The 57,671-nt window shown below is 63.8% G+C and carries 50 protein-coding genes (1 of these 50 running past the window's edge); 8 read left to right on the top strand and 42 right to left on the bottom strand.

Going from position 1 to position 57,671, the window contains the following annotated elements; all coding sequences use genetic code 11:
* The 7 genes from XH88_RS05330 to XH88_RS05365 all read right to left on the bottom strand — a co-directional run.
* Positions 1-5,208, bottom strand: a 5,208-nt coding sequence (locus tag XH88_RS05330; RefSeq protein ID WP_271614373.1) for a beta strand repeat-containing protein, incomplete at its 3' end; no start/stop codon positions are given.
* Positions 5,209-5,992: 784 nt separating this feature from the next.
* The gene (locus XH88_RS05340) at positions 5,993-7,486 is read right to left on the bottom strand and encodes an ABC transporter substrate-binding protein (RefSeq protein WP_271614374.1); all 1,494 of its coding nucleotides are present in this window, start codon (positions 7,484-7,486) and stop codon (positions 5,993-5,995) included.
* Between the two features lie 57 nt (positions 7,487-7,543).
* On the bottom strand, positions 7,544-8,548 hold the full coding sequence (locus XH88_RS05345) for an ABC transporter ATP-binding protein (RefSeq protein ID WP_271614375.1): 1,005 nt from the start codon (positions 8,546-8,548) through the stop codon (positions 7,544-7,546).
* Entirely contained in the window at positions 8,545-9,558 is a 1,014-nt protein-coding gene (locus tag XH88_RS05350) for an ABC transporter ATP-binding protein (RefSeq protein ID WP_271614376.1), read from the bottom strand. Before XH88_RS05350 ends, XH88_RS05345 begins: the two co-directional genes overlap by 4 nt.
* A gap of 2 nt (positions 9,559-9,560) precedes the next feature.
* Positions 9,561-10,403 carry an ABC transporter permease gene (locus tag XH88_RS05355; RefSeq protein WP_442868415.1) on the bottom strand — a complete coding sequence of 281 codons (843 nt, stop codon included), beginning with the start codon at positions 10,401-10,403 and terminating at the stop codon, positions 9,561-9,563.
* 47 nt (positions 10,404-10,450) lie between these two features.
* Positions 10,451-11,401, bottom strand: a complete 951-nt coding sequence (locus XH88_RS05360; protein WP_271614378.1) for an ABC transporter permease — start codon at positions 11,399-11,401, stop codon at positions 10,451-10,453.
* A gap of 75 nt (positions 11,402-11,476) precedes the next feature.
* A complete protein-coding gene (locus tag XH88_RS05365) occupies positions 11,477-12,910 on the bottom strand; it encodes an amidase (RefSeq protein WP_271614379.1) in 1,434 nt (477 codons plus the stop codon).
* 123 nt (positions 12,911-13,033) lie between these two features.
* Here XH88_RS05365 and XH88_RS05370 point away from each other — a divergent pair, with 123 nt between their 5' ends.
* Positions 13,034-13,921 carry a LysR family transcriptional regulator gene (locus tag XH88_RS05370; RefSeq protein WP_271614437.1) on the top strand — a complete coding sequence of 296 codons (888 nt, stop codon included), beginning with the start codon at positions 13,034-13,036 and terminating at the stop codon, positions 13,919-13,921.
* A gap of 6 nt (positions 13,922-13,927) precedes the next feature.
* Here the strand turns inward: XH88_RS05370 and XH88_RS05375 are convergent, their stop codons facing one another.
* The 15 genes from XH88_RS05375 to XH88_RS05445 all read right to left on the bottom strand — a co-directional run bounded on the left by XH88_RS05375 (position 13,928) and on the right by XH88_RS05445 (position 29,119).
* Entirely contained in the window at positions 13,928-14,863 is a 936-nt protein-coding gene (locus XH88_RS05375; RefSeq protein WP_271614380.1) for a carbohydrate kinase family protein, read from the bottom strand.
* 2 nt (positions 14,864-14,865) lie between these two features.
* Positions 14,866-16,515 (bottom strand): FGGY-family carbohydrate kinase, encoded by a 1,650-nt coding sequence (locus tag XH88_RS05380; RefSeq protein ID WP_271614381.1) that lies wholly within the window; start codon positions 16,513-16,515, stop codon positions 14,866-14,868.
* Positions 16,516-16,554: 39 nt separating this feature from the next.
* Positions 16,555-17,328, bottom strand: coding sequence for an SDR family NAD(P)-dependent oxidoreductase (locus tag XH88_RS05385; RefSeq protein WP_271614382.1), 774 nt, complete (start codon positions 17,326-17,328; stop codon positions 16,555-16,557).
* A 20-nt stretch (positions 17,329-17,348) separates the two neighbouring features.
* Entirely contained in the window at positions 17,349-18,356 is a 1,008-nt protein-coding gene (locus XH88_RS05390; RefSeq protein ID WP_271614383.1) for an ABC transporter ATP-binding protein, read from the bottom strand.
* Between the two features lie 15 nt (positions 18,357-18,371).
* A complete protein-coding gene (locus tag XH88_RS05395; RefSeq protein ID WP_271614384.1) occupies positions 18,372-19,202 on the bottom strand; it encodes a carbohydrate ABC transporter permease in 831 nt (276 codons plus the stop codon).
* Positions 19,203-19,206: 4 nt separating this feature from the next.
* A complete protein-coding gene (locus XH88_RS05400) occupies positions 19,207-20,079 on the bottom strand; it encodes a carbohydrate ABC transporter permease (RefSeq protein WP_271614385.1) in 873 nt (290 codons plus the stop codon).
* An 88-nt stretch (positions 20,080-20,167) separates the two neighbouring features.
* Positions 20,168-21,421, bottom strand: coding sequence for an ABC transporter substrate-binding protein (locus XH88_RS05405; RefSeq protein ID WP_442868416.1), 1,254 nt, complete (start codon positions 21,419-21,421; stop codon positions 20,168-20,170).
* A gap of 402 nt (positions 21,422-21,823) precedes the next feature.
* Positions 21,824-22,774, bottom strand: coding sequence for a sugar-binding transcriptional regulator (locus tag XH88_RS05410; RefSeq protein ID WP_271614387.1), 951 nt, complete (start codon positions 22,772-22,774; stop codon positions 21,824-21,826).
* A 6-nt stretch (positions 22,775-22,780) separates the two neighbouring features.
* Positions 22,781-23,443 carry an HAD family hydrolase gene (locus tag XH88_RS05415; protein ID WP_271614388.1) on the bottom strand — a complete coding sequence of 221 codons (663 nt, stop codon included), beginning with the start codon at positions 23,441-23,443 and terminating at the stop codon, positions 22,781-22,783.
* Positions 23,444-23,522: 79 nt separating this feature from the next.
* Complete coding sequence (locus tag XH88_RS05420) at positions 23,523-25,442, bottom strand: nitric oxide reductase activation protein NorD (RefSeq protein ID WP_271614389.1); 1,920 nt, start codon at positions 25,440-25,442, stop codon at positions 23,523-23,525.
* Between the two features lie 3 nt (positions 25,443-25,445).
* Positions 25,446-26,255: a CbbQ/NirQ/NorQ/GpvN family protein gene (locus XH88_RS05425; protein WP_271614390.1), complete on the bottom strand. Its 810-nt coding sequence runs from the start codon at positions 26,253-26,255 to the stop codon at positions 25,446-25,448.
* Positions 26,256-26,318: 63 nt separating this feature from the next.
* Positions 26,319-27,665, bottom strand: a complete 1,347-nt coding sequence (locus tag XH88_RS05430; protein ID WP_271614391.1) for a cbb3-type cytochrome c oxidase subunit I — start codon at positions 27,663-27,665, stop codon at positions 26,319-26,321.
* A 47-nt stretch (positions 27,666-27,712) separates the two neighbouring features.
* Positions 27,713-28,165, bottom strand: a complete 453-nt coding sequence (locus XH88_RS05435) for a c-type cytochrome (RefSeq protein ID WP_271614392.1) — start codon at positions 28,163-28,165, stop codon at positions 27,713-27,715.
* A 115-nt stretch (positions 28,166-28,280) separates the two neighbouring features.
* Entirely contained in the window at positions 28,281-28,541 is a 261-nt protein-coding gene (locus tag XH88_RS05440) for a cytochrome C oxidase subunit IV family protein (protein WP_271614438.1), read from the bottom strand.
* The gene (locus XH88_RS05445; protein ID WP_271614393.1) at positions 28,541-29,119 is read right to left on the bottom strand and encodes a cytochrome c oxidase subunit 3 family protein; all 579 of its coding nucleotides are present in this window, start codon (positions 29,117-29,119) and stop codon (positions 28,541-28,543) included. Before XH88_RS05445 ends, XH88_RS05440 begins: the two co-directional genes overlap by 1 nt.
* A 173-nt stretch (positions 29,120-29,292) precedes the next feature.
* Between XH88_RS05445 and XH88_RS05450 the strand changes: the two genes are divergently transcribed.
* Positions 29,293-29,448, top strand: a complete 156-nt coding sequence (locus tag XH88_RS05450; protein WP_271614394.1) for a hypothetical protein — start codon at positions 29,293-29,295, stop codon at positions 29,446-29,448.
* Positions 29,449-29,556: 108 nt separating this feature from the next.
* On the opposite strand, the gene mmsB is transcribed toward XH88_RS05450, so the two are convergent.
* The 17 genes from mmsB to XH88_RS05535 all read right to left on the bottom strand — a co-directional run bounded on the left by mmsB (position 29,557) and on the right by XH88_RS05535 (position 48,049).
* Positions 29,557-30,747 (bottom strand): multiple monosaccharide ABC transporter permease, encoded by a 1,191-nt coding sequence (mmsB, locus tag XH88_RS05455; RefSeq protein ID WP_271614395.1) that lies wholly within the window; start codon positions 30,745-30,747, stop codon positions 29,557-29,559.
* Positions 30,744-32,321 (bottom strand): multiple monosaccharide ABC transporter ATP-binding protein, encoded by a 1,578-nt coding sequence (gene mmsA, locus XH88_RS05460; protein ID WP_271614396.1) that lies wholly within the window; start codon positions 32,319-32,321, stop codon positions 30,744-30,746. Before mmsA ends, mmsB begins: the two co-directional genes overlap by 4 nt.
* A 116-nt stretch (positions 32,322-32,437) precedes the next feature.
* Positions 32,438-33,511 carry a multiple monosaccharide ABC transporter substrate-binding protein gene (chvE, locus tag XH88_RS05465; protein WP_271614397.1) on the bottom strand — a complete coding sequence of 358 codons (1,074 nt, stop codon included), beginning with the start codon at positions 33,509-33,511 and terminating at the stop codon, positions 32,438-32,440.
* Between the two features lie 86 nt (positions 33,512-33,597).
* A complete protein-coding gene (locus XH88_RS05470) occupies positions 33,598-34,476 on the bottom strand; it encodes an SMP-30/gluconolactonase/LRE family protein (protein WP_271614439.1) in 879 nt (292 codons plus the stop codon).
* Entirely contained in the window at positions 34,476-35,546 is a 1,071-nt protein-coding gene (locus XH88_RS05475) for an aldose epimerase family protein (RefSeq protein WP_271614398.1), read from the bottom strand. The genes XH88_RS05470 and XH88_RS05475 overlap by 1 nt, the downstream gene beginning before the upstream one ends.
* A gap of 2 nt (positions 35,547-35,548) precedes the next feature.
* Entirely contained in the window at positions 35,549-36,475 is a 927-nt protein-coding gene (locus tag XH88_RS05480; RefSeq protein ID WP_271614399.1) for a Gfo/Idh/MocA family protein, read from the bottom strand.
* A 4-nt stretch (positions 36,476-36,479) separates the two neighbouring features.
* Complete coding sequence (locus tag XH88_RS05485; RefSeq protein WP_271614400.1) at positions 36,480-37,250, bottom strand: FadR/GntR family transcriptional regulator; 771 nt, start codon at positions 37,248-37,250, stop codon at positions 36,480-36,482.
* Positions 37,247-38,227 (bottom strand): galactofuranose ABC transporter, permease protein YjfF, encoded by a 981-nt coding sequence (gene yjfF / locus XH88_RS05490; protein WP_271614401.1) that lies wholly within the window; start codon positions 38,225-38,227, stop codon positions 37,247-37,249. Before yjfF ends, XH88_RS05485 begins: the two co-directional genes overlap by 4 nt.
* Positions 38,224-39,216, bottom strand: coding sequence for an ABC transporter permease (locus tag XH88_RS05495; RefSeq protein WP_271614402.1), 993 nt, complete (start codon positions 39,214-39,216; stop codon positions 38,224-38,226). The genes yjfF and XH88_RS05495 overlap by 4 nt, the downstream gene beginning before the upstream one ends.
* The gene (locus XH88_RS05500; protein WP_271614403.1) at positions 39,213-40,757 is read right to left on the bottom strand and encodes a sugar ABC transporter ATP-binding protein; all 1,545 of its coding nucleotides are present in this window, start codon (positions 40,755-40,757) and stop codon (positions 39,213-39,215) included. The genes XH88_RS05495 and XH88_RS05500 overlap by 4 nt, the downstream gene beginning before the upstream one ends.
* A gap of 118 nt (positions 40,758-40,875) precedes the next feature.
* A complete protein-coding gene (ytfQ, locus tag XH88_RS05505; RefSeq protein WP_271614404.1) occupies positions 40,876-41,841 on the bottom strand; it encodes a galactofuranose ABC transporter, galactofuranose-binding protein YtfQ in 966 nt (321 codons plus the stop codon).
* A gap of 112 nt (positions 41,842-41,953) precedes the next feature.
* The gene (locus tag XH88_RS05510; RefSeq protein ID WP_271614405.1) at positions 41,954-42,646 is read right to left on the bottom strand and encodes a hypothetical protein; all 693 of its coding nucleotides are present in this window, start codon (positions 42,644-42,646) and stop codon (positions 41,954-41,956) included.
* Between the two features lie 251 nt (positions 42,647-42,897).
* Positions 42,898-44,070: a fumarylacetoacetate hydrolase family protein gene (locus XH88_RS05515; protein ID WP_271614406.1), complete on the bottom strand. Its 1,173-nt coding sequence runs from the start codon at positions 44,068-44,070 to the stop codon at positions 42,898-42,900.
* Positions 44,071-44,184: 114 nt separating this feature from the next.
* Complete coding sequence (locus tag XH88_RS05520) at positions 44,185-45,162, bottom strand: HEAT repeat domain-containing protein (protein WP_271614407.1); 978 nt, start codon at positions 45,160-45,162, stop codon at positions 44,185-44,187.
* Positions 45,163-45,164: 2 nt separating this feature from the next.
* The gene (locus XH88_RS05525; RefSeq protein ID WP_271614408.1) at positions 45,165-45,398 is read right to left on the bottom strand and encodes a 4Fe-4S dicluster domain-containing protein; all 234 of its coding nucleotides are present in this window, start codon (positions 45,396-45,398) and stop codon (positions 45,165-45,167) included.
* Positions 45,399-45,429: 31 nt separating this feature from the next.
* Positions 45,430-47,172: a fumarate reductase/succinate dehydrogenase flavoprotein subunit gene (locus tag XH88_RS05530; RefSeq protein ID WP_271614409.1), complete on the bottom strand. Its 1,743-nt coding sequence runs from the start codon at positions 47,170-47,172 to the stop codon at positions 45,430-45,432.
* Between the two features lie 103 nt (positions 47,173-47,275).
* The gene (locus XH88_RS05535) at positions 47,276-48,049 is read right to left on the bottom strand and encodes a ferredoxin--NADP reductase (RefSeq protein WP_271614410.1); all 774 of its coding nucleotides are present in this window, start codon (positions 48,047-48,049) and stop codon (positions 47,276-47,278) included.
* Positions 48,050-48,243: 194 nt separating this feature from the next.
* On the opposite strand from XH88_RS05535, the gene XH88_RS05540 reads away from it, so the two are divergent.
* The 5 genes from XH88_RS05540 to XH88_RS05560 all read left to right on the top strand — a co-directional run bounded on the left by XH88_RS05540 (position 48,244) and on the right by XH88_RS05560 (position 52,780).
* Entirely contained in the window at positions 48,244-48,549 is a 306-nt protein-coding gene (locus XH88_RS05540) for a gamma-butyrobetaine hydroxylase-like domain-containing protein (RefSeq protein WP_271614411.1), read from the top strand.
* Positions 48,550-48,623: 74 nt separating this feature from the next.
* Complete coding sequence (locus tag XH88_RS05545; protein WP_271614412.1) at positions 48,624-49,397, top strand: Crp/Fnr family transcriptional regulator; 774 nt, start codon at positions 48,624-48,626, stop codon at positions 49,395-49,397.
* A gap of 181 nt (positions 49,398-49,578) precedes the next feature.
* Positions 49,579-51,000, top strand: coding sequence for an ABC transporter substrate-binding protein (locus XH88_RS05550; protein ID WP_271614413.1), 1,422 nt, complete (start codon positions 49,579-49,581; stop codon positions 50,998-51,000).
* Positions 50,997-51,911, top strand: a complete 915-nt coding sequence (locus tag XH88_RS05555; RefSeq protein ID WP_271614414.1) for an ABC transporter permease — start codon at positions 50,997-50,999, stop codon at positions 51,909-51,911. The genes XH88_RS05550 and XH88_RS05555 overlap by 4 nt, the downstream gene beginning before the upstream one ends.
* Positions 51,908-52,780: an ABC transporter ATP-binding protein gene (locus XH88_RS05560; protein WP_271614415.1), complete on the top strand. Its 873-nt coding sequence runs from the start codon at positions 51,908-51,910 to the stop codon at positions 52,778-52,780. The genes XH88_RS05555 and XH88_RS05560 overlap by 4 nt, the downstream gene beginning before the upstream one ends.
* A 139-nt stretch (positions 52,781-52,919) precedes the next feature.
* On the opposite strand, the gene XH88_RS05565 is transcribed toward XH88_RS05560, so the two are convergent.
* A complete protein-coding gene (locus XH88_RS05565; protein WP_271614416.1) occupies positions 52,920-53,978 on the bottom strand; it encodes a YeiH family protein in 1,059 nt (352 codons plus the stop codon).
* Positions 53,979-54,098: 120 nt separating this feature from the next.
* Positions 54,099-54,317, bottom strand: a complete 219-nt coding sequence (locus XH88_RS05570; protein WP_271614417.1) for a hypothetical protein — start codon at positions 54,315-54,317, stop codon at positions 54,099-54,101.
* 267 nt (positions 54,318-54,584) lie between these two features.
* On the opposite strand from XH88_RS05570, the gene XH88_RS05575 reads away from it, so the two are divergent.
* Positions 54,585-56,492: a flavin-containing monooxygenase gene (locus XH88_RS05575; protein ID WP_271614418.1), complete on the top strand. Its 1,908-nt coding sequence runs from the start codon at positions 54,585-54,587 to the stop codon at positions 56,490-56,492.
* 97 nt (positions 56,493-56,589) lie between these two features.
* Here the strand turns inward: XH88_RS05575 and ald are convergent, their stop codons facing one another.
* Positions 56,590-57,671: the 3' portion of an alanine dehydrogenase gene (gene ald / locus XH88_RS05580; RefSeq protein WP_271614419.1), read on the bottom strand. Its footprint extends 34 nt past the window's final position; 1,082 of the gene's 1,116 nt are visible here — the last part of the coding sequence; the start codon falls outside the window, past its right edge; the stop codon is at positions 56,590-56,592.

Consider the following 57,671-nt stretch of genomic DNA (forward strand, 5'->3'; position numbering starts at 1 on the left):
GCTGACGAGCGTGGAAAGATTGAGCACCTGCCCCTTGAGCGCTGCCGCATTGCTGGTGACGGAAAGGGTCGGAGCTGAGACCGCGACCGTGAACTTCTGCCAGCCGGTCACGCTTCCGTCGTTCTGCAACAGCTGCGCCCACAGCGTGTCGGTGCCGCCGGCCGTGCCTACGTCGAACACCGTGGTTCCGACGTTCGCCGGCGTGACGTCGATCTCATGGCCGCCGGTCTGGGGCGCACCGTTGACCACGAATTGACCGCCCGCTGCCGTGCCGTTACTGTCCCACAGCTCCAGCTTCTGGTAGCCGAGATGGCCGGGGTCGGAGATCGTCACCAGGTTCGACAGGTTGACGACCTGTCCCTTGCCAGCATTGATGCTGGTGACGTTGAGGGTCGGAGCAGTGACCCCCACGGTGAATGCCTGCCAGTCGGTGGTGACGCCGTTGTTCTCCAGAAGCCGCGCCCAGATCGTATCGGTGCCAACCGCTGTACCCACCTGAAACACTGTCGTGGCGGCATCCGCGGGGCCGAGATCGATCTCGTGGCCGCCTGACTGGGACAATCCGTTGATGACGAACTGCCCGCCCGCAGCCGTGCCGTTGGAATCCCATAACTGCAGCTGCTGATAGCCGACACCGGCAGGATCGTTGACCGCTACCAGGCTCGACAGCGCGAGCGTCTGCCCGGCCCTGGCGGACGGATCGCTGGTCACGGTGATTGTGGGGGCAGAAATGGCAAGCGTCCCGGGGGCGTAGATCTCGCCGGGCGCGCTGATGCCGTCGCTGATCAGGGCGTAGAAGTGCCACTGGCCGGCACCAAGCGTGTTGAGATTGACGGTGGTGGAATTGCTTCCATTGCTGAGGCCTGTGCTCTGGCCCAGCAGAACGCCGTCGAAGTTGATGCCGTCCTGGTCGGCATAGAGGGAGACGGTCGAGGAGCCTGCGTTGGCGACCGTGTACTGGAAGCTCAGGTTGCCGTTTGCGCCGAGGCTGCCAAAAGACAGTCCGGAGATGGTCGGCGTCGCATCCGGAAGGCTGGTGGTGACAGTCACGGTGCCGAGGCTGCTCGCGCTGCTGACACTGACATGCCAGCCGGCAGTCGCGACGGGATCCTGGACCGCAAGCGTCTCCTGATAGGACGTCGTCAGCGCCGATACGACCGCGATGCCGTTTGCCGCAAAGTTCGCCTGCGGGATGACATTGCCGTTCGGATCGGTGACGGTCACGGTGACCGGCTGCGTTGCCGCGTTGGTCCAGCTCGCCGTCAGGAACAGGTAGGTATCGACGGCGCTGATCGCGGGCTGCGCCGTCTGGCCCGCGGCGGCCGGCGTTGCCGCAGCGCCTCCCGTCGGGGCCGCGTAAAGAACTGACACCGTCCCTCCGAAGGTCGCTTCCACGCCCAGCGTGAAATTGACCGAACGCCCTGCAAACGACACCGTGTCCTGGAACCAGGCTGCTGCGTAGTCGGCCGACAGCGCCGCGCTGGCGGAATACTTGACGAGGTAATTGGTGGTCTCGGAAGCGCCGAAGCTCAGCCCGACCGTGTTGATCAGCTTGGCAAGCGCACTGTTGGCGAAATTGACCGTCGCATTGCCGGCGATGGTGAAATCGAGATCGGCATCCGCCCTGAAGCTCTGGCTGGTCGTGATGAAGTTGCCGAGAATGCTCGTCGTCCCCGAGAACAAGAAGTTCTCGAAGCTGGAATTGGCAAAGTTGACGGTGACCTGGTCGGTCGAGGACAACAGCGGGAAGATCGACTGCAAACCGCTGAGGCTGCCCCCGGCGATATTGCTGACGAAACTGTAGGGCACGAGCTGGATATTGGCCGACCCGGTCAGTTGCTGGCTTGAGCCGGAGCCCTGCAGGGTGAGCGTGCCGACAGAGTTGCCGGCCAGCTGGGGGCCGAAGCTAAAGCCGAGGCTGCCGCTGAAGGTCGTCGGCGTCTTCGGAGTGAACATGTTGGTGACCGAGACCGAGGCGCTGGTCCAGATCAGCGCAGGCTCCAGCGGCACCGGGATCGAAAGGCCGCTGAAGCTGACCCCGACCGAATTGATCACCGGCCCGTGGGCGGACCAGGAGCCTTCGAGCGTCACCTCGTCCTTGGTGACGCTGGCGCCGAACGGCATGGTGAATGCCAGCGCGCCGGAGAACGTCTGCGCCCGCGTGTTCACCGACAGGTCGATCTCGTTGATGCCAAAACCCGCCGGTGAACCGCTCAGACCGGTGATGGTGAGGCTGCCGTTGAAGAACGGCGTGCCGTTTTGGTACTGGATCGAGTTGTTGCCGCTGAAGTTGACCGTGGCCTGCAGCGCAGAGCCGAGGATCTGGCTGGCGGTGAAGGTCCCCTGCAACTGCAGCGTATCGCTGGCCGCAAGGTAGGACAGCGAGGCATTGGTCAGCGAGCCCGTGAACAGGCCGAAGACATTGGCCGGCGCCACGTTCGGCAGCGCCAGTGTGCCGCCGAAGTTCAACTGCACGCCCGAACTGTTGAACAGGAGGCCGTAGTTGATTCCGGCCGGACTGGTCAGGGTGATGCTGCTACTGGACCCCGGCAGTGTCAGCGCCACCGAAAAGCCGGCCAGCACCGCTCCGGTCTCGAAGGTCAGCTGGTTGAAGGTGACAGCCAGGCCGCCGAGATCGAACTTGCCGGCAAATGGTCCGCTGTCCGTCAGCTTCGAGGTCGAGCTGCCGGTGTAAGGCAGGGCGAGCGTCCCCTGAAACAGCGCATAGCCGTGGCCAGAGACATCTTCATAGAAAGTCCCGGACGCGCTGAACTTGCTGTTGTCATACGTCGCCGATGCGCCCTGCGCGGTCACCAGCGGCGCGCTCGGGGTGGCGCTCAGGGCGATGTTCACCGTCCCGTTCCCCGCCATCTGGTTCGACGACGAATTGTAGCTGAAGCTGCCGCCCGTCACCGTGAGGACGTAGGGCCGGGTATCGAACTGGGTGACGCTGATCGCGCGCGTGGCCGAGCTCTGGTTCACCGAATCGGTCGTCGCGACGCTGACGGTATCGCTTCCGGCGGCCGAATTGGTGTAGGCGAGGGTCGACAGCGTGGCATCGACCTGACTCAGCGTCCCCGTGATCGTCAGACTCGTCGTTCCCGAACCGGATACGGTGGCGCCACCATTTGCCGAGACCGAGATTTTGCCGCCGCTAGTCGCCGTGACCGTCGTCGTCATCGTGTCGCTTTTGGCGCCCGCATCGACAACTTGGACGGCACTTGATCCGGTGAACCGAAATGACTGGCCCACGGTCGTGAAGATCGAACTCGGCGCAGTTTCCGTTACGACGTCGGGATTTGTTGTCTTCGAGGTGTCGAACCCGATCGCACCCATCTGCTCTAGATCGATGGTCGAGAGGTATTGGTTCGTGCTGGGATCAGTCCCGTAGTCGAACACGTCCTCGGGTGTGAGTGTACTTAGGTCGTCACCCGCATATGGATAGCCGTTGAGAAAGTCGGCGCCGTCATTGGCGCCATACCAGGCCAGCACCGTTTGGCCGTCGAGCGAGAAGGCGTGGTGGTTTGTGAATGGATTGATGTCATAGAAGCTGAAGGGGCCATCTCCCGTCGTGCGGCCCATCGCATGTGTCAGCTCGTGGATCGCGAGCGCGACCAGATCGGCGGCGGGCGCATCGGTCGCGATCGTGATCTTACCGTCGTCGGTCTTCGCATCTTGCGGGCTCAGCAAGCCCATCGCCTTGAGCTGGGCGTTGGCGACGTAGAAACTGGACTGCCCATTGAAGGTCGTTCCACTCGGCAGGCTGCCCGCGCCGGGCTCGCCTTGCGCCGTCAAGTAGTTGGCGATCGTCGAGTAGGCGACACTCTGACCGTTGTCCGAGCCACCGTATGAATTGCCGGTTCCGAGGTTGTCGACGATGATGTTGAGCGTGATGCTGTCGTGGATCGCGGACGACACGATCGATGCGGCCGACTCGACTGCCTGTTCGAATGCTGTCGTTGGTTGATCCGCTTTGACGAAGTCAAGGTTGAAGGTCACGCCTCCCGATGCGACCGTGATGCGCTGGTACGGATTGGGATCGCTGCCAGGGTTCGTGTGGAACGTGAGGCTGTTCGAAATGTCCGAGAACCCCCCGCCGGGGTTGAGGACATCAACAGTCCATGTGTCGCTCGCGGGAACCGTGCCCGCTGAATAGTTAGGAATCCCCGGCATGGTCGCGGCGTTGAACGTGTAATCGAGTTCGGTGCTCGAGACGAACGTCGGTATCACGCGGTACGTTTGGTCGTTGGCGTTTGTTTGCGCGGCGAACTCGAGACACGCGCCGGACTGGAAGTTAGTGCCGTGCACCACCATCATCTGGTTGATATTGTCAGACGAGAAGTAGTCCGCGTTGAGGCCGGTCAGTGTCGCGATCTGCGGTGTGGTCTGTTGCGTTGCCGTGAACGACGCGTTGGCTTTCATCGTGCCGTCAGGACTGTCCACCTCGACGCTGTAGGTTCCGGCAGCGGGGGCATTGAGAGCGAAATCGATTTCCGTGCTGTTGGAATAGAGCCCGGGGAGCGGAACGTTCGTTCCCACGTAGCCGAAGGAAAGTCGATAGTAGGCGACAGACGTTCCGTTGGGCCCGACGACGTTGACCACGTCGCCGGGTTGGAAGTTGCTTCCGGTGATCTTCACCGCATCATGATAAGCGCCAGCAACAATGTTGGTCGTAACCGTACTGATCTGAGGCTGCAAATCCGCGACGACGGTAAGAGAAACGGAATTCGAGTGCTGCGTCCCATAAGGGCTCAGGAACACCACATTGTACGTTCCAGCTTGTGTGGGGGTGAAATATCCGCCGCGGATCGGCGTCGTAAGTCCTGGACCCGTGATCGAAAGGGTGCCGCCAGGCAAAAGGTTATTGCCGCCGAATCCCAGCGTTTGTGCGTACCCGGCAACCAGGTAGTTCTCACCCGTGTCTACTTGGTAAACCGAATCGAGTGACGGGGTGACTTCGGTAGGAATCGTGAAAGAGAGAGAGTTGGAAGTCGTGTTGGTCGTGACGTCCGTGACCGTGAAGGTGTAAGTGCCCGCGGCGCTCGGCTGGAAATACGCAGTGTCAATGGGAGACCCATTGACGGCCCAGTCGTAAACGTCGCCATCCGGGATGCCACTCCACGTGGCGCTAATCCTGACCTCGCCATAAGTCGGATCGTGGTCGATGGCGTAATTGTGCAGACTAACGGAGTTCAGGACGACGGCCATCGAGTTGATCCGGCTATGTCCCCGAACTGCGGTTAGATCCGCGATAGGCCCGCCGCTACAATATCGCCGGGCGCCCTCTCACTAGCCGTTCGTCATCGGAAACAATTGAATTAAATGTCATATAGCTAGCCGATCCGGCAATCAGCCGCAACCACCCGTTCGGGTGAAGGCTCCAGAGCCCATGACACGCGATAGTGCGAATTGGGGGGCTGCAGTCGATCTTCCCATTCCTGACATCGACCGACCCGATCCAAGTCAACGAACTCGAATTTGGACAACAGTGTCCGGTGCCTGCTCGTCGACAAGCTCGGGTAGATGTGGAGCGCCGATAGTCCCCGCGGCGCCCTAAGCCGCAACGTTCGACCGGAAGCGATCAACGGTGGCGCCAACGACCGCCTCGCGCGTCGCCGGCTGCACCTCGGTGATCTGGCTTGAAATCTCCTCCATCGCCTTCGTCATCCGCGTCGCCAGCGCCCTCACTTCCGAGGCGAGGACCGCCCCCTGCCCGCCTCGCCGGCCCGCGCCACTTCGATCGTGACGCTGAACCCACGATCAGCAAATGTCAGTCGGTCAATTACTGCTGAATTTCCGATTTTGACATTATGCCGGTGTTTTGCCCGACGGGACAAGTCTTTTCGTCAAGTCCGAAATTTCTCCAGAGCTTTCAAGCCCCTTTGTACGGTGCATGGGGTTGTTTTCAGATTTTCAGGGACCAAAACGAATGGCCTCTTCCCGCTGGGGAAGAGGCCATTGCAGCAGCGACAGTTCGACCGCTGGCGGGTCCCTACTGCCAGGACCAGGCCGAGAAGTCGTTCTCGAACTGCGGGACTTCCTTCCAGACGCCCTTCAGCTTCTTGCTGATGACTGTGGGCCATTGCGGCTGGAACAGGAAGCCGGCCACCGCGTCGGTTGCCAGCATCTTCTGGGCGTCGCCGAGCAGCTTGGCCCGGCCGGCCTCGTCGGGCGTCGACACGATCTGCTTGTAGAGCGCGTTGAACGCTTCGTTGTTGTAGCCGAGATAGAAGTCGGGTTCGGTCAGCTTGACGAGATCGAACGGCTCGACATGGGAGACGATGGTGAGGTCGTAATTGTGCGGTCCGTTGGGGGCGAACACCTGCGACAGCCACTGCGCCCACTCGACGTTCTCGATCTTGGCGTTGATGCCCACCTTGGCGAGCTGGGCTGCGAGGATCTCGCCGCCCTGCCGCGCGTAAGGCGGCGGCGGCAGCTTCAGGCTGAGTTCGAGCGGCGTGGTGACGCCGGCCTCAGCCAGCAGCTTCTTCGCCTTCTCGGGGTCGTAGGGGTTGATGCCGGTGGTGTCGACATAGCCGAGCGACCCCGGCGTGTAGAAGCTGCCGATCGGCGTGCCGAAGCCTTCGACGGCGCCGTCGATCATCGCCTTGCGGTCGATCGCGGCGAGGATCGCGCGGCGCACCCTGACGTCGTCGAGCGGCTTCTTCTTTTCGTTGATGGCCACGATGGTCTTGGCCTTCGAACCGCCGATCAACACGGTGAAGCGCGGGTCGGCTTTGAATTGGGCGACAACGCGGGTCGCGATGCGCGGAAATGCGTCCACGTCACCCGAGAGCAGCGCCGCGGCTTGCGCGGCGGGATCGGAGATGAAGCGGATCGTCACCTTCGACAGCTTGATCGCGGAGGCGTTCCGATAGTCGGCCCACTTGTTCAGCGTGATCGACGAGCCCTTGGCCCAGGCGCCGAGCTGATAGGGGCCGGTGCCAACCGGCTGCGTGACGTTGGTCGCCGCGCTCTTCGGCTCCACGATCGAGGCGCTCGCTTGCCCAAGCAGGAACGGCAGGTTCGGCTCGGGATTCTTCAAGGTGATCACGACCGTGCCGGCGTCGGGCGCATCGACCTTCTCGAAGGCCTGGAACAGGCTCTTGTCCTTGTTGGTGCTGTTCGCGGCCGCGTTGCGCTCGTAGGAGAACTTCACCGCGGCGGAATCGAAGGCCTCACCGTTCTGGAATTTGACGCCCTTGCGCAGCTTGAACGTATAGGTCTTCAGGTCAGGCGACGCAGTCCAGCTCTCGGCCAACAGCGGCGAGACCGAGCCGTCCTCGTTGATCTTGGTCAGGGTCTCGTAGATATTGTAGAGCGTGACCTCGGCGATCGCGGCAGCCGCGGCGTTGGTGGGATCGAGCCCCGGCGGCTCGAGCGTCATGCCCGTGACGACGCTGTCCTTCTTGCCCTGCGCCAGCACCGGCAGCGGCGCCGCGGCCAATGCGGCGGCAAAAGCGACGATCGATAGCTTCTTCAACATGCCCAACTCCCCGGCCTTCCTCTGTCTTTTGGGACTACGCTGATCCCGTTGCCGACATTAACCTTCCAGCGCCACCTGCGGCAATGCCATCGCGGCCTCCGCCTTGTGGCAGGCGACAAGGTGTCCCTCGCCCACCCTGCGTAGCAAGGGCGGAACCGCCCGGCAATGCTGGTCGGCGAGCGGGCAGCGCGCGACATAGGGGCATCCGCTGGCTGCCGCCGATTGCGAGGCGATCGCTTGGGCCCCCCGCCGGCGCCGGCCGCCACCGGCGCGTGCCCGCGGCACGGCGTCCAGCAGGGCCCGCGTATAGGGATGGGCGCGGCGCTCGAACAAATCCTCCGGCCGCCCCTGCTCGACGACCCGGCCGAGATACATCACGGCGACCTCGTCGCAGAGATAATCGACGACGGCGAGATCGTGGCTGATCAGGATGTAACTGAGGCCGAACTGCTCCTGGAGGTCCTGCATCAGGTTCAGGACCTGCGCCTGCACGGAGACGTCGAGCGCCGAGACCGGCTCGTCCGCGACGATCAGCTTCGGCTGGGTGATCAGCGCACGCGCGATGGCGATGCGCTGGCGCTGCCCGCCCGAGAATTCGTGCGGATATTTGTCCATGTCCGCTTCGCGCAGGCCGACCTGCTTCAGCACCGCCGCGACGCGATCGCGGAACGTCGTGCGGTCGGCATCGTCAAGCACGGTGAGAGGTTCGGCGACGATGCGCGCAACGGTCTGGCGCGGATCGAGCGAGCCGTAGGGGTCCTGGAACACCATCTGGAAATCACGCCGCGCGCGGCGCAGTTCATCGGGCGAGATGCGGTTGAGATCGCGGCCGAGCAGCGTGACCTCGCCCGCGGTCGGCCGCTCCAGCGCCATCACGACGCGCGCAAAGGTCGACTTGCCCGAGCCGGATTCGCCGACGATGCCGAGGCTCTTGCCGGCCTCGACCTGCACGCTAACGCCATTGAGCGCGCGCACCTGGCCGGGCGGACGGAACAGGCTTTCGCGCGGCAGCGTGTAGCGCTGCTCGAGATCTCTGACGTCGAGAAGAGGTGCTGCGGTCATGCGGACAACGCTCCGACACTTGCAGCCATGGACACATCGGTCCTGATGCAGCGCACCCCATGCCCGGATCCGACCCCGACCATCGCCGGCAGCGCCGCCCGGCACGCATCGATCACGAGCGGACATCGATCGGCGAAGGTGCAGCCCGCCGGCAGATCGGCGAGCTCCGGCACCGTGCCCGAGATCGTCGTCAGCCGCGCCCCCTTGCGCGCGCCGAGCTTCGGGCGCGCGCGAAACAGGCCTTGCGTGTAGGGGTGTCCCATGCGGCGGAACACTTCGTCGGTCGGTCCGCTCTCGACCACGGTGCCGCCATACATCACCATCATGCGCTGCACGTTCTCGGCGATGACGCCGAGATCATGCGAGATCAGGATCATCGACATGCCGCGCTCCTCGACGAGATCGGCGATGAGATCGAGGATCTGGCCCTGAATGGTGACATCGAGCGCGGTGGTCGGCTCGTCCGCGATCAACAGGTCCGGCTCGCAGGCGAGTGCCATGGCAATGGTGACGCGCTGGCGCTGACCGCCCGAGAATTGGTGCGGATAGGCGTCGACACGTCTCGCCGGATCGGGCAGCCCGACACGGCCGAGCAAGGCGATCGCTTCTTTGCGCGCCTGTGCGGCGGAGTATTTCTTGTGACGTCGCAGCGGCTCAGCGATCTGATGCCCGATCGTGTGCATCGGGTTCAGCGCCGTCATCGGCTCCTGGAAGATCATGCTGATGCGGTTGCCGCGCAGCTTGCAGTACTCCGCATCCGGAAGGCGCGCAAGCTCGCGTCCATCCAGCTTGATGCTGCCAGTGACAACCGCACTGTCAGGCAGCAACCCCATCAGCGACAGCGCCGTGACCGACTTGCCGCAGCCGGATTCGCCGACCAGTCCCAGCGTCTCGCCGCGCTTCAGCGCAAAGCTGACGCCGCGCACCGCCTGCGCCGGGCCGCGGCTGGTGTTGAGACAGACGCCGAGATTGTCGACCTCGATCAGCGGCATGGTCGCGGGATCAGCCATTGTCACCGCTCCCGCGCCAGTCGAGGATCGAGCAGATCGCGCAAGCCGTCGCCAAGCAGGTTGAGGCCGAGCACGGCGATCGCGATCGCCGCGCCCGGATAGACCGCGAGCATCGGCGACTGGAACAGCATGGTCTGCGCATCGTTCAGCATGCGGCCCCAGGACGGCTGCGGCGGCTGGGTGCCCAGGCCAAGATAGGACAGCGCGGCTTCGGCGAGGATCGCGAGCGCAAACTGGATCGTCGCCTGCACGATCAGGATCGACAGGATGTTTGGCAGCACATGCTCGATGGTGATGCGGAAAGCGCCCTTCCCCGAGGCGCGCGCTGCCAGCACGAATTCGCGCGCCCAGATCGCATTGGCCGAGCCGCGCGTCAGACGGATCAAGGTCGGGATCTGGAAAATGCCGATCGCGATGATCGAGGTCACCATGCCCGGCCCAGCGACGGCGGCCAGCATGATGGCCGAGAGCACGGCGGGAAAGGCGAAGGTGAAGTCGGAGAAGCGCATGATGATCTCTTCGGTCCAGCCTCGCCTGGCCGAGGCGATCAGGCCAAGGCAGACGCCGAAGGTAAGACCGATGCTGACCGCGATGATGCCGACCAGGATGGTCGAGCGCGCACCCGCGAGCAGCAGCGAGACGATATCGCGACCGAAGGAATCGGTGCCGAGCCAGTGCGCCGCTGACGGTGGTCGAAGTTTCGAGGCGATGTCGATCTCGTAAGGTGACCACGGCGTCCACACCAGCGAGAGCAGCGCCGAGGCGACCACCAGCAGACTGAGCGCACCGCCCAGCACGAAGCTGCGATGGCGTAGCGCGCGGCCCCAGAACGTCCGGGCCGGCAAGGGGGGCGTTGCGACCGACGCGTCAAGCGGAGAGGAAAGCTGCGCGCTCACAGGTCGTGCACCTTGATGCGGGGATCGATGAAGGCATAGAGCACGTCGACCACGAAATTGACGATGACGACCATGGCGGCGAGCAGCATCACGCAATTGCGCACCACGATCAGATCGCGGTTGGCGATCGACTGGAAGATCAGGCGGCCAAGGCCCGGCAGATAGAATACGTTCTCGATCACGATGGTGCCGGCGAGCAGATTGGCGAATTGCAGACCCATCACCGTCATGACGGGAATCATGGCGTTGCGCAGCACGTGGCTCCACAGCACCTCGCGCTTGCCCAGCCCCTTCGCGCGCGCGGTCCGGACGAAATCCTCGCGCAGCACTTCCAGCACCGCCGAGCGGGTGACGCGGGCAAGGATCGCGGCCTGCACGACCGCCAGCGAGATCGACGGCAGCAGCAGCGATTTGACCCCTGGCCAGATGCCGTCATCCCAGCCGGCGAAGCCGCCCGCGGAGAGCCATTGCAGCCGCACGGCAAACAGCAGGACCAGGAGAATGGCGAACCAGAAATTCGGCAACGCGATGCCCACTTGCGTCAGCGACATCACACCGACATCGCCCAGCTTGTTGTGGTTGGCGGCGGTGTAGATGCCGGCCGAGAGCGCCAGCACCACCGTGATCAACATCGACATGATCGCGAGCGGAATGGTCAGCACCAACCGCTCCGCGATCAGGCTTGCGACCGGCGTACCGTAAACATAGGAATTGCCGAGATCGCCGACGAGGAGCCCCTTGATCCATTGCAGGTAGCGGACCGCCAGCGGCTGGTCGAGCCCGAGCTTGACGGTGAGCGCGCGGACCGCGTCGGCCGAGGCGTCGGCGCCCATCAGCATCTGCGCGGCATTGCCCGGCAGCGCATCCAGCACCAGGAAAATGATCACGGAAGCGCCGACCAGCGTCGCCAGCAATGTCAGGACACGTCGAAGGACAAATACACTCATGCGCGGTCGGGTTCAGGGCTCATCGGCGGCACGATCAACATGTCCAGACGCCCGACGCAAGCCCTTTGCGACCCATCATAGACCCCTTTGAACCGGCCAGAGGGAGAGAAGGTCACTCGAGGCTTCGAACAGCGCGCTGACACGAAGCAATTCCGCGTCACGGCGAAAACGACCGACGAGCTGGAGCCCGATCGGCAGGCCGTCGCGGCCAAAGCCGCAAGGCAGACTGATCGCGGGGTGGCCGGTCATGTTGAACGGCATGGTCCAGGGGAACCAATGCGGCCGGACGCTGTCAAACTGCTGGCCATCGATTTCGACGCTGCCGAACAGATCCTGGTCGATCGGGAGCGCCGTGCGGGTGATAGTCGGCATCGCCAAGAAATGCCCGCGCGCCAGCAGGGATTGCACACGCCGGAATAGCGCCGTGCGCGCGAACATCGCCTCCTGATAGTCGACGCCGCTGACATTGGTCGCCAGCGCGATCTGCTTGACAAACGATTCGCTCAGGGCGTCCGCATGCTCGGCGACCAGCTTCGAAAAGCGCGAGCGCCAGACGGTGTGGTTGATGGCGCGCCAGATCGGCTCGACGTCGTAGCCCTCCCCGGAAAACTCCTCGAGCTCAGCGCCGAGATTTGCGAGCCGATCGAGGCTCGCTTTGAAGGCGGTCGCGACATCCGACGACACCGGACGTCCTGGAGGCGAGGCGCAGAACAGGATCTTCTGCCCACGCAGATCGCCGCGCGGGCTCGCAGTGCCGACGAAATCGGGCACCGGCACGCCAATCGACCAGGGATCGCAGGTGTCCTCGCCCGCCATCGCCTGCATCATCAAGGCGGTGTCGGCGACATTGCGCGTGGTCGGCGTGACATAGGTCTGGTTGCCGAACGCGTCGAGCGCCTGGCTGTGCGCGATCACGCCGTTGCTCTGCTTCAAGCCAACCACGCCGTTGCAGGCGGCGGGAATGCGCGTCGAGCCGCCGCCATCGGTCGCGATCGCCAGCGGCGCAATGCCGCTCGCCACTGCCACCGCGGCGCCGCCGCTGGAGCCGCCGGAGGAGCGCCGCGCGTCCCACGCATTGCGGGTGCGGCCAAACAGCGGCGAGTCTGTCAGGCACTTGCTGCCGAACTCCGGCGTCGTGGTCTTGCCGATCAGGATCGCGCCCTCGCTGCGCAGCTTTGCGACAGCGACGGCATCCTCCGTTGGCACGTTGTCTTTATATGGGACGGCACCGAACGTGGTCTTCACGCCTTTGGTGTTGACGATGTCCTTGACCGTCACGGGCAGGCCATGCAGCAGTCCGAGCGGTTCGCCCGCCATCACTTTGCGCTCGGCTTCGCGCGCCGCGGCCATTGCCTCGTCGCCACAGATCGTGATGAAGCAGTTCAGCCTGGGCTGGAGCCCCTCGGCCCGCGCGAGCACGGCGCGGACGATCTCGACGGGAGAAATCCGCTTGTTCGCGATCAGGCGACGCAATTCGGTTGCGGACAGCAGGCAGGGATCGCCGTTCATCGTCAGATCATGCTCCGAAGCGGGCCGCCATTGGCCCCCTGCATTGACAAGGAGAATGACAGTTTTGTTAACTCGGCGTCCAATACGATTTTGATGATCAACCCATACGGTTTCGGTATGCCTATGGATCTTCGCCGGCTCCGCTATTTCGTGGCCGTGGCCGAGGCGCGCAGCGTCGGCAAGGCTGCCGAGAGGTTGCGGATGGCGCAGCCGCCGCTCTCGGTCCAGATCCGGAAGCTGGAAGCTGAGATCGGCGCAGCACTGTTTCGCCGCGGTACACGCGGCATGGATCTGACGGAAGCGGGCCAGGCGCTGATGACGCGCGCCAGCGAAGCGCTGGCGCTCGCCGCCGACGGGGCTGAAGCCGCGCGGGCAGTCGCTTCCGGACGGCGCGGGCGAATCTCGGTCGGCTACATGTTCGTGCTCGCGAACGCCGTGCTGCCGAGACTGATCCCCGAGCTGCGGCGATCCATTCCCGGCGTCGATCTCGATTTCGTCGACCTCAGTGCATCGACGCGCGAGGCGCGGCTGCTCGACTGCAGCGTCACGGTGGCGCTGTGCATGCCGGCGATCCACCACCCTGAAGTCCAGGTGGCGCGGATCGGCACACAACGCTTCATGCTGGCGATGCCCCGCCGCTCGCCGCTGGCGCGGCTCGGTGCCGTGCCAATGGCGCGGTTGCAGGGCCGTCCTCTGATCGCGCTGCCGCCGCCGGAGCGGGACCCTGCCTCCTCCGCAGTCGCGGCTCTGCTGCGGCGGCATCGGATCGTGATGCCGATCGCGAGCCGGGTAGAGACAGCACATTCGGCGATGAGCCTTGTTCTCGCGGGCGAAGGCTTCGCGATCCTGCCCGCCTGCGCCAAGCTCGGCGCGCCGCGCGGCCTCGTATTCCGGCCACTACGGGACGCGGCCGATTCCATCGATATCGCGGTATGCTGGCGTCGGGACTCGCAAAGCCCGCTGATCCCCAGATTTCTGAAATGCGCCGAGAAGATCGTCGCGCGGCTGTGAGGCGGCCTACCAGTTCCAGTTGATCTCGTGACTCCAGGGCGGATCGGCGCCCGGACGGGTGCAGGTTAGGCCGGCGCAGTTGGCGGCAAAGGACAGCGCGCGGCGGAGATCCTCAGTGCCGATGTCCTTGAGTTGCTGCCTGACGAGACGACCCTGCTTGTGCAGGGCAAACAGCAATGCGGCCTGAAAGCTGTCGCCCGCGCCGATGGTATCGGCGACGGTGACCTTCGGCGCCTCGACTTCGACCTGCCCGGTCTTTGCGTGCCAGGCGACTGCGCCAATGTTACCGCGGGTGATGACGACGAGGCTGGTGCCCTGCCCCAGCATCGCGTTCGCGCGCTGCTGATAATGCTCCTCGCCGAAGAGATAGGCGAAGTCGACATCCGACATCTTGACGAGGTCGGCGCCCCTCGCGAATTCGGTCATGCGCGCGAGATAGGCCGGCTTGTCCTTGACGAGGTTGGGGCGGCAGTTCGGATCGAAGGAGATCGTTGACGACGCCTGCGCATCCGCGAGCATGGCCTTGGTTTCCGCTGCACCCTGGTCGTTGACCAGCGTGGTCGAGCCGACATGCACGGCTTCGACGGCATCAAAGGGGATGCTCCCGCGCCGAAACGTCCAATTTCGCGCCGCGGTGTCGGCGTCATAGAAGGCGTAATGCGACTCGCCGGCGACGATGCGGACGAAGGCAAGCGTGGTCTGGTGGTCGCTGCGGGTCGCGAGATCAAGCGTGACGTTCGACGCAGCGGCATGGTCGGCGATCATGCGACCGAACATGTCGGTCGAGATGCCGCCGACGAAACCGGTCGGAGCGCCCAGTCGCGCGATCCCGATGGCGACGTTGAGGCAGGAGCCGCCGACCGCCGGCATCACGGCTTCGCGGCCGTCGGCGTTTTTCGTCGGTACGAAATCGATCAGCGCGTCGCCGCAGGAGATCAGCATGTCTATTGGCCCTTGACGATATCGCGCATCGCTGCACGGCTGCCGCGATCAACCTCGCGCAACAGCTTGTACACCGCGCGCTTCCTGGTGTGAAACGCCGCCATGTCGGGCGTGGTCGGCTCGCTCTTGCGTCCGAGCGCCGACATTTTTGCCATGGTCTCACCGATCGAGGCATAGGCGCCGCCGGCGACGGCACCTAACATCGCAGCGCCCAGCAGCACCGGCTCCCTGGTTTGCGGCAACGCCACGGTGAGACCGGTGGTATCAGCCATGATCTGTCGCACCAAAGGGCTACGACTGGCGCCGCCGCCCATGATCATGATGCCGGCGCGCACGCCATGGGCGGCAAAAGCCTCGATCACCTCGGCCAGCCCGTAGGCGAGCCCGCAAAGACCTGCGACGAACAGCCGCTCCATCGAGCCGACGTCAGTGTCGAGATCGAGGCCTGCGATCACCGCGCGGGTGTTGGGGTCGGCATAGGGCGAGCGGTTGCCGATGAACTCAGGGAGCACATGGACGTCACGGGCCAGCAGCGCGGCCCGACTGGCGTCACCTGCGCGCGCGATGATGCGGCGCTCGAGGAATTCGATGAGGTCGACGCCCTCGCTCTTCGCCGCCACGCTCGCTTCCGTATGGACCGGATGCGACTTGAGGAGATGGTCGATCGCCGCGCCCGCGGCGGACTGACCGCCCTCGTTGAGCCAGAACTCCGGCACCATGCCGGAATAATAGGGACCCCAGACGCCGGGCACGAAGCACGGCTCCTTCGTCGTCGCCATGATGCAGGCCGACGTTCCCATGATGTAGGCGAGGCGATCGGTGACGTCGGTCGTTCCGCGCGATCCGTCACGGCCACCGATCGCGCCGATGCCGCCGGCATGCGCGTCGATTAACGAGGCGCCGACCGGCGTGCCAACCGAGAGGCCGAGATCGGCGGCGGCCGCTCGGGTGAGACCGGCGCCGAGCGGCGTGCCGGGGGCGACGATCTCGGTGCCGATGCGAGCATATGTCTCGCTCACGAAGTCGGAGAGACCGATACGCTTGAAGAACGGCGCACTCCAGCCACCGCCATCATGGGCGAGATAGTTCCATTTGCAGGTAACGGTGCAGGTCGAACGTTGCAGCGAGCCGGTGGCGCGCCAGGTCAGATAATCCGCCAGATCGAAGAAATGCCCGGCAGCGTCGAAGCTCGCGCGCAAGTGCCGCTTCAGCCACAAAAGTTTCGGCATCTCCATCTCGGGCGAGATCGAGCCGCCGACATAGCGCAGCACATCGTCGGCGGTCTCGTTGATCAGCCGCGCTTCTGCAATGGCTCGATGATCCATCCAGACGATGACGTTGCGCTGCGGCTCACCCGAAGCGCTGACCGTGAGCGGCCCGCCTTGCCTGTCGAGGACAACCAGCGAACAGGTCGCGTCAAAGCCGATGCCGGCGACGCTGTCCGGCGCAATGGCCGCTTCCGCCATCGCCGCCCGCACCGAATTGACACAGGCTCGCCAGATATCCTCCGACGATTGCTCGACGATGTCACCGGCCTCATGCCAGATCCGGATCGGATGCCTGGCGGTCGCGAGCAGCGTTCCCGCCTCGTCAAATACCCCTGCTCGCGTGCTCGTGGTCCCTACGTCGACGCCGATATACGCTCGCGGCATAGTCACTCCCGGTCACTTCCGTCGGTTTTGACGGCAAGCCTACCAGCAAGTGTAGCCGCCATCCACCAGCACGATGCTTCCGGTCATCAGGCTCGCAGCCTCCGAGGCCAGGAACAGGACGACCGAGGCGATTTCCTCGACCTGCCCCATCCGCGCCATCGGGGTTCCACCGATCCAGGCGTCGTACATTTTCGGGTTGCTCTTCACGAAAGCGTTGAGCGGCGTCTCGATATAGGTCGGCGCGACCGCATTGACGCGGATGCCTCGCGCGCCCCATTCGGCGGCCAGCGACTTGGTCAGGTGATGCACGCCGGCCTTGGAGGCGTTATAGAAACACTGCTCCTGCGGCTTGTTGACGATGAAGCCGGACATCGAGCCGACATTGACGATGGCGCCACTTCCCGCCTTCAGCATATGCTTGCCGAACTCGCGGCAGCACCAGAAGGTGCCGTTGAGATTGACGTCGATGACGTTGAGCCAGTGCTCGTCGGTCACGGTCTCGGCCGGCGTCTCGCTGCGGGCGATGCCGGCATTGTTGACGAGGATGTCGACCTTGCCGTGGCGGCCGACAAGGTCGTTCGCGACCTCCGCCACGCGCTTGGTGTCGGTGACGTCCATGATCGCGGTCTCGATGTCAAAACCCTTCGCCTTCAGGCCGGCCTCGGCGTCGCCGGCGACCTTGCTGTCGCGATCGCCGATGATCACCCTGGCGCCGGCCTCAGCCAGCGCTTCGGCGCAGGCAAGGCCAATGCCCTGCCCGCCGCCGGTGATGAAAGCGGTCTTGCCGCTCAGCTTGAATTTCTCCAGGTACATGGTCGCATTCCCGTTTCTTGTCAGTTCCTGATCGCATTGCCGCTCGCGTCGAAGCGGTGAATGCGCGCGGGGTCCGGCACCAGCGACACACGGTCGCCGGCATGCAGGCTCAGTTCGCCAATGTAGCGCGCGGTCAGCATCCCGAGCGGACCGGCGTCAACATAGAGAAAGGTGTCGCTGCCGAGATGCTCGGCGACCGAGATCGTGCCGTGCCAGCCGCCGGTGCCGTCGCGCTCGATCTTGAGATGCTCGGGCCGCACGCCGATGGTCGCCGCGCCTTGCTGCGAGGCCAGCTCACCGGTCACGAAATTCATTTTGGGCGAGCCGATGAAGCCGGCGACGAAGAGATTGTTGGGCCGTTCATAAAGTTCCAGCGGCGAGCCATATTGCTCGATCTTGCCGCCGTTGAGTACGACGATCTTGTCGGCCATGGTCATGGCCTCGACCTGGTCATGGGTGACGTAGATTGCGGTGGTGCCGAGCTGCTTCTGCAGCCGCGTCACCTCGATGCGCATCTGCACGCGCAGGGCGGCGTCGAGATTGGACAGCGGTTCATCGAACAGGAACGCCTTGGGCTCGCGGACGATGGCCCGCCCGATCGCAACGCGCTGGCGCTGGCCGCCGGAGAGCTCGCGCGGCTTGCGCTCGAGATAAGGCGTGAGGTTCAGCGTGGCCGCGGCCGCTTCGACCTTGCGATTGATCTCGTCTTTCGCAAGGCCCGCCATCTTCAGGCCGAAGCCGATGTTCCCGCGCACACTCATATGCGGATAGAGCGCGTAAGACTGGAACACCATCGACAGCCCGCGCTTGGCCGGCGGCGTATCGACCACGTTCTTGCCGTCGATCAGGATGCTGCCGCCGGTGACGTCCTCGAGGCCGGCAATCAACCGCAGCAACGTAGTCTTGCCGCAGCCCGAGGGGCCGACGAAGACGACAAAGGAGCCGTCGGCGATGTCGAGATCGGCGCCCTTGATGATGTGCACCGGGCCGAAGGATTTCTGCACGCCCTGAAGTGTGATCTGACCCATGATCCGGCAGCCCCTTTACTTCACCGCGCCGAAGGTGAGCCCGCGCACGAGCTGCTTCTGGCTGAACCAACCAAGGACGAGAATGGGCGCGATCGCCAGCGTCGAGGCCGCCGACAGCTTGGCCCAGAACAGTCCTTCCGGACTGGAATAGGAGGCGATGAACGTGGTGAGCGGCGCGGCGCTCGAAGTCGACAGGTTGAGCGTCCAGAACGCCTCGTTCCAGGCCAGGATCAGATTGAGCAGCAAGGTCGATGCCAGCCCCGGGATGGCCATCGGCGTCAGGACGTAGACCAGCTCGCGACCGATGGTGGCGCCGTCCATGCGCGCGGCCTCCAGGATGTCGCGCGGGATCTCCTTGAAATAGGTGAACAGCATCCAGATCACGATCGGCAGATTGCCGAGGCAGAGGATGAAGACGAGGCCGATGCGCGAATCGAGCAGACCGAAGCTCTTGTAGATCAGATAGATCGGCACCAGCACGCCGACCGGCGGCATCATCTTGGTCGAGAGCATCCAGAGCAGGATGTCCTTGGTGCGCTTGGTCGGCGAGAACGCCATCGACCAGGCCGCCGGGATCGCGATCAGCAGCGCAATCAGCGTCGAGCCGCCGGCGATGATGATCGAGTTCATGGCGTGGAGGACATAGTCGCTGCGCTCCTGCACCGTGGCGTAGTTCTCGGTGGTCCAGTGGAAGAACAGGAAGGACGGCGGAATTGCGAAGGCCTCGAGCTCGGTCTTGAAGCTCGCCAGCACCATCCACAGGATCGGGAAGAAGATCAGGAAGCCGAAGAACCAGGCCGCGATCGTCGAGACCACCACCCGCTGCGTCGTTGATTTGCGCGCCATGATGTCAGGCTTCCAAATTGCGGCCGACGATGCGGACGAGGAAGAAGGCAACCACGTTGGCGATCACCACGGCGACGAGGCCGCCCGCCGAGGCGCTGCCGACGTCGAACTGGATCAGCGCCTGCGAATAGATCAGGAAGGCGATGTTGGTGGTCTGCAGGCCCGGCCCGCCACCGGTGGTGACGAAGATCTCGGCGAACACGGTGAGCAGGAAGATGGTCTCGATCAGGATCACGACCGTGATCGGGCGGGCCAGATGCGGCAGCGTGATGTAGATGAAGGTCGAAACCGCGCTCGCGCCATCCATCTCGGCTGCCTCCTTCTGCTCCTCGTCGAGCGATTGCAGCGCGGTGAGCAGGATCAGCGTCGCGAACGGCAGCCATTGCCAGGCCACGATCAGGATCACCGAGAACAGCGGCGCGTCGTTGAACCAGTCGATCGGCGTCAGCCCGACCAGCCTGGCGAGCCAGGCGAACAGGCCGGACACCGGGTGCATCAAGAGGTTCTTCCAGACGAGCGCGCTCACCGTCGGCATCACGAAGAACGGTGCGATCACCATCAGCCGAACGAAGTTGCGTCCCACCACAGGTTGATCCAGCAGCAGCGCCAGGGGAATGCCGAGCAGGATCGTCAGCGCCAGCACCGAGCCGACCAGCACCAGCGTGTTCTGGAGGGAGGCGAGGAAGGCCGGGTCGGTGAGGAAATAGCTGAAGTTTTCGAGTCCGACGAACGATTCCGAGCCGGGATCAAGCAGGCTGTAATGCAGCGTCGAGAAGTAGATCGTCAGCGCGAGCGGGACGATCATCCAGATGAAGAGCAGTCCGACGGCCGGGGTCAGCAGCGACCGCGCAAGGAATTGCGTTTGCCGGGTTGCCATCCTCTCGCTCTCCGCTAACGGTAAGAAGGCGGCCATCCACCCGGGGATGGAAGGACGGCCGCAAGTTGAGCTCAGGGAGAGCTCGGGTTTATTTGATGTAGCCGGCGCGCTTCATCTCGCGCTCGGTGGCGGATTGCGCGGCTGCGAGCGCCGCATCGACCGTCATCGATCCCGCAAGCGCGGCAGAGAATTGTTGTCCCACCTGGGTGCCGATGCCCTGGAATTCGGGGATCGCGGCGTATTGCACGCCGACATAAGGCACCGGCTTCACCGTCGGCTTGTTTGGATCAGCCGCGTCGATCGAGGCCAGCGTCAGCTTGGCGAACGGCGCGACCTTGAGATAGTCGGGGTTCTGGTAGAGCGAGGTGCGCGTGCCCGGCGGCACGTTGGCCCAGCCCTCCTTCGAAGCGACGAGCTTGGTGTAGTCCTTGCTGGTTGCCCAGGCGATGAACTTCTCCGCCGCTTCGGTCTTCTTCGAGCCGGCGGGGATCGCGAGATTCCAGGCCCACAGCCAGTTGGCGTTCTTGCCCAAGCCGGTGTTGGGCGCGAGCGCGAAGCCGACCTTGTCGGCGACCTTGGAATCCTTCGGATTGGTGACGAAGGACGCCGCGACCGTGGCGTCGATCCACATCGCACACTTGCCGGCGTTGAACAGCGCCAGATTTTCGTTGAAGCCGTTCGAGCTCGCGCCGGGAGGGCCGGCCTCCTTCATCAAATTGACGTAGGTCGTGAGCGTCGTCTTCCATTCCGGCGTGTTGAACTGCGGCTCCCACTTCTCGTCGAACCAGCGCGCGCCGTAGGAATTGGACATGGCGGTGAGGAATGCCATGTTCTCGCCCCAGCCAGCCTTGCCGCGCAGGCAGATGCCGTAGACGCCGCCATTCTTGTCGGTCAGCTTCTTGGCGGCATCGATGACGAAATCCCAGGTCGGTTTTTCCGGCATCTTCAGGCCGGCCTTGTCGAACAGGTCGGTGCGATACATCACCATCGAGCTCTCGCCGTAGAACGGCGCGGCGTACAGCTTGCCGTCGACGGACACGGCATCCCTGATCTTCGGCAAGAGGTCAGCGACATCGTAATCGGCGCCGAGATTGGCGAGCGGCACCAGCCAGCCCTTCTTGGCCCAGATCGGCACTTCGTAGGTGCCGATGGTCAGCACATCGAACTGGCCGCCCTTGGTGGCGATGTCCGTGGTGACGCGCTGCCGCAGCACGTTTTCCTCGAGCGTCACCCACTTTACGGTGATGTCGGGATTCTTCTTGGTGAATTCGCTGGTCAGACCCTGCATGCGGATCATGTCGCCATTGTTGACGGTGGCGATCGTCAGGGTCGTTTCGGCCATCGCGGGGACGGCAAGCAGTACGGACGCGCCGCAGACGGCGCCCAAAACGTGTTTCACGGTGACCTCCCTAGCTCGCGCTTCTGAGCATATGCCCACGCGTTGGGCGTATGTTCGGACGAGCCTTGCCAGATGTCAAGCAGGCGCGCGGGCGTTTCGGCAACTTATAAGTGCTGCGGTGCGGGAGAAGAGAGCCGTCGTGCAGGACAGGCGGAACGGCAGCCGTTTAGGCCGAGAGTTCACGGCTTGCTCGACCTCTCCCGCCTGCCTGCGGCAGAGGTCGTATGGCATCCGCGGACGCGATGCGGGTGAGGTTTTCTCCTCTTGGGGAGCCCCCCACTGCGGAGACCCTTCTCCCCTCTCGCGCAAGCGGCGAGAGGAGCCGAGTCCTGTTGCCGCGCTAACTCAGCGCTCCAGGATCGCCCTTGCGGTGGCCTCGTCGGTGATCAGACCGTTGATCAGCCGCCCGTTCAGTGCCGCCGCGATCGCCGGCACCTTGGCTGCGCCGATTGCGGCGCCGATGGTCATGGTCTTCGCCGGCACCTCGGGCGGAATGCTGGTGAGGCGCTTGTTGGTGCCGGCCTTGAGCAGACGACCCCTGGAATCATAGGCCCAGCCCGTGATCTCGCCGATGGCGCCCTGCCGCATCATCTCGAACAATTCATCACGCGTGACGAAACCGTCGATATGGACCTGCGCTTTCTGGTCCATCTGGCCGATGCCGACGAGGCGCAGATCGGCCTTGGCCGCCACGGCCTTGACTTTGGCGATCGGCTCGATCCGCACCATCCTGTTGCGCTCGTCCTCCGACGACATCAGGAACGGCAGCGGCATCGGATAATGCCGCGCGCCGGTGCGATCGGCGAGCCGGCCGACGGTGTCGTAAAAGCTCGCCGAGCCATCCGCGGAGATGTTGCCGACCAACGAGACGATCTGGTGATTGGGCCGGTCGATCGGCGTGACACGCTCGACGGCGGCGCGCACAGCCCGCCCGGTGCCGAGCGCGACGATCACGGGTGTCTCCGAGCGCAACGTCGTGTCGAGCAGATTGGCGCAACGCTCGGCGATGCCTGCGGTGGCCTGCGGGGCCGCAGGATCTGTAGGCACCACCTCGCAATGGCTCAGGTCAAACCTCTCTTTCAGCTGCGCCGCCAATTCCATGCAGGCAGCGATCGGGTGTTCGAGCCGGAAGGTGATGAGACGCTCCGCAAGGCACAGCGACACCAGCCGCTGCGCCGAGGCGCGCGACACCTGGAGCATCTTGGCGATCTCGTCCTGGGTGTGGCCGGCAATGAAATAGAGCCAGCCGGCACGGGCCGCGTCGTCGAGCCTCGATTTTTCGTTCTCGGCGGTCATGCGGCCTCAGGCCCTCCAGAAATCGCCCATCTGCGCGAAGACCCGATCGGCTCCGGCAGCGGACAATATAGCGCGGCCGTCGCGGCTCCGATAATGGCTACCGCCGATAAATCCCCAGACCATCATTCCTGCCGCCTTGGCGGCCTGCACACCGCTGGTGCTGTCCTCAATCACCAGCGTGCGCGCAGGTTGCGCGCCCATCTTCTCGGCCGCGTGGAGGAAGAGATCCGGCGCCGGCTTGCCGTGCTGGACCATCTGTGCGGTGTAGAGGCAGTCACCGAAATGCGTGGCGAGGCCGGTGACGTCGAGCGAGAGCGAGACACGGTCGAGGTCGCTCGACGATGCCACGCAGCACGGCACGTTCAGCCCCGAGATCACGGCCTTGACCCCGGGGATCGGCTCGAGCGAGGCGGCGAACGTCTCCAGCACGCGCGACTTCAATCGCGGCAGGAAGCTATCCGGCACGACCTGCCCGAGATCGCGGTAATGCTGCTCGATCGCCTTGGTGCTGCGTCCGAGGAACAGCTCAAGTGCCTGCTCCTGGCTCAGCGCGATACCGAACTCCGCCAGCACCTCGGACAGGCAGCGACAGCTGAGCAGCTCGCTGTCGACGAGTACGCCGTCGCAATCGAAGATGATCAGATCGGGTTTTGGCCGGCCCAGGTCCATCCGGCCATTCGATCATATACCCACGTTCTGGGCAATAGCTCGCGGAGGAACGCGACGCCGCGGGCTTTGTCCCGCTGGTTCAATGCGCCACCTGCCGGTAGATCGCCGGCAGCGCGGCGGGCAGCCGCTTGACGTTGCCGACGATGGCATAGCCGCCGCGGCCGAACAGCGTCGGGAAATAGGATTGCGCGGTGGCATCGACTGTCACGCCGAATGCGGCGATGCCGAGCCGGCGCGCTTCCTGAACCGATTTGCGGGTGTCCTCGAGCGCAAAGCGCCCCTCATAATGGTCGACGTCGTTCGGCTTGCCGTCCGTGAGCACGAGCAGCAGCTTCTTGCGCTGGGGCTGGCGAGCGAGTTCGGCCGCGGCGTGACGCACCGCGGCGCCGATCCGGGTGTAGTAGCCGGGCTTCAGTGCGCCGATGCGGCGCTCCACCGTCCCGCTCATCGGCTCGCCGAACGCCTTGACCGTCTCGAGCCGCACCCAGGAGCGCCGCCGCGAAGTGAAGGTCAGGATGCTGTGGTGATCGCCGCAGGCCGAAAGCCCGTGAGCAAGCACGAGCAGCGCCTCCTTCTCGACATCGAGCACGCGATAACCGCCGACCCAGGCATCCGTCGAGAGCGAGACGTCGACAAGCAGCATGACGGCGAGATCATGGCCTTGCGGCCGCATCGCCATGTCGACGCGATCCATGCCGCCATTGCTGCTGCCGGCGCGCAAGTCGCAGCGGGCGCGCACGAGTGCGTCGAGATCGAGGTCATGTCCGTCGGCCTGGGCGCGCAACAATTCATGACGCGGCTGCAACACCTCGAAGCGGCGACGCACCTGGCGGATGTGCCGGCGCATGGCATCATCAGGCACCCAGCTCTCGCCCTGCTCAGAGGCCGATCCCGCAAGCACGCGGCAATGATCGGGCAGATAGGATCTGCTGCGGTAGTCCCATTCGGGATAGGTCAGATCCGCGTTCAATCGCGACGCATCGAGCGCTTCCGGCGGCAGGTCGAGATCGAATTTGAAGCGACTCGCCGGCTTGCCGCTGCGGCGGCTGAGCGTGATCTCCTCGAGATCGTCGGCGGCTTTCTGCGCATCCTCGTCATCGCTGTCGTCGTCCGGGCGGTCGACATTGACCATCTCGGCCATCGCCAGGATCTTTTCGAAGCGGTTGAGCACGAAAGGATCGCGGTGATTGCCGTCATCCTCGCGCTCGCGCACGGCAAAGCGCTTGCGATTGTCCTGGGTTGCAGCGTCCGAATCCGCCGCGCACTCGTCGTCTCCGGAATGCGCGGGCGAGAGCTCGCGCGTCCACCAATCGCCCCAGAGCGGACATGGCAGGATCGAACGATAGCCCGGCGGGGCCTTCTCCGGCAGCGGGCCCGTTCCCGCCATTGCCGGCCACAGCGGGCCTGCGGGCGCCTTTCCGGCTCCGAGCAGGGCCAGCACGATATGCTCGACCTCCTGCTCGACGCGCGGCAAGGGGCGTTTCGGCCGGGCTGCCGCGGTCGCCGCGGCGAGCTGCGCATAGTCGGCAATGAGCCCGGGAAATTGCGTGAGCACCCAGACCGCCGTCTCGCTCGCCCGGCGCAGCACCAGAAGATCCCGCCGCATCGGATCGTCTTCCGCGATCGCCTCGACCGGTGCAGCGGCGAACCACGCGGCGAGCCAGCGATAGAGCGCGGCGTTCAGTGCGCGGTCGGGAAAGATCGCGATGCGATCGGGCAGAAAGATGGTTGCAGCGTCGCGGCCAGGCTGCTCCAGACGCTCGTCGCCGAGGCCGATGCGCTGCCGCCAGCCGAGCCGATGGCCCGACCTGCGTGCGCCTGCACTCGCGATCTGCACGCCCGTCTCGCCGCCGAGCGCGCGGAACATGACCGCAATCCGGCCCCTCATGTCGGTGAGCGAGACCGCATGATCATCGTGAACCGGATAGCTCGCGGTACCGCCGACGATCCGGTGCCAGGCACGGCCGACCGTTTCCTCCAGTTCGAGGAAGTCCAGCATGGGTCACCCGATCACGGCGCGCGCGACATCCAGCAGCGCCGCCTTGACGTCGGCGTCATCGGTCAAGGGCTCTATCATGCCGGCAAGCACCGCGTCGGCGACCGGCGTGCCCGCGGCGATCAGGGTCGCGCAATAGACGACGAGGCGCGTCGAGACGCCCTCCTCCAGATCGTGGCCCTTGAGCGCGCGCAGCCGGCCGGCCAGCATGACCAAGGGCCTCACGCGATCCAGCGGCAATCCGCTCTCGGCGGATACCACCGCAATCTCCTGCTCGGCCGGCAGGAAGCCGAACTCGATGGCGACGAAGCGCTGCCGCGTCGATGGCTTCAGCGCCTTGAGCAAGGTCTGGTAGCCGGGATTGTAGGAGACCACGAGCATGAAACGCTTGGGCGCGGCAAGCTCCTCGCCGGTGCGCTCCAGCGGCAGGATGCGCCGATCGTCGGTCAGCGGGTGCAGCACCACGGTGACGTCCTTGCGCGCTTCCACGACTTCGTCGAGATAGCAGATGCCCCCCTCGCGCACCGCACGGGTCAGCGGGCCATCGGTCCACACGGTGTCGCCGCCCCGCAAGAGGTAGCGGCCGGTGAGATCGGCCGCGGTGAGATCGTCGTGGCAGGCGACGGTGTGTAGCGGCAAGTCAAGCCGCGCTGCCATATGCGCGACGAACCGCGTCTTGCCGCAGCCGGTCGGCCCCTTCAGCAGCACCGGAAGCTGATTCCGCCAGGCATGCTCGAACAGCGCGCATTCATTGCCGCTTGCGACATAGGCCGGGAGCGCGGGTGCCGCAGTCACGGCGTGGAGGGCGGGTTTCATGATGTCTCTCCGGACTTTCCAGGAAGCAGGCGGCCGCGGCGAACCGCGGCCGCTATTTCTCGATTACTCGGCCGGCTGCAGCGCAGCCGGAATGATCGCCTGCTTCTCGCGGCCGGGCACCAGCACCGCCCAGACGAACATCAGCGCGGAGATGACCACGAACACGCCGGAGCCGAGCCGGACCCAGTAGAACATCGCGAGCTGGTCTTGCACGTCCATGTAGCTCTGGCCGAGCACGCGCTGCAGATGGACCTGGACCACGCCGGCAAACGTCAGTGCGAAAGTCATCACCATCATGGCCGTGCACATGATCCAGAAGCTCGTCATGGACAGCCACTGGTTATAGGGCGCACGTCCCTTGATCTGCGGAATTGCGTAGGCCATCACCGACAGGTTCAGCATCACATAGGCGCCGAAGAAGGCGAGATGCCCGTGCGCGGCGGTCACCTGGGTGCCGTGGGTGTAGTAGTTCACCGACGACAGCGTGTGCAGGAAGCCCCAGACGCCGGCGCCCAGGAACGCCATCACCGAGCAGCCGACCGACCACAACAGCGCAGCGCGGTTCGGATGCTTGCGGCCGGCCTTCCAGGTCATCTGCACCGTGAAGATCACCATGGTGAAGAACGGTGCGACCTCGAGCGTGGAGAACAGCGAACCGATCCACTGCCAGTAGCCGGGGGCACCGATCCAGTAGAAGTGGTGGCCGGTGCCGAGGATGCCGGAGAACAGCGCAAGGCCGATGATGACGTAGAGCCACTTCTCCACGACCTCCCGGTCGATGCCGTTCAGCTTGATCATCAGATAGGCGAGCACGGAGGCCATGATCAGCTCCCAGACGCCTTCGACCCAGAGATGGACGACATACCACCAGTACATCTTGTCGACCGCCAGATTCGCAGGGTTGTAGAAGGCGAACAGGAAGAAGATCGCAACGCCCCACAGCCCGAACAGCAGGATGTTGGTGACCGTGGTCTTGCGTCCCTTCAACGCCGTCATGGTCACGTTGAACAGGAACATGAGACAGACGACGACGATGCCGACCTTGATCGGGAACGGCTGCTCGAGGAATTCACGGCCCTCATGGAAGTGGAAGAGATAGCCGACCACGGCCACGCCCGCAGCGCCGAAGAACATCCAGAACTGGATCTTGGCGAGCAGCGGGCTGTACAACTCGGTCTCGGTCTCCTCCGGCAGCAGATAGTAGGTCGCACCCATGAAGCCGATCAGCGACCACACGATCAGCGCGTTGGTGTGGATCATTCTGACGATGTTGAACGGCAGCAGCACCGACAACGTGTTGGGCAGGACGTAGATGGTCCCGGCGAGCAGGCCGAACAGGACCTGGGCCATGAACAAGGTCAGCGCGCCGTAGAAATACAGCATCGCGACTTTTTGGGTCTGATATTTCATCTCGGGTTCTTTCTGTCTTGAGGCAAGGGCTTGAAAGAGACAGGCGTTCAGCCGGCCTTGTTCGGCGGCCAGTCCTGGCGCTTGATCGTGCTCACCCATTCCAGGAAGTCGGCGAGATCGTTGAGCTCCTGGTCGCTCAGGCTGAATTGCGGCATCTGGCGCCGGCCTTCGGCACCCGAGGGCTGCGATTGCATCCAGGCCTTCAACGTCTCACGCGCGCCGGCCGGATCTTCCTTGCCGCCCCAGCGATCCCAGACGTTGCCGACTTCAGGAGCGAAATAGGCCCCCTCGCCCAGCAGCGTGTGACAGTTGATGCAGGAGTTGCGCTCCCAGACATGCTTGCCCCGCGCGACCGACGCGGTCAGCGTGGCCTCGTCGGTCGATTTCGTGACCATGTAGTAATGGCTGTGCGCAGTCAGCCCGATGAAAATAGCAAAGAAGAAGGCCGAGCCGCCGTAGAAGACGTTTCGAGCCGCCGACTTGGTCAGGCGTTCAGCCATTGCCAGTCCTTTCCGTTTGAGCCGTGGAGAAATGCGATACTGTGATTTATTGCCGATCGGTGCGGGTCACTCTTTGTCGAAGCGCAAGGAAAGCGACGATGCGCCCGCCCTACTGTCAGACCAGGGCGACGATCACGGATGCGAGCCAGGCGAACAGCACCACGATGAAGACCCAGGCACTGAGGAGACCGCGCCAAAGCGGCGGTGCGGCGCGAAGATCGAGGAAGTCGAGCACGAGACGACGACCCTTGATCCCGGCGAAGGTCAACAGAAGAGCATTGCCGAGCAGCGGACGCGTGACGAGAGGCGGAATCAAAAGGGTCGCGAGCGCGAGGCCGATCAGCATGATCCAGGTGATGTCGACGCGATCGGGAATCACTGCTGCACCAGATAGATGATCGGGAACAGGACGATCCACAAGAGATCGACCATGTGCCAGAAGGCGGCTCCCGTCTCCACGCCGGTCACGCTGGCGCTGCGGGCAACCACGGCCAGAATCACGATGCCGAGGCCGACATGCAGGAGATGAAAGCCGGTCAGGAGAAAATACAGCGTGAAGAACGGGCTGGTCTCCAGGCCGTTTCCCAGCGCGATCTCGCCGGCATATTCGAACAGCTTGATCCCGATGAACACCGAGCCGAGCGCCATGGCCACGAACAGCCAGCCGCGCGCAGTCCACCTGTGGGAGCCGCGCGCCGCGGCCGTGCCGCGCGCCGCGGCCCAGCCGCTCGTCACCAGAACGAGGGTGTTGAGCCCGGCGAGATGCGAATCAAGCGTGGCCTGCCCCGCCGCAAACACCGCAGGATGGATCGCGCGGGCGACCATGAAGGCGCCGAGAAACAGGCCGAAGGCGACGAGCTCGCTGAAGATCAGCACCCAGATCATGGGATCTCCGGGAAGATCTTCCAGAAGACCCCAGCCGGTTTCTTGTTGTTCGCAATCTGTCGCCGACATCTGATTCCCACATCAAAGCCGGCGCTCGGTACCCCACCGCTGCGGTTCCGACTTTGTTGCCGCACAAATAGTGCACCTCGCCGGAGCAGCGTTTGCGCTAACGCAACGTTTCGCGGGTCCCTCCGCAATATCGTGGCCCGATATAACGGTTCCAGACAACGGCTGACGATGACATGAGTGAAGCACAACTCGGGCTGATGACAGCGACGCCGATCATCATCGTCTTCGCCATCGCGCTACGACGCATGGGGGTGCTCTCGACCGTTGCGATGGTCTCGGCGGTCAGCCTCTCCGTCGCGATCGCAGTGGTGCTGTTCACGACGCAGTAAAGCTGTCGTAGGTTGGGCGAAGTGAAGCGCTCCCACCCTTCTCTCGATCGGGTGATGGTGGGCACGGCGCGGTGCGCCTTTGCCCACTCTACGACACTGCCGATTTGGCTACCGCCGCTGATTATAGACGTCGATGCACACTGCACCTAACAGCACCAGGCCCTTGATGACCTGCTGGTAATCGATGCCGATGCCGAGAATGGACATGCCGTTGTTCATCACGCCCATGATCATGGCGCCGACCACGGCGCCGCCGACGCGCCCCACGCCACCATAGGCCGAGGCGCCGCCAATAAAGCAGGCCGCGATGACGTCGAGTTCGAAGCCGAGACCCGCCTTGGGGGTTGCGGTGTTGAGGCGCGCGGCGAAGACGAGACCCGCGAGCGCAGCGAGAACGCCCATGTTGACGAAGGTGAAGAAGGTCAGCCGCTCGGTCTTGATGCCCGACAGGCCGGCTGCCTTGGCGTTGCCGCCGACGGCATAGATCTGTCGGCCGATCACGGTGCGGCGGGTGACGAAGCCATAGAGCGCAATCAGGGCGCTCATGATCACCAGCACGTTGGGCAGGCCGCGATAGGTCGCGATCAGATAGGTAAAATAGAGCACGGCGCAGGCGAGCACGACGCTTTTGCCGAGGAAGAACGCGTAGGGCTCGACCTCGATGCCGTGCGCCACCTCACGCGCGCGGCCCTTGGCGCTGACATAGACCAGCCCCAGCGCCAGCAGCGCGCCGATAAGCATCGAAGTCGGATGCAGCGTGCCGGATTCGGGCAACAGTTCCGGAATGAAGCCCGAGGACAATTTCTGGAACGTCGACGGGAACGGCCCCAGCGACTGGCCCTGCAGCACGGCAAGTGCCAGGCCCTTGAACACCAGCATGCCGGCCAGTGTCACGATGAAGGACGGGATCTTGAAATAAGCGACCCAATATCCCTGTGCAGCGCCGATGGCTGCGCCGACCACGAGGCAGGCGATGAAGGCGAGCGCGTAGTCGACCTTGTAGGTCACCATGAGTAGAGCGGCGACGGCGCCGACGAAGCCCGCGACCGACCCGACCGACAGGTCGATGTGCCCGGTGACGATCACCAGCAGCATGCCCAGTGCCATGATGACGATGTAGCTGTTCTGCAGCACCAGATTGGTCAGGTTGAGCGGCTGCAGCAGCGTGCCGCCGGTCATGATCTGGAAGAACAGCATGATCGCGATCAGCGACATCAGCATGCCGTAGTTGCGCAGATTGTTCTTGATGAAGCTACCGTGCCGGCGCTCCTCGGGCAGCGACACCGTCTTGTCGGTCATGGCTGCGATCCTCCCATTTCAGCGGCCTCGGCCGCGCCGTTACCGTTGCTTCGTTCGTTGCGCATGATGGCGCGCATGATCTTTTCCTGTGTCGCCTCAGCGCCCGGGAACTCGCCCACGAAGGCACCATCATTCATGACACAGATGCGGTCGCAGATGCCGAGCAGCTCGGGCATCTCCGAGGAGATCACCACGACGCCACGGCCGGCTTCTGCCAGCTCGTTGATGATACAGTAAATCTCGTATTTGGCACCGACGTCGATGCCCCTTGTCGGCTCGTCCAGGATCAAGACCTTGGGGTCGGTCATCAGCCATTTAGACAGGACCACCTTCTGCTGGTTCCCGCCGGAGAGCTGGCCGGTCTCCTGGTAGACGTCGGAGCAGCGGATGCGCATCCGGTTCCGGTAGTCGCTGGCGATCTTCAGCTCGGCGATGTCATCGATCACCCTGCCCGGCGCGACCTGGTCGAGGCTCGCCAGCGTAATGTTCTTGCGAACGTCGTCAGCCAGGATCAGGCCAAGCTGCTTGCGGTCCTCGGTGACATAGGCAAGGCCGGAGTCGATCGCAGCCGCGACGCTTGGCAGCACGATCTCACGACCCTCGAGGGCGATGTGGCCGCTGATATTGGTGCCCCAGGATCGGCCGAACAGGCTCATGGCGAACTCGGTGCGTCCCGCGCCCATCAGCCCGGCAATGCCGACGACCTCGCCGCGCCTGACGCCAAAATTGACGTTCTTGATCACCTGCCGCTCGGGATGGATGGGGTGATAGACCGACCAGTTCGAAACCTCCATCACCGGCTCGCCGATCTTGGCGCGGCGCTCGGGGAAACGATGGGCGAGATCGCGGTTGACCATGCTGCGGATGATGCGGTCTTCCTGGATCGCCCCGGCGCGGCAGTCGATGCTATCGACGGTGCGGCCGTCGCGCAGCACGGTGATGTGGTCGGCGACCTTTGCGACCTCGTTGAGCTTGTGCGAGATCAGGATCGAGCCGATGCCCTGCTCGCGGAACGCCATCAGCCGTTCCAGCAAGGCGGCGCTGTCGGCCTCGTTCAGGCTCGCGGTCGGCTCGTCCAGGATCAGCATCCGCACTCGCTTGGACAGCGCCTTGGCGATCTCGACCAGTTGCTGCTTGCCGACCCCGAGATCGGTGATCAGCGTATCCGGCGATTCCTTCAGGCCGACCTGGGCGAGCAATTCGCGGGTGCGGCGGTAAACCTCGTCGCGATCGATCACGCCGAACTTCGATGGCGGATGCGACAGGAAAATGTTCTCCGCGATCGACATCAGCGGAATCAGCGCCAGTTCCTGATGGATGATGATGATGCCGAGCGCCTCGGAATCGTTGATGTCGCGAAAGCGGCGCTCCTCGCCCTCGAAGATGATAGTGCCCTCATAGCTGCCTGCGGGGTAGACGCCGCTCAGCACCTTCATCAAGGTCGACTTGCCGGCGCCGTTCTCCCCGACAAGGGCGTGAATCTGGCCGGCCTCGACCGAAAAATTGACGTCGCGCAACGCCTGAACGCCGGCAAAGCTCTTGCTGACGTTGCGCATCTCCAGCATGGCGGTCATTGGCTTGGTATCCCTAAATCACCGTCGTTCCGGGGCGCCCGTTAGGGCGAACCCGGAACCTCGAGATTCCGGGTTCGATGCTTCGCATCGCCCCCGGAATGACCGAGCACTCAGTCTTACTGGAACTGCGACTTCTTGTAATAGCCGCTGTCGACCAGAACCTTCTCCCAATTGTCCTTGTACACCACGACCGGCTTCAGGAGGTAGGACGGCACGGTCTTGACGCCGTTCTCATAAGTCTTGGTGTCGTTGACCGTAACCTGCTTGCCGGCGAGCGCCGCATCGACCATGTCGGCGGTCACCTTGGCGAGATCGCGGGTGTCCTTGAAGATGGTCGAGTACTGGTCGCCGCGCAGCATCGCCTTGATCGAGGGGACCTCGGCGTCCTGGCCAGAGATGATCGGCATCGGCTGGTCGGCGCTGCCGTAGCCGACGCCCTTCAGCGAGGAGATGATTCCGATCGAGATGCCGTCATAGGGCGACAGCACGGCGCTGATCTTCTTGTTGCCGTAGTAAGCGCTGAGCAAATTGTCCATGCGGGCCTGCGCGGTGGCACCGTCCCAGCGCAAGGTGGCGACCTTGTCCATGCCCATCTGGCCCGAAGCGACCACGAGCTTGCCGCTGTCGATGTAGGGCTTCAGTACGCTCATCGCGCCGTTGTAGAAGAAGTAGGCGTTGTTGTCGTCGGGCGAGCCGCCGAACAGCTCGATGTTGAAGGGACCCTTGCCCTCCTTGAGGCCGAGCCCCTTCTCGATCGATTGCGCCTGGAGCACGCCGACCTGGAAATTGTCGAAGGTCGCGTAATAGTCGACATTCGGCGTGCCGCGGATCAGGCGGTCATAGGCGATCACGGTGGCGCCCTTCGACTTGGCCTGCTTGAGCACGTCGGACAGCGTGGTGCCGTCGATCGCGGCGATCACCAGCACCTTGGCGCCCTTGGTCACCATGTTTTCGACCTGCGAAAGCTGGTTCGGAATGTCATCCTCGGCATATTGCAGGTCGGTGTTGTAGCCGCGCTCCTTGAGCACCTTGACCATGTTGTTGCCATCGTCGATCCAGCGCGCAGAGGATTTCGTCGGCATCGCGATGCCCACGGTAGGTTTCTCCTGCGCGGAGACGGTAAGGCCCGAGGCCATCGTTGCGGCACCGGCCAGCGCCATCGCAAGAAATGTCGTCTTCAATTTCAACATGCTTCACTCCCTTTGGGTGTCAGACTGTTTCTTCGTGTCGTCGAGTACAGAGGTCGAGGTAGAGGTAGAGGTCGGCTTCGGATCTCCTATGCGAGCTTGACATCGGGCTCCGCACGTCCGCGTGCGGATGCCTCCAACAGAAAGGTGCAGCCTCCTTGCGGATCGGCGGCACGCGCTTCAGCGTCCATATCTTGCCAGGCAGAGGTGACAAGGAGGCGCGACAAATCCGGGCCGACGAAGGCCGGACAACTCGCCTGCTTGGCCGGGACGCGCAGCGAGCGGAGGCGCTCGCCTTGCGGCGAATAGACATCGACCCGGCCGGCGCCCCAGCAGGCGTTCCAGATCCGCCCGTCGGCATCGCACACTGAACCGTCGAGCCCGCCGATGCCGGTGTGGCGCAGCAGCACCTCGGGCTCGCCGCGCGGCAGGCCGGTGGCTGGATTGAGAGGCACCGCATAGAGCACGGCGCGGGCGGTGTCGGCGAAATAGCCTATCGCGCCATCGGGCGAGAAGCAGATCGAATTGGGAATGCTGATGCCGGGAAACAGCGTCGATATCTTGCCGCGATGGAGCGCGTAGATCGCTCCGAGTCCCCGCTCGGCCTTTCGTCCCATGGTGCCGATCCAGAACGTGCCGGATTGATGCACGCGGCAATCATTGGAGCGCGTGGCGGGATTGTCCGCCTCGAGGGGACAGAACAGCGTCATGGCGCCATCGGCGAGTGTGCGGATGTAACAACCATCTTCCGCGACGACGAGCTGGCGCCCGGCATCGATCCGCCCGAGCGCGCTGGCCATCCGGCCGAGCGCATGAACGCGAATGCTGCCGCTGCCGAGATGCGCCTCGAACAGGCGCCCTTCGCGAATGTCGAACCACCATGCGGTGTCCGTAGTCGCGTCATAGGTCGGCCCCTCGCCGAGGTGACAGTGCTCGGCGGAGAGAACGGAGGTCAGTACCTCTTCCATCATGGCGCCCTCACTGCGAAGCGATAGACGGTGTGATGGCGATAGATCCCGCCTGGATCGAGGCGCGGACTCGGAAAGTCCGGCCGATTCGGCGCGTTCGGCCAGATGTGCGGCTCGAGGCAGATGGCGTCCGACTGCCGGATCAGCTTGCCACCCTTGCCGGAGATCGTGCCGTCGAGATAGTTGCCGGAATAGACCTGAAGGCCGGGCTGATCGGTGAATAGCTCCATGATGCGGCCCGAACGCGCCCCCTCCAGCCGGGCTGCGAGCGCGAGCCTGCCGTCGCGCGCGAGACAGTACGTATGGTCGTAGCCCTTGCCGTTGCGCAATTGCTGATCGCCCGCACGGATGCGCGCACCAACGGCGCGAGCCTCGCGAAAGTCGAATGGCGTGCCGGCCACGCTGCGCCGCGGCTCGGGCAGCGGAATCGCGGTTGGGTCGATGGCGAGGAAATGCTCAGCCGCAACCATCAGCTTGTGATCGAGCGTCGATGAGCCTGACGTCGCACCTTCCAGATTGAAGAAGCTGTGGTTCGTGAGGTTGACGATGGTCGGCCGGTCGGTCCGCGCCTCCATCATCAGCGACAGCTCAGCCGGGCCGGTGACGCGATAGGTCAGGCGCACGTCGAGCTTGCCGGGATAATTTTCCTCGCCATGCGGGCTGGTATAGGTCAGCGTGACCGCTGGGCTGGCGCCGTTGTCGATCTCGGCAACGTCCCAGAGCTTGCGGTCGAAACCGTCGAGGCCGCCGTGCAGCGCATTCGGGCCGTTGTTGACGGCAAGCTGGAAGGTCTCGCCATCAAGAGAGAACTGCCCGTTGGCGATGCGGTTGGCATACCGACCGACCGTCGCGCCAAAGAACTTTCTTTCGGCAAGATAGCCGGCAAAGCCGTCATGGCCGAGCACGACGTCATCGCAACTGCCCTTGGCATCCGGCGCAAGCAGCGCCTGAATCACCGCGCCATGGGTGATGATGCGGGCCTCAAACCCGCCTTCCCCGCGCAACACGATGCGCTCGACATCGCGTCCATCAGGCAGCGTTCCGAAGACGTCTTTTGTTGCGCCGGCCATGCCTAGTCCACGAACGGTTCGACGATGTTACGCTTGCCGAGCAGGAAAGCGTCCGCAACGAGACGAAGCGGCGCCAGGTCGACATCGCGCTCGCCGGTCGCAGCGAGCTTGACAAAGTGCCGGTACAGCTCGCGATATTCGTGATCGGGCGCCTCGGCAACAACCTTGCCGTCGATCTCCATGATCCTGCCGCCGCGGGATAATGTCATCCGGCCCTGATCCGTTTCCGCAACGATATCCCAGCTCTGGGGTCCGGTCTGGCGAAAGTCAAATTCGGCCGTCACCGGCAGGCCGTCGATATCGGTCAAGGTCAGGTTGGCGGCAATCGGCGACTGGCAATTGGCCGGAAAGGCGAGCTCAGCCGCGGTGACGAACACCGGCTTTGGCAGGATGCGCGTCAGGATCGAGAGCGCGTTGATGCCGGGATCGAACACGCCGAGCCCGCCGGGTTCCCAAATCCAGGCTTGGCCGGGATGCCAGACGCGGACGTCTTCCTTCCAGTTGATGTGCACCGCCTTGATCCGGCGCGTAGCGAGCCACTCGCGGGCCGGCTCGACCGCCGGCGCGTGACGCGAATGCCAGGTCGCAAACAGGGTGCGCTTTGCATCCGTTGCCATCGCGACAAGCGGATCGAGCTCGGCGACACCGATGCCAGGGGGCTTCTCCAGCATGACATGTTTGCCGGCGGCGAGCGCCGCGGCAGCCTGGGCGCGACGCACCTGCGGCGGCGTGCAGAGCGACACCGCATCGATCGGCGGTCCCTTTTCCAACAGCTCTTCGATGGTTGCGAAATGCGGCAGGCCCGGCAGCGACGCGTTGCGGCTGGCAATCGCGGCGAGCATCGCACCTGGCACTGCTGCGATCGCGCCGACATGCTGGTCCCGCGCGATCTTGCCGAAGCCAACGATGGCGATGCGAAATTCAGTCACGGCGTTACTCTCCACTCTTCGCGGACGGCAGCCCCTCGACGGCGACCGTCTCGATCACGGTGTCCTCGTGGCGGCTCATGCCGTTGTGAATGACGAAAACCATCGCCTCCGACGCCGTCCCGGCATCGCCGGCTGCGATCGCATCGACAATCTTTTGATGCCACTGCAGCACGGTGTCGCGGTCCTCCGGATCGACCGGGGCACTGAGGAGGAACGAGGCGCGCAAGGCGGCCTCGATCACATGCCCGATCGAGCGCATGAACAGATTACCCGATGCTCGCGCCACTGCAACATGGAGCGCGAGATCGGCATCGGCAAAGCCGACGGAATCGGAAGCCTCGAGCCGCATGCGCTCCATGGTGCGGCGAAGCTCGGCGACATCCTCCTCCGACCGGTGCGCGGCCGCCAGCGCCGCCGCTCGCGGCTCGACGGCGAGCCGGATCTCGGCGAGGTCGTCGAGGAAACGCTTGTCGATGCCGGCATCGAGATGCCAGGCCAGGACGTCGGCGTCGAACATGTTCCAGGCGCCGCGCTCGCGCACGACGGTTCCGACCCGTGCTTTGGTGGTGAGCAGACCCTTGGCGACGAGCGTCTTCACACTTTCGCGCAGCACCGGCCGCGACACGCCGAACATTGCGGTCAGCTCGGCATCGCCCGGCAGCCGCGCCCCCTCGGCATAGCGGCCTGCGATGATGTCAACGCCGATCGAACGGGCCACTTCCGCATGGTTGGAATGGGCCCGGCGTGTCGGGATGACGACGATGCGCGAGGTCATGACACGGCTCCCCCAGGCTTCGCCGCCGGCCGTCGCGCCAGCGCGACCAGTCCTTGCTGCAGGGCGATGAAAGCGAACAGCAAGATTCCGGTCGCAATCTTGGTCCACCAGCTCGACAGCGTGCCGTCGAAATTGATGTAGGTCTGGATCATGCCCTGGATCAGCACGCCGAGGAACGTGCCGATCACAGAGCCCTGCCCGCCCGTCAGCAGCGTGCCGCCGATCACGACTGCAGCAATACTATCGAGCTCGACACCGACAGCAGAGAGTGAATAGCCGGCGCTGGTGTAAAAAGAGAACACGATGCCGGCCAGCCCTGCGAGCAAGCTCGAAAGCATGTAGATCTTCACCGTCATCTTGCCGACGGCGACGCCCATCAGGCTCGCGGTCGCCCGGTTACCACCGAGCGCATAGACATTCGCACCAAACCGGGTGAGCTGCAGCAGAAGTGCGCCGCCGACCACGATGACGAGCATGACGATGGCGATCGCAGTCAGCCGCCCGCCGCCGGGCATGCGCAGCGCGAAGTCCGACACCGTTGAATAAACAGGCGCGCTGATCGGCACCGATTCCGTCGAGAGCAGGAAGCTCGCGCCGCGCGCGAGGAACATGCCGGCCAGCGTCACAATGAACGGTGGCAGGTCGAAAACGTGGATAATCGCGCCCATCGCGGCGCCAAAGACCGCCGAGAGCGCGAGGATGGCGACGAAGGCGACCAGCGGCGGCACGCCCCAGTGCTCGATCGCGAGCGCGACGAACACCGTGGTGAAGCCGATCACCGACCCGACCGACAGATCGATGCCGCCGGAGATGATGACGAAGGTCATCCCGGTCGCGACGATGCCGAGGAAAGCGTTGTCGGTGAGGAGATTGCCCACCACGCGCGTGGAAGCGATGTTGGGAAACTGCACCGCGCAAGCCGCAAAGCCCGCGACGAGAACGATGGCCGTGATCAGGACGGGCGGCAGGCCTTTCATGATTTCGTCCTCCGCAGTCGCGCCATGATGCCGGCAAAGCCCGACAGTTTCGGCGACTGCAATAGCAGTACGGCCAGCACAACTACAGCCTTGACCAGCAGGTTGAACTCCGGCGGATAGCCAGAAAGTAAAATGCCGGTGTTCATGGTCTGGATGATCAGCGCACCAAGCACAGCCAAGATAAGGCTGAAGCGACCGCCGAACAGCGAGGTGCCGCCGATCACCACCGCAAGGATGGCGTCGAGCTCGAGCCAGAGGCCGGCATTGTTAGCATCAGCACCCATGATGTCGGCCGCGGCGATCACACCTGCGAGCGCAGCGCAAACACCGCACCAGACATAGACCGCCAGGATCATCGCACGCGTGCCGACGCCGGCCAGCTCGCTCGCCCGCGCATTGCCGCCGGTTGCCTCAATCAGGAGCCCGAGCGCCGAGCCGCGCACCACCGCACCTGTCAGGATCAGCATGCCGAGTGCAATCGCGACAGGCACCGGCACGCCGAGAATGGCGCCGTTGCCGAGCCAGACCAGATCGGGCGAGGTGAAGGTCACGATGCGCCCTTCGGTGATGAGCTGGGCGATACCGCGCCCCGCCACCATCAGGATCAGCGTCGCCACGATCGGCTGCATACCAAGCACGGCAACGAGGAAGCCGTTCCACAATCCGCAGACGATGCCAGCGCCAAGCGCTGCCGCCAGCACCACCGGCAGGCTGTGGCTGTCGGCCAGGCTTGCGGCGATCGCGCCGCAGATCGCCATCACCGCGCCCACTGAGAGATCGATGCCGCGCGTCGCGATCACCAGCACCATGCCAAGCGAGAGCAGCGCCACCGGCGTGCCGCGGTTGAGCACGTCGATCAGGCTGCCGAACAGCCGGCCATCCTGGAGGCGCAGGTCGAAGAATTGCGGCGACACCACGCGATCGACCGCCAGGATGACGATCAGCGCGAGGATCTGGGCAATGCCGCGGCGCGGCAACAGCGCTGTCATGTGTGGGCCTCAAGCGCAACAGCGACGTTATCGGCGGCAATGGCCGCGAGAATGTTGCCGACATCGATCGCCTCGCCCGTGAGCTCCTCGACATGGGCACGATCACGCAACACCACGACCCGGTCCGAATAAGTCACGATCTCATCGAGCTCCGAGGAGATCACGAGCAACGCCAGCCCGTCATCGCAAAGCTCGCGGATCAGGCGGATGATCTCGGCATGCGCGCCGACGTCGATGCCGCGCGTGGGCTCATCGAGCACAAGAAGACGCGGCGCAGTTGCAAGCCAGCGCGCCAGCAGCACTTTCTGCTGATTGCCGCCGGAGAGCAGGCCCACCGGGCGTTCGGGATCGGGCGGGCGGATGTCGAGCATCTTGACATAGCGGTTCGCGATCTCGTCCTGCTCGCGACGCGACAACGGCCTGTGCAGGCCGCGCTTGGCCTGAAGTGCCAGAACGATGTTCTCGCGCACTGTGAGCTCGGCAACGATGCCGTCCGTCTTGCGCTCTTCCGGGCAATAGCCAAAGCCCTGGCGCACGCCGTCGCGCGGCGACTGGAGCCGTACGGATGCGCCCTCCACCCTGGCCTGCCCGCCATCGGCGCGCTCGGCGCCGAACACCAGCCGCGCCGTCTCGGTGCGGCCCGAGCCGAGCAGGCCGGCGAGGCCGACGACCTCGCCATGACGCAGCTCGAGATTGAACGGGGCGATATAACCGGCCTTGCCGTAGTTCTCGAAACTGGCGCAGATCTCGCGCGCCTTGAGCTCGCTCGCCGCGGCTCGCGCGCTGGTGGTCTCCGCCAGCTCGCGGCCTAGCATCATCCGGATCAGCTCGAGCCGTGGCAGCGAGGCGGTCTCACGCTCGCCGACGAGGCGGCCGTTGCGCAACACGGTGATGCGGTCGGAGATCTCGTAAACCTGGTCGAGGAAATGGCTGACGAAAACGATGCCGATGCCGCGCCGGGCAAGCTGGCGCATGACGCCGAACAGGATCTCGACCTCGTGACGGTCGAGGCTCGCGGTCGGCTCGTCCAGAATTAGCACGCGCGCGGAGAGATCGACGGCGCGCGCGATTGCGGTGACATGTTGTATCGCTACCGAATAATTGCCGAGCGGCGCAGCAACGTCGAGATCGAGACCGAACTCCGTGAGCAGCGTTTTGGCGCGGCGGCGCATCTCGCCTTCGCGCACGATTCCGAAGCGCATCGGCTGGCGGTCGAGAAACAGATTCTGCGCCACCGACAGGTTCGGCAACAGATTGACCTCCTGGTAGACGGTAGCAATGCCGGCCTGGAGCGCCGCCTTGGCCGAACGCGGCGCGACCTCCTCGCCGCCGAGCCTGACAATGCCGGCATCGCGCGGGAACACGCCGGTGACGACCTTAATCAGCGTGGATTTGCCGGCGCCGTTCTCGCCGAGCAACGCATGGATCTCGCCGGCGCGAAGCGCGAAGTCGACATCCTGCAACGCGCGCACCGCACCGAAGCTCTTGCTGATCCCGCGCACCTCCAACAGGGAAGGAGCTGGATCGAGGCTGCTCTCCATGACAACGTCACTCCCACCAGCGCCCGCTCATGCGGCGGACACCCAGCCTATTCGTTCGCGCAGCGGATTCGAAGGGGAATCGCCGGACCACTGAAAGTGGTCCGGCAAAGCGCCCGCCTCAGTAACCGAGGCCCTTCTTGCTGTCGTAGATCTTCTGCGGATCATCAGCGGCGGTATAGAGCTTGGATTCGGTCTGAATCCACTTCGGCGGAACGGTGCCCTTCTCCTTGAACGCGGCGATGGCGTCGAGCGCCGGGCCCGCCATGTTCGGCGTCAGTTCCACCGTGGCATTGGCTTCGCCCGCGGCCATCGCCTTGAAGATATCGGGGACCGCGTCGATCGAAACGGTGAGGATATCCTTACCCGGCTTGAGGCCGGCTTCCTTCATCGCCTGGATCGCACCGACCATCATGTCGTCGTTGTGGGCGTAGACCGCGCAGATCGTCTTGCCGCCGCCTTCGGCCTTGATGAAGCTCTCCATCACTTCCTTGCCCTTGGCGCGGGTGAAGTCACCGGTCTGGCTGCGCACTACCTTCAGGTTGGCATGCTTGGCGATGGCGGTGTCAAAGCCCTTCTTGCGGTTGGCGGCGACGCTGGCGCCGACCGTGCCCTGCAATTCGACGATGTTGCATGCCTTGTCGCCGACGGTCTTGGCCAGCCAATCGCCGGCGACCTCGCCTTCGTGCACGCTGTCCGACGTGACGGCGGTGAGATAGAGATCCTTCCCCGACGGATCGATGTCGCGGTCGAGCAGCACGACCGGAATCTTGGCTTCCTTTGCTTCCTTCAGCACGGAATCCCAACCGGTCGAGACGACGGGCGCCAGAAAGATCGCATCGACATTCTGCGCGATGAAGGAGCGGATCGCCTTGATCTGGTTCTCCTGCTTCTGCTGCGCGTCGGCAATCTTGAGATTGACCTTGCGCTTGGCGGCCTCCTGCTTGGAAACCGAGGTCTCAGCCGCGCGCCAACCGGATTCCGATCCGATTTGCGAAAAGCCGATGGTGAGTTCGGCGGCACTGGCCGGCAGCGCAAACAGTAACGCGGCCGTGGCGCTGGCCGCAAACAGGGCTTTAGGGGTCATCAGGCGTGTCTCCCAAGATGTTATCGGGGGCGCCGATCGGTAACACGGCACCCTCAGGCCGGCCTCTCAGGCGGCGGGAGGCACTATTTCATGGAAGTATGGTTCCGTATAGTCATATTATTTGACTATTGGACAAATACGAATGGTGTAACTGGAGCTGGCGGAGATAACACGCATAGCGCGATCGTGTTCTACGTATGCAACGGAGAGATGAACGTGAGTTATTGAGATGAACCGGAGTTATTGAGATGAACCAGATCGACGGGCAAGCGGGACGGAGCGCCACACCGAGGCACACCTGCCTCGCCACGATGGCCGGCGGCTCGATGCACGTCATGCCGCGATCGCCCCAATCCTGCAACACGACCTTGCCGAGATTGGGACGCATCGCATCCTGCGTACGGTCATGATACGCAGTGCCATTGTGGTCATCGTCGAACGCGACGCAGTTGAATTCGAGCTTGAGCCCGTGCTTATTCCCGCCTGGCCTGGTAGGCACACGGAACAACATCTGGGTCGTGAATTCCATGCTGGCATGCTGAGCGAGAGCTTGCGAAGCCACCGCAAGGGTCCAGGACGCGTTCTGCCCATCAGTGGAAATGCTTCGATTGTTGATGCTGATATCGGGAATGCTGCGCGTGACGCTGAGCCCGAACGTTACCGATGCACCAACCGTCGCGGTCGGGTCCACGCCGAAAAAGCCGCCACTCGCCGAGAACGACTGACTCATTGACGTCGAATAGGAAGTCGAGCCCTGGGTCGCGCAATCATAGGCTGCGTTCTCTTGAAAAGTTGAATGCCGCATTGCGTGCCTTCCGCGCGGACGGCTGCCCGAGCGATGGCTCCAGGCATGAGCGCGGGTTTTTCGCGTTGCAAAGCCCGGCCATGGCCATCCAAAGGATGGCGCCGTTTCCGCCGGCTGATCTACCGGCCAGTCAGGGCCGGCCGCGGCAATGTCCGGACATCCGCACGAAAGTACCCTTCGCGCGGTGGCCCCGGCATGACGCCGTTCGCAAAAGATTTCGTTTCCGCGATCGCCCGCTGCGATCGCAGAAGCTAGATCAGCTGCCGTTGCGCGAGGTTCTTCATCAACGCACCGATGCCGAAGGTCCAGGGCTCGCACTCGTCGCTGGTGCGCATGCGGTTGACGAGCTTGCCGAGCTGAGGCGCGGCGATGGTGACGATGTCATCGCGCTTGTGGGTGAAGCCCTGCCCCGGCGCATCGCGATCCTTGACCGGCGCGAACATCGTGCCGAGGAACAGCACGAAGCCATCAGGATATTGATGCACCTTGCCGATGGTCTGCGCGACGAGATCGGTCGGATCACGGCTGATCTTGCTGATCGAGGAATGACCGTCGAGCACGAAACCGTCCGTCCCCTTCACATTCAGGCTGATGTCGAGCTTGCGCGCGTCGTCGAGCGTGAAGGTGTCATCGAACAGGCGCAGCAACGGACCAATCGCGCAGGATGCGTTGTTGTCCTTGGCCTTCGACAGCAGCAGTGCCGAGCGGCCCTCGAAGTCCCGCAAATTGACGTCATTGCCGAGCGTGCCGCCGACGATCTTGCCGCGGCTCGAGACGAACAGCACCAATTCCGGCTCGGGATTGTTCCAGGTCGATTTCGGATGCAGGCCGGCATCCATGCCGGTGCCGACCGAGGACAGCGTCGGCGCCTTGGTGAAGACTTCGGCGTCGGGCCCGATGCCGACCTCGAGATACTGGCTCCAGGCGTTCTGGTCGATCAGCACCTGCTTCAGGTGCATCGCCTGGTCCGAGCCCGGCTTGAGTTTCGACAGATCGTCGCCGATCAGTCGCGTGACTTCTTTCCGGATCGCTTCGGCCGAGGCCGGATTGCCCTTGGCCCGCTCCTCGATGACGCGTTCCAGCATCGAGATCGCGAAGGTGACGCCGGCGGCCTTCAAGGTCTGGAGGTCGACGGGTGCGAGCAGCCAGGGCTTGCTCGGATCGCGCCCATCGGGCGCCGTATTGGCGACGATGGTTTCGAGATCGCCGATGCGCTCGCCCCTGGTCGCGCCAAGTGCCTTGGCTGGATTGTCCTCTTCGCAGAGCGCGCTGACGGTCGGAAACCTTGCGGTGACGTCGAACACGCCCTGAGCCCGAACGGCGACGACGGCGGGACCGTTCGCCTGCGGCAGCCAGACGCGACCGACCAGCGTTCCCTTCGTTCCATCCTCTGGGAGAAGGTCCTGAACCGTCAAAGTCGTCATGGCCGGCGTCCTCGCTGTTTTTCGGACCAGCCGCGTTCGCAAGCCGCCGATCCCATTGGCGAAGACCAATAAACGTCTGGCGGGGGAAGTCCAGAGCGACAGGATGCGCCGCTGCTATGCCCCTGCCCGCGCCTTTCGCGCTGCAATCTGCTGCAGCGCCCAGCGCGCGTTCTTGCGGACATCCGGATCGAGATCGTCGGCGATCACGGCCAGGAACGCCTCGCCGTCGGAATGGGCAATCTCGCCGAGGGCTGCGGCCGCCTCTTTTCGCAAGTTGGCCTGGTCGTGATTGACGCAATTGCCGATCGGGCGCACCGCGCGCTCAACCTTCATCCGACCGAGGCTGCGGATCGCCTTCAGCCGCACCTGCCAGAATTCGTCCGCAAGGCAGGCGATGAGCTGGTCCGCGGCGATCGCGCCGTTGACATTGAGCCCCAACGTTTCCGCGGCCATCTCGCGCACCATCCAGTCGCTGTCCTTCAGCGCGCGCGTGATCGTCTCGGCAGCGGGCTTCATCTGCGAGAACGCCAGCGCGCTCACCGCGGCACGGCGGACATGGGCATCAGGATCGTTGATCAATGCGGTCAGCGCGGGAATGGATTCCTCCAGCTTGAGGAAGCCAATGACGCCGATCGCCTGCACCCGCACGGCCGCATCCGAATCTTGGAGCGCTTCCAGTGCCGGCTTCAGCGTATCCTTGGACCGCAATTCCTTCAACGCCCGCAGCGACCCCATGCGAACGAAGGCATGGGCATGCTTGACCAGTGGCAGGATGATTTCGGCGCAGGCGGGATCCTTGAACTCGGCCATGCTGTCGGCCGCCGCCGTAGCTACAATTCTCTCGGGGTCGACCAGCAGCTTCACCAGCGCGTTTGCGGCTTCCGACCCGTCGAACTCGCCGAGGGCCATAGCGACCTGCTGGCGCACGCCGGCATCGGGATCGGCGACCATGTTGGCGAGATGCGCCACCGCTGCGGGATCACCGGAATGGCCGAGCGCGATGATGGCGACGCGGCGCTCGGCGGGATCGGCAGCCTGGAGCCGCTCATCGGCGTCTTCGAGATCGTCGTAGGATTCGAACGGGCTCGACATGCTCACCTCAAGAGATAGGGAATGTTGACGGTGACGGCGCCGGTCGGGCAATCGGCCTCGCATGGCATGCAGTACCAGCACTCGTCATAGGCCATATAGGCCTTGCCGCTGATGTCGCTGATGCGGAGCACGTCGAGAGGGCAGACGTCGACGCAGACGGTGCAGCCCTTGTCGGCAATGCATTTGGCGTCGTCGACGACCACCGGAACCGATGTCTGATAGGACGCGAGAGGCATTTGATGTATCCTGTTGCTATGTTCTGGTGGATCAGGCGGTCGCGCGGATGCGCTGTTTGTCGTAGAGGTCCCTCTCGTCGTCTGCGATCGGCACGACGTAAGGATCCACCGCGCGCTTCTCGCTGGTCATCCTGCCGTCCCGCTTCGACAGCAGCGTGTGGCAGAACCAGTTCTCGTTGTCCTTCTCCGGAAAATCGGTGCGCCAGTGATAGAGGCCCCAGCGGCTCTCCTCGCGATAGAGCGAGGCATGCACGGCCATGTCGGCGCAATCCATGATCGACTGTACTTCCAGCGCGCGGAGCAGCTCGTGCGCGTTGCGCGCGATCATGCGTTCCTGCATGTCCTCGCGCACCTCGGCGAGGCGGCGCATGCCGAGTTCGTATTTACGTGTGACCTTCGGCGGCTGGAGATAGTCGTTGACGAGGCGACGGGTCTTGTACTCGACCTGGTTCGGCGGGATGCCGTCCTCACGCTTGGTCGGCGCCATGACGCGGTCGCGCTCCATCGCGACGTCGGCGGCGTCGAAATCCGCAAAATCGTGGCTGTCGGCGAATTCCATCGCGTCGATGCCGGCGACCGAGCCGTTGGTGAAGGCGCCGAGCATGTAATTGTGCGGCACGCTCGCCATGTCGCCGGCGGCGTAGAGGCCGGGCACGGTGGTGCGCGCATTGTCATCGACGAACACGCCCGAAGCGCTGTGGCCGGAGCAGAAACCGATCTCGGAAATGTGCATCTCGATCGACTCGCGACGATAGTCGACGCCGCGCCCCTGCTGGAACAGGCCGCGCGTCGGCCGCTCGACCTTGTGCAGAGTGGATTCGATTTCGGAGATGGTCTCCGGATGGAGATGCTTGAGCTGCAGGAACACCGGACCCTTGCCTGACAGCAGCTCGTTGTAGAACTCCAGCATCATCTGGCCAGACCAGTAATCGCATTCGATGAACCGGGAGCCTTCGTTGTTGGCCGTGAAGGCGCCGAACGGACCGGCAACATAGGCGCAGGCCGGGCCGTTATAGTCCTTGATCAGCGGATTGATCTGGTAGCATTCGAGGTTCGCGAGCGCCGCACCGGCGTGATAGGCCATCGAGTAGCCGTCGCCGGAATTGGCGGCATTCTCGTAGGTGCCGAACATGTAACCGGACGTCGGCAGACCCAGCCGGCCGGCGGCGCCCATGCAGAGGATCACGGCCTTGGCCTTGATCACCAGGATCTCGGCCGTGCGGGTGTTCACGGAGATGGCGCCGGCGATGCGGCCGTCCAACGATTTCAGCAGCCGCGTCGCCATGTAGCGGTTGGAGATCAGGATGCGGGCACGGCGAAGCTGGCGATAGAGCGCCTTCTTCACGGTCTCGCCGTTCGGCATCGGCAGTACATAGGTGCCGATGTGGTGCACCTTCTTGACAGCATAGTCGCCGTTCTCGTTCTTCAGGAAGCGGATGCCGAAACTGTCGAGCTCCTCGATGATCGAGTAGCAGTTCTGCGCGTATTTATAGACCGCCTTCTGATCGACGATGCCGTCATTGGCGATGGTGATTTCCTTGGTGTACTGCTCCGGCGTCGCATAGCCGGGTATGACGGCGTTGTTCAGCCCGTCCATGCCCATCGAGATCGCGCCGGAGCGCTTGACGTTGGCCTTTTCGAGCAGGACGACATTGGCCTTCGGATTCTTCAACTTCGCCTTCAGCGCCGCCATCGGGCCGGCCGTGCCGCCGCCTATGACGAGCACATCGCAGGAAACCTCCGAAAGTCCGTCGACGATTTGATCTGGTGCCATCGCTTGCTCCTGGTTCGCCGCGTGTCCGGCGCCGTTGCATCAGATTTGTTCAGGGGACGTGCCGGCGATAGCAATTAGTTGTCGCCGGGACGCGATTTGCGGCTCAGCGCTCGACAAAGGCCTTTTCGATCACGAAATGGCCGGGCTGGCTGTGGTTGCCCTCGCCGAAGCCGCGATCGGAAAACATCGCGTGCAGCTCCTCGAGCATCGCCGGGCTGCCGCAGAGCATGATGCGGTCGGTCTCGATATCGAGGCCGGACTGGCCGATATCCTCGAACAGCTGATTGGACGCAATCAGGTCTGTGATGCGACCGCGGTTGCGGAACGGCTCGCGGGTGACGGTGGGATAGTAGACGAGCTTGTCGCGGATTAAGGGACCGAAGAACTCATGGTTGCGCAGGCCCTCGACGACGTGCTCGCCATAGGCGAGCTCGGGGACCTGGCGACAGCCATGGGCGAGCACGATGGTCTCGTAGTTTTCGTAGACGTCCGGATCCTTGATCAGGCTGGCGAAGGGCGCAAGGCCCGTGCCGGTCGAGAGCAGCAGCAGACGCCTGCCGGGAATGAGATTGCCGGTGATGAGCGTACCCGTAGCCTTGCGGCCGACCAGGATGATGTCGCCTTCCCCGATCTTCTGCAGGCGCGAAGTCAGCGGGCCATCCTGCACCTTGATCGAGAAGAACTCGAGCGCTTCCTCGTGATTGGCACTGGCCATGCTGTAGGCCCGCATCAACGGCTTGCCCTCGACCTCCAGCCCGATCATGGCGAACTGACCATTCTGGAAGCGAAAGCCGGGATCGCGCGTCGCGGTGAAGCTGAACAGGGACTCGGTCCAATGCCGGACCGACAGAACCGTTTCCTTCTGAAATGCGCTCATTATCTCTCCTTCTCGATGACGCCAAGGTCACGGAGAGCGGGGAGTCCGGCAATTCGGAAGTGAATTTCCTGGTCGATTAGTTTCACATTTCGCGGGCGCCAATCGAACGGAAGGCACGCGGTCATGCCCGCGGCGGCAATTAGTTGCTATTCCCGTACGCCCGCGACGACATAGACAGAAGCCGGAGGTTCGTCATGACCATGACTGCATTGGTTGCACCGACCGTGGCCGGCTATGAAGCGAGCGCCGATCTCGCCGCGCTCCTCGTGCGCACTGCCCAGGACAATGCGCTGAGCGTTCCCGCCGAAAAACTCCGCCTCTCCTGCAAATGCGCCCACTGTACTCGCGCCCGCTTCGACGGCCGCTTCCCCGAAAGGTTTCCCGGCATCGCCATCACCGAGATCGGCGATCTCGGCTATGGGCTGAACATCTCGTTTTCGGACGGGCACAAAAGGGGCATCTACCCGAAACCCTATCTGCTGAGCCTGGCGGGGCGGTAAGCGCCCGCTTGCCCACGCATCTGGCACGGACATTGCTCTTCTTTAGAACGGTTTGAACGTTCCGGAGGCAGAGGATGTTGCAGGCGGCGGGTGTGGTTCGCGGGACTGTTCCGCCGGCGGTCCGGCCTGCGGGCAGTTCCTCGCTGCTGCTCACGGAGAACCGGCAGTGGATCGGCGGACCACCGCCGTTGATGGACAAGCTTAACCCGCGCGAGCGGGAACTGGTGCTGAAGCAGGGCCGGCGGAAGGTGCTCAACCGCGGCCAGACGCTGTTCAGCCAGGGCGGCAGGCACGACGGCATCTGGTTGATTGAAAGCGGCCGAATCCGCGTGTTCTACACCTCCCCGCTCGGGCGCGAGATCACACTGGCTTACTGGCATGTCGGCAATTTCGTCGGCGGGCCCGAAGTGTTCGAGGGCACCGTGCATCAATGGTCCGGCGTCGCATCCAGCAATTGCAGCGTTGTGCACCTGCCTGGAAAGGAGCTGCGGTCCCTTGCCGCAAAGATCCCGAATCTGGCGATCGGCTTGATTGAAGGCTTGACCTTCAAAGGGAAGTGCTATTCGGCCCTCGCGCAAATGCTGGGAACGCGTTCGATCACGCAGCGCCTCGCGCATCTGCTCTTGCATCTCGTCGAGCTCTACGGCGTCGAGGACGCCGACGGCCGCGTCATCGCGGCCGCTTTCACCCATGCCGACATCGCCCACATGGTCGGCGCCACCAGGCAATGGGTCACGATCAGTTTGAAGCGGATGCAAGAGAAGGGAATCGTCCTGACCAAGCGCTCGCAGATCGTGATCTGCCGAACCGACGTGCTGGAGGAAATGCGCGGCCACGCCTCCGACTGAGGGAATTCGCGAGCAAGGCCCGTGCATAGACAAGCGGTTTTATAGTGCAGGACTGCCCAAGGAGTATGCAATCAACTTTTCGCGGCAACTAATCGACTGCGGCGGTCATTCCGGATTTGCCCTGTCCGACCCCTCCTCCAATCATGGCAACCACAGCACATCCAACTGAATGAGGATGAGAATGGCCCGCCATCTTCCCACGCTCTCGATCGCGATGTCGGTGACATCGCTGGCACTTCTAGCTGCGCAGCCGGCCTCGGCGGAAACCGTCACGCTCGGCATCGGGACGCAGGATACCACGACCAACACGGTGACCGCGGGCATCGTCATCCGCCAGCTTCATCTTCTCGAAAGATACCTGCCGACGTCAGGCAAGTACGCCAACATCAAGTTCGAGCTGGAATGGCAGAACTTTACGTCGGGTCCGCCCGTCACCAACGCGATGATGGCGAACAAGCTGCAGATCGGCATGATGGGCGACTACCCGCTGATCGTGAACGGCTTCACCTTCGAGAGCAATCCCGAGAGCAAGAGCCGGCTGATCGGCATCGCTGCCTACAGCCTCGAAGGCTCCGGCAACGGCATCGTCGTTCATAAGGATTCGCCCTACTACGATCTCGCCGATCTCAAGGGCAAGCTCGTCAGTGTGCCCTTCGGCTCCGCCGCGCACGGCATGGTGCTGAAGGCGATGCAGGATCGCGGCTACGCGACCGACTTCTTCCAGCTCGTCAGCCAGAGCCCGGAAGTCGGTTCGACCAATCTCCAGGAGAAGAAGATCGACGCCCATGCCGACTTCGTTCCCTTCGCCGAGTTACTGCCGTTCCGCGGTTTCGCTCGAAAGATCTTCGATGGCGTCGAGACGAATCTGCCGACCTTCCACGGCATCGTCGTCCGCACCGATTTCGCCGAAAAATATCCTGAAGTCGTCGTCGCCTACTTCAAGGCGTTGATCGCCGCCAACCAATGGCTGCGCGACGATCCCAAGCTCGCGGCCGAAAAGATTCAGGAATGGACCGGAATCAACAAGGAGGTCGTCTACATCTACCTCGGCCCCGGCGGCAACATGACCACCGATCCCACCGTCAAGCCGGCGTTGGTCGATGCCGCGACAGCCGAAGTCAAGGTGCTGCAGAATCTCGGCCGCATGAAAGAGTTCGATCCGAAGAAGTGGGTCGACGACAGGTATGTCCGCAAGGCCTTTGCCGAGATGAAGCTCGACTATGACGCGCAGCTTGCGAGCACCAAGAACTACGAGATTTCCGGCCAGGACTCGTTCTGCAAGAAGCCGATCACTGACCCGCGCAAAGCCGGCGAGGTCTGGGTCAACGATGCCGGCATCATGCCGTTCTCGTCCGCCGCCTGCACGCTCGGAGCCTACGCCGACTTCAAGGCCAAGGGCAAGAAGATCGACGTCGCCTATGTCTTCGATACCACGCGCGGCATCAAGCTGTTCGCCGACCAGGCCTTCTTCGCGGTCGGCAACGGCGACGTCGCGCCGTTCCTGCTCAAGAAGGACGCGGAGGCCTATGCCGCCAAGATCGGCGGGAAGGTGCTCGGCTTCGACGACGCGGTGAAGGCCGCCGTCGGCGGAGGCAAGACGTGAGCAGTCCCGCCCTCGTCAGACACCCCGAGGACAACATGCCGGCAACAGCAGCACTTCCGGAGGCGGTCCGCGCGCCCACTGTCACATCGCCCGCAACACCATCTTCATTCGGTACGCTCGCGCTACGCTGGTATCGACTAAACCAGGGACGACTGCGCGCCACCGCGATCGGCGTGACTTCGCTGCTCGCATTCCTGCTGGTCTGGCACCTGCTCACGACCTACCGGGTCGTCTTCTTTGTGCGCTTCGTCAACGTGCCGGCGCCGCTCGCAGTCTATGCGAGCTTCACCAAGGCGATTCACGACCCTCACTTTCTGATGCATATCGTGCTGAGCTGCCGGCGCATCTTCATCGGCTTCTCGCTCGCGGCCGTGGTCGGCGTGCCGCTCGGCCTGATCATGGGACGCTTCAAGCTGGTGCACGAGGTCGTCTTCCCGGTCGCTGAAGTGCTGCGGCCGATCCCCGCGATCGCCTGGGTGCCGATGGCGATCATGCTTTGGCCGACCAACGAGCAGAGCATCGTCTTCATCACCTTTCTCGGATCGTTCTTCCCGATCCTGGTCAACACGCTGCACGGCATGTCGCTGGTCGATCCCGTGCTGGTGCGCGCCGCGCAGTGTCTTGGCGCGCGCGAACGCTCGATCTTCCGGGAGGTCTACTTTCCCGCCTCGCTGCCGCACATCTTCACCGGCCTCACGGTGGGCATGGGTGTTGCCTGGGTCTCACTGATCGCCGCCGAGATGATCTCGGGCCAATACGGCATCGGCTATTTCACCTGGGAAGCCTATTCGCTGGTCCAGTATGCCGACATCGCGCTCGGCATGATCGCGATCGGCGTGCTTGGCCTCGGATCGAGCCTGCTGATCAGAGGCGCAGGACATCTGGTGATGCCGTGGAGGTCGACGAGATGAGTGAGACCCTGGCGAGCGAGCCAAAAGGCCATATCGAGGTCACGAACTTCTCCCTCAGCTATGACAGTATCGAGGGTCCGGTTCAGGCCGTCACCGATACCCAGATCCATGTGAACCCCGGCGAGTTCGTCTCAATCGTCGGCCCCTCCGGCTGTGGGAAGTCGACGCTGCTCAACGCAGTCGCGGGCTTCCTCAAACCCACGACGGGCATCGTCACCGTCGACGGCGAGCGCGTGAACGGGCCCAGCGCCGAACGCGGCATGGTGTTCCAGCAATATTCGCTGTTTCCCTGGAAAACGGTGCGGGAGAATGTGGAGTTCGGCCTGAAAATGCGCGGCATGCCGCGTTCGCAGCGCGAGCGCGCCGCGCGCACGCTGCTCGGACTCGCTGGACTCGAAGCGTTCGAGAAGCACTATCCGGAAAAGCTCTCCGGCGGCATGAAGCAGCGCGTTGGCATCGTCCGCGCGCTGGCGACCGGACCAAAGGTATTGCTGCTCGACGAGCCCTTCGGGGCGCTCGACGCGCAAACGCGGGTCATCATGCAGCAGATCCTCACCAACATGTGGCAGCGGCTGAAGATCTCGGTGCTGTTCGTCACCCACGACATTGATGAAGCGATCTTCCTCTCCGACCGCGTCTACTGCATGACCGCCCGCCCCGGCTCGATCAAGGCGGAGATTCCGATTCCCCTTGAGCGGCCGCGGCAGCAGTCGATGATGATGTCGTCGGAATTCCTGGCGCTGCGCCGTGGGCTGATGTCGCTGATCCGCGAGGAAAGCCTCAAAGCGATGGGCGGCGAGATCAACGACATGGGCATGCAGGGGCTGAATATCGAGCTGCATGGCCATTCGCTGGCGGATGTGATCTGACTAGTACACGGTGATGACCGTCTCATAGCGTGGGCAAAGCGCAAGCGTGCCCACCATTCTTCATCTCAGAATATTTTACCAGATGGCGGGCACGGCGCTTCCCGCCATGTGCCTCCTACGATCGCGCGCGCGCCGTTCCTCACTTGAACCAGTGCACCAGCGCAATGCTGATGCCGAGCAGCAACATCAGGGACAGCGTCACCGCCGCTGTCACCCTGCCCCCCACGTTCGCGAGCACGCGCACGTCGACGCCAAGACCAAGCGCGGCCATCGAGACCACCGTAAGGAAAGTCGTGATCTTCGTCACCGGTCCGACCACGGTAGCCGGCACAATCTCGAGCGAGCGCAATGTCGCCAGCGCGAGAAAGCCGAGGATAAACCAGGGCACCAGGCGGAAGAAGCCGATGTTGGTCTTCTTGGCGTCGGCCTGCCAACGTGCAGCGACGAGGGACAGGCCGACGACGACGGGCCCGAGCATCAAGACGCGCATCAGCTTGACCAGCGTGCCGATCTGCGTGGAAATCAGGCCTGCCGGCACCGTCGCCGCCAGCACCTGAGGCACGGCATAAACGGTCAGGCCTGCGAGGATGCCGTATTGCGTCGCCGTCAGTTGCAGCAGCGGGATCAGCAGCGGCAGGCCCAGCACCATCATCACGCCGAGGATCGCAGTGAAGGAGATCGAGGAAGCGATCTCGTCGCTGTTGGCGCCGATGATCGGCGCCACCGCCGCGATCGCCGAATTGCCGCAGATCGAGTTGCCACAGGCGATCAGGATCGACAACCGGGTCGACAGCCCAAGCATTCGGCTGAGGCCGAAGGAGACGCAGAGCGCGACAACAACCACCGCCGCAATCGAAGCCAGCAGTGCAATGCCCGAGGCCGCGATGGCGGCAAAGCTGATGGAGGCGCCGAGCAGCATGACCGCAACCTCAAGGAGCTGCTTGGCGCTGAAAGCGATGCCGGCCTGCCAGCGCGGCGCCGGCCTCCAGAAGGTGCGCACGGCCATCCCCAGCAGGATCGCCATCACCAGCGCCTCGATATAGGGATGCTCAAAGATTCCGAGTTCGGCCCGTTCCAGCAGGGCCGAGACACCGGCGACCGCCGTACAGAGAAGGATGCCGGGAATCAGCGCGAGGACGCGGCTGGCAGCGGTGGCGGGCTTGGCGGCGGCCGGGCTGGATGCTTGATTCTGCGACACAAATCTCTCCCTGAGGAGAAAGATTTATACGCAGCACTATTCGGTTGGGGAATAAGTTTTCGACATATCAGGGCCGAGGGAAGTTTGATCCTCGGCGCGGAATAATCCGCCAGGTTGATCTTAGAACAACAGGTTCTTGGCGAGCGAGGCCACGTGGCTGAAGCTGTCATAGACGCCCGGCTCGAAGAACGCGGCGCGTGCCAGCACGATGGCGGCGACCAGCGACCAGAACAGGCCGGTGCCGGCCCGAAGCAGGAGCTTGGACGCACGCGACCGCGGCTGGGCGTCCGTTGCGGACACCAGCTGCTCGCCGAAGGGCTCAAATCCAGTGCGTTCCATGGCCGTGAATCCATCAAATCCTGATCGGGAATGTCGTCGTTTCGGACCCAAACGGCAATGGAAGCGATTGGCGTTTTTGCCCTTCGGAGGGAAAACTCCTTCCGTGAGACGGCCCAGAGGCGATGGTTTTCTTCTTCCGCCCTATTCCGGCACCGGAGATCCCCGCGTAGACGACCCGGGGCTCGTCGACTACCGTGCCCGGGCGCAAGCCCTTCGCTCGTCCGCCTGGATCGAACGCTTGGGATCGCCGGAGATCAGAAGAAGACGATGAACATCGAATCTCCACGCAAGCCCCTCGACCTCGCCTCGACCATCGCGGAGGCCGACATCCGCTGCCTGCTGATGGTGCTGGTCCACATGACCGGTGACGGACGCTGGCTCGAGCCGCCCTATCTGCCCAAGCGCGACATCCGCCTCATCCCCGATCCCGAGGCCGGCGTGCCTCACGAGATCCAGAACGAGATCCGCGCTGCGGCTGTCAGGCTGTTTGCCGAGGGCCCGCCGAAGCCGGCGATCGATATTCCCGGCGAAGAGCTGCTCCTGAAGATGATGCGGGCCTGCCTCGGCGAGAACGTCGCGCCTGAATATGCGCCGCTGATGCGCGAGGAGATGGGCTTTGTGCCGCGCGAGGCGCGCTGGACGAAGCGGCCGACCGACGAGAAGCTCGCGGAGCAACATGTTCTCATCGTCGGCGCCGGCGTCTGCGCCATCGCACTCGGCGTGGCGCTCGGTCATCTCGGCATCCCCTACACCATCGTCGAGAAGAACGCAGAACTCGGCGGCACCTGGTGGATCAACCGCTATCCGGGCTGCGGCGTCGACACGCCGAACCACTCCTATTCCTACTCCTTTTCGGGTAACACATGGACGCGATATTTCTGCCAGCGCGAGGAGCTGCTTGATTATCTCCAAAAGGTCGCCGACGAATACGGCATCCGCAAGCATCTGCGCGTCAACACCGAGCTGACCGCGTCGCGCTGGGACGAACGCAAGCGGCGCTGGATCTCGACGCTGAAGACGACGAACGGCGAAGAGACCTTCGAATCCACCGCGCTGGTCTCCGCCATCGGCCAGCTCAATGATCCCTCCCGCGCGCACTTCAGGGGTGAAGAGGACTATAAAGGCACGATCCTGCATTCGGCTTTGTGGTCGGACGACATCAAGCTCGACGGCAAGCATGTCGCCGTGATCGGAACAGGCGCGACCTCGATGCAGTTGGTGCCTACAATCGCCGGCCGCGTCGCGTCGGTCGCGGTCTACCAGCGCAGCGCACAATGGGCGCGGCCGGTGAAGGGCTATGCCGATCCGATCAGCGAGGGCGCGCGCTGGCTGCTCGCGCATCTTCCGTTCTACGTGCAGTGGTACCGCTTCAACATGTTCTGGCGCTATGGCGACGGCCTGCTGCCGTTCCTGCGCAAGGATCCGGCCTGGCCTCATCCCGAGCGCGCCGTCAACAAGGGCAACGACCGGCATCGCCAGGAACTGACCGACTTCATCCTGTCGGAGCTGAAGGACCGGCCCGACCTGATCGAAAAATGCGTGCCGACCTATCCGCCCTATGGCAAGCGCATTCTGCTCGACAACAACTGGTTCAAGACGCTGACGCGGGACAACGTCGAGCTCGTCACCGACACGATCGATCATTTCGACCAAAGCGGCATCGTCACCGCTGACGGCACGCACCGTCCCGCCGACATCATCGCGGTCGCCACAGGCTTCAAGGTGACGGAGATGGCGGCGCGTCTCAACATCAGTGGCCGCGACGGCCGGAATTTGCGCGAGGCCTGGGCCAACGACAATCCGACCGCGTTCCTCGGCCTTACCGTGCCGGATTTCCCCAACTTCTTCTGCATGCTCGGTCCGAACTCGGGCCCGGCCCATGGCGGCAGCGTCATCTTTCAGTCCGAATGCCAGAGCCGCTACATCTCCGCCTGCCTTGTCAGCATGATCGAACAGGACATCGCCGTCATCGACGTTCGCCCTGATGTGCTCGACGAGTACGTTCGCGAGGTCGATGCCGAGCACGAGGCCATGATCTGGACCCACAAGGGCATGAGCACCTATTATCGCAACGCCAGCGGCCGCGTGTTTTCGGCGATGCCGTGGCGGTTCGTGGATTACTGGCGCATGACGCATGATCCGGACATGCGGCAGTACAGGCTGACGAAGGCCTGACTCTCGCACCTCGTCATTGCGAGCGCAACGAAGCAATCCTGAGTCTTTCCGCGGAGAAATTCTGGATCGCTTCGCTGCGCTCGCAATGACGGCCTTATCACGCCGCGAGCCCACTCCCGACCGGCGCGAACTCCATCCCGAGACTCTCGGCCACCGCCTTGTTGGTGATGCGGCCGCGATGCACGTTCAACCCGTTGCGCAAGTGAGCATTTTCAAGCACGGCCGCAAATCCCTTGTTGGCGAGCATCAGGCCAAACGGCAGCGTCGCATTGTTCAGCGCCTGGCTTGACGTCACCGGCACCGCCCCCGGCATGTTGGCGACGCAATAGTGCACGACGCCATCGACCTCGTAGGTCGGCTCGGTATGCGTGGTCGCATGCGAGGTCTCGAAGCAGCCGCCCTGGTCGATCGCGACGTCCACGAGCACCGCGCCCGGTCGCATCGATTTGAGCATCGCGCGGGTGACAAGCTTTGGCGCACTCGCGCCGGGCACCAGCACCGCGCCGATCACGACGTCGGCGGCGAACGCCTCGTCCTCGACCGACTCGATGGTCGAGAAGCGCGTGCGCACGCGCCCGGCAAAGAGATCGTCAAGCTCGCGCAAGCGCGGAATTGAGCGGTCGATCACCGTGACTTCGGCACCGAGGCCCGCGGCCATGCGCGCGGCCTGCGTTCCCACGACACCGCCGCCGAGAACGATGACGCGCGCCGGCTGCACGCCTGGGACGCCGCCGAGCAACAGCCCGCGACCGCCGGCCGTCCGCTTGAGCGCGGCGCCGGCGGCCTCGATGGCGAGGCGGCCGGCGACTTCGCTCATCGGCGCAAGCAGGGGGAGGTGGCCGGCTGCGTCGGTGACGGTCTCATAAGCGATCGCAGTACAGCCGGAGGCCAGCAGGCCCTTGGCCTGATCAGGATCCGGGGCGAGGTGGAGGAAGGTGAACAGGATCTGGTTTTCGCGGAGCTGGACCCATTCGCTCTTCTGCGGCTCCTTCACCTTCACGACCATATCGGATTTGGCGAAAATATCGCGCGCGCTCGCGGCAATGGAAGCCCCTGCCCGCTGGTACACCTCATCGGAGGCCCCGATACCACTGCCGGCGCCGGTCTCGACCGTGACCTGATGCCCGGCTGCGACATATTCGCGGACAGCCCCCGGGGTGAGCCCGACACGATATTCCT

This window comes from Bradyrhizobium sp. CCBAU 51627, from assembly GCF_028128765.1.
GTDB lineage: Bacteria > Pseudomonadota > Alphaproteobacteria > Rhizobiales > Xanthobacteraceae > Bradyrhizobium.

Excerpts from the sequence above, each read along its gene's own strand:
- XH88_RS05510 (WP_271614405.1), bottom strand. The coding sequence starts at position 42,646 with ATGCGGCATTCAACTTTTCAAGAGAACGCAGCCTATGATTGCGCGACC.
- XH88_RS05450 (WP_271614394.1), top strand. The coding sequence starts at position 29,293 with ATGAGTGAAGCACAACTCGGGCTGATGACAGCGACGCCGATCATCATC.
- XH88_RS05410 (WP_271614387.1), bottom strand. The coding sequence starts at position 22,774 with ATGACCGCCGAGAACGAAAAATCGAGGCTCGACGACGCGGCCCGTGCC.
- chvE (WP_271614397.1), bottom strand. The coding sequence starts at position 33,511 with ATGTTGAAATTGAAGACGACATTTCTTGCGATGGCGCTGGCCGGTGCC.
- XH88_RS05425 (WP_271614390.1), bottom strand. The coding sequence starts at position 26,255 with ATGAAACCCGCCCTCCACGCCGTGACTGCGGCACCCGCGCTCCCGGCC.
- XH88_RS05395 (WP_271614384.1), bottom strand. The coding sequence starts at position 19,202 with ATGGCGCGCAAATCAACGACGCAGCGGGTGGTGGTCTCGACGATCGCG.
- mmsB (WP_271614395.1), bottom strand. The coding sequence starts at position 30,747 with ATGACCGACAAGACGGTGTCGCTGCCCGAGGAGCGCCGGCACGGTAGC.
- XH88_RS05575 (WP_271614418.1), top strand. The coding sequence starts at position 54,585 with ATGAACATCGAATCTCCACGCAAGCCCCTCGACCTCGCCTCGACCATC.
- XH88_RS05405 (WP_442868416.1), bottom strand. The coding sequence starts at position 21,421 with ATGGCCGAAACGACCCTGACGATCGCCACCGTCAACAATGGCGACATG.
- XH88_RS05415 (WP_271614388.1), bottom strand. The coding sequence starts at position 23,443 with ATGGACCTGGGCCGGCCAAAACCCGATCTGATCATCTTCGATTGCGAC.
- XH88_RS05400 (WP_271614385.1), bottom strand. The coding sequence starts at position 20,079 with ATGGCAACCCGGCAAACGCAATTCCTTGCGCGGTCGCTGCTGACCCCG.
- XH88_RS05380 (WP_271614381.1), bottom strand. The coding sequence starts at position 16,515 with ATGCCGCGAGCGTATATCGGCGTCGACGTAGGGACCACGAGCACGCGA.
- XH88_RS05495 (WP_271614402.1), bottom strand. The coding sequence starts at position 39,216 with ATGACAGCGCTGTTGCCGCGCCGCGGCATTGCCCAGATCCTCGCGCTG.
- XH88_RS05475 (WP_271614398.1), bottom strand. The coding sequence starts at position 35,546 with ATGGCCGGCGCAACAAAAGACGTCTTCGGAACGCTGCCTGATGGACGC.
- XH88_RS05530 (WP_271614409.1), bottom strand. The coding sequence starts at position 47,172 with ATGGCACCAGATCAAATCGTCGACGGACTTTCGGAGGTTTCCTGCGAT.
- XH88_RS05485 (WP_271614400.1), bottom strand. The coding sequence starts at position 37,250 with ATGACCTCGCGCATCGTCGTCATCCCGACACGCCGGGCCCATTCCAAC.
- XH88_RS05435 (WP_271614392.1), bottom strand. The coding sequence starts at position 28,165 with ATGGCTGAACGCCTGACCAAGTCGGCGGCTCGAAACGTCTTCTACGGC.
- XH88_RS05520 (WP_271614407.1), bottom strand. The coding sequence starts at position 45,162 with ATGTCGAGCCCGTTCGAATCCTACGACGATCTCGAAGACGCCGATGAG.
- XH88_RS05375 (WP_271614380.1), bottom strand. The coding sequence starts at position 14,863 with ATGCTGATCTCCTGCGGCGACGCGCTGATCGATTTCGTACCGACGAAA.
- XH88_RS05500 (WP_271614403.1), bottom strand. The coding sequence starts at position 40,757 with ATGGAGAGCAGCCTCGATCCAGCTCCTTCCCTGTTGGAGGTGCGCGGG.
- XH88_RS05545 (WP_271614412.1), top strand. The coding sequence starts at position 48,624 with ATGTTGCAGGCGGCGGGTGTGGTTCGCGGGACTGTTCCGCCGGCGGTC.
- mmsA (WP_271614396.1), bottom strand. The coding sequence starts at position 32,321 with ATGACCGCCATGCTGGAGATGCGCAACGTCAGCAAGAGCTTTGCCGGC.
- XH88_RS05535 (WP_271614410.1), bottom strand. The coding sequence starts at position 48,049 with ATGAGCGCATTTCAGAAGGAAACGGTTCTGTCGGTCCGGCATTGGACC.
- XH88_RS05420 (WP_271614389.1), bottom strand. The coding sequence starts at position 25,442 with ATGCTGGACTTCCTCGAACTGGAGGAAACGGTCGGCCGTGCCTGGCAC.
- XH88_RS05470 (WP_271614439.1), bottom strand. The coding sequence starts at position 34,476 with ATGGAAGAGGTACTGACCTCCGTTCTCTCCGCCGAGCACTGTCACCTC.
- XH88_RS05340 (WP_271614374.1), bottom strand. The coding sequence starts at position 7,486 with ATGTTGAAGAAGCTATCGATCGTCGCTTTTGCCGCCGCATTGGCCGCG.
- yjfF (WP_271614401.1), bottom strand. The coding sequence starts at position 38,227 with ATGAAAGGCCTGCCGCCCGTCCTGATCACGGCCATCGTTCTCGTCGCG.
- XH88_RS05515 (WP_271614406.1), bottom strand. The coding sequence starts at position 44,070 with ATGACGACTTTGACGGTTCAGGACCTTCTCCCAGAGGATGGAACGAAG.
- XH88_RS05445 (WP_271614393.1), bottom strand. The coding sequence starts at position 29,119 with ATGTCGGCGACAGATTGCGAACAACAAGAAACCGGCTGGGGTCTTCTG.
- XH88_RS05365 (WP_271614379.1), bottom strand. The coding sequence starts at position 12,910 with ATGAACGGCGATCCCTGCCTGCTGTCCGCAACCGAATTGCGTCGCCTG.
- XH88_RS05560 (WP_271614415.1), top strand. The coding sequence starts at position 51,908 with ATGAGTGAGACCCTGGCGAGCGAGCCAAAAGGCCATATCGAGGTCACG.
- XH88_RS05350 (WP_271614376.1), bottom strand. The coding sequence starts at position 9,558 with ATGGCTGATCCCGCGACCATGCCGCTGATCGAGGTCGACAATCTCGGC.
- XH88_RS05570 (WP_271614417.1), bottom strand. The coding sequence starts at position 54,317 with ATGGAACGCACTGGATTTGAGCCCTTCGGCGAGCAGCTGGTGTCCGCA.
- XH88_RS05385 (WP_271614382.1), bottom strand. The coding sequence starts at position 17,328 with ATGTACCTGGAGAAATTCAAGCTGAGCGGCAAGACCGCTTTCATCACC.
- XH88_RS05430 (WP_271614391.1), bottom strand. The coding sequence starts at position 27,665 with ATGAAATATCAGACCCAAAAAGTCGCGATGCTGTATTTCTACGGCGCG.
- XH88_RS05390 (WP_271614383.1), bottom strand. The coding sequence starts at position 18,356 with ATGGGTCAGATCACACTTCAGGGCGTGCAGAAATCCTTCGGCCCGGTG.
- XH88_RS05525 (WP_271614408.1), bottom strand. The coding sequence starts at position 45,398 with ATGCCTCTCGCGTCCTATCAGACATCGGTTCCGGTGGTCGTCGACGAC.
- XH88_RS05550 (WP_271614413.1), top strand. The coding sequence starts at position 49,579 with ATGGCCCGCCATCTTCCCACGCTCTCGATCGCGATGTCGGTGACATCG.
- ytfQ (WP_271614404.1), bottom strand. The coding sequence starts at position 41,841 with ATGACCCCTAAAGCCCTGTTTGCGGCCAGCGCCACGGCCGCGTTACTG.
- XH88_RS05360 (WP_271614378.1), bottom strand. The coding sequence starts at position 11,401 with ATGAGTGTATTTGTCCTTCGACGTGTCCTGACATTGCTGGCGACGCTG.
- XH88_RS05345 (WP_271614375.1), bottom strand. The coding sequence starts at position 8,548 with ATGACCGCAGCACCTCTTCTCGACGTCAGAGATCTCGAGCAGCGCTAC.
- XH88_RS05370 (WP_271614437.1), top strand. The coding sequence starts at position 13,034 with ATGGATCTTCGCCGGCTCCGCTATTTCGTGGCCGTGGCCGAGGCGCGC.
- XH88_RS05540 (WP_271614411.1), top strand. The coding sequence starts at position 48,244 with ATGACCATGACTGCATTGGTTGCACCGACCGTGGCCGGCTATGAAGCG.